The following is a 42317-nucleotide window of genomic DNA, read 5'->3' on the forward strand; positions in this document are numbered from 1 at the left end:
TTTGGGCTTAGCAAAAGAAAGTAACCCGGCCGCGTCAGCGGACGGAAGCTTTAGATTTTGCTTTACGAGTCTGCGGCAGCAAACGCCGCAGCGGGAGACCGCGCAGTCGCGACTCGCGTCGCTCCTACCCTGCGATAGTTTCGAGATTTCGATCAGCGGCAACGGCAGTGCGGGTTCTGCGCGTTCCTATCGCGGCTCACGCCGCTCCTACAGGAGAAGCGACGTACCCATGCCGCTAATCGATACAACGACCGATCAAGGCTTCGCAGCCGCCGCAGCGGCGGTCTTCGCCCGCTGCGCCGCCTTCGCGCGACTCTCGTCGATGAAACGATCGGCACGCTGCTCCAATACCGGCAACGGCACCGAACCCAGGGCGAGAATCGCATCGTGGAAGGCACGGATGTCGAAGTCCTGGCCGAGCGCCTGTTCGGCCTTCGCACGCGCGCGCTCGATGCTCATCTGGCCGAGGTAGTACGACAGCGCCTGGCCCGGCCAACCGATGTAGCGGTCGACCTCGGTCTGGATTTCATGTTCGCTGAGCGCGGTGTTGTCGCGCAGGAAGGCCTGGGCGCGTTCGCGGCTCCAGCCGAGGTGGTGGATGCCGGTGTCGACCACGAGCCGACTCGCGCGCCACATCTGGTAGGTCAGATAGCCGAAGTAGTCGTAGGGCGTGTCGTACAGGCCCATCTCGATGCCGAGCTTCTCCGAGTACAAGGCCCAACCTTCGCCGTAGGCGGAGATGTAGGTGTAGCGGCGGAAGTCCGGCAGGCCTTCGTGCTCGGCGGCGAGCGAGGTCTGCAGGGAATGCCCGGGCGCGGATTCGTGCAGGGTCAGCGCGGCCAGGTTGAACAGCGGCCGCGACGGCAGGTCGTAGGTGTTGAGCAGGTACACGTCGCGCCCGCCGCGGCCGGCGGTGTAGAACGGCGCCAGGTCCGAGGGCACCGGCCGGATCGCGAAGCGCTGGCGGGGCAGCAGGCCGATGTAGTTGCCGATCTGGCCGTCGACGCGCTTGGCCAGCCACGAGGCGCGCATCAGCAATTCGTCGCCGGTCTTCGGGTAGAACTTCGGATCGGTGCGCAAGTAGTGCAAAAATTCCGGGAACGTGCCCTTGAAGTCGGTCTTAGCGATGGTCTGGTCCATCTGCGCGCGGATCTTCGCCACTTCCTCCAGGCCGATCTTGTGGATCTGCGCCGGCGGCAAGTCGAGCGTGGTGTATTCGCGGATCTTGGCCCGGTACAGCGCTTCGCCGTCGGGCATGGCCTCGGCCGCCAGCGTGGTGCGAGCCTGCTTCATGTACTCGTCCTGCATGAAGGCCAGCAGCTTGCGATACGCCGGCAGCACCTGCTCGTCGATCGCCTTGGCGGCCTCGGCGCGCAAGCGGGTCTGTTCGGCCGCCGGCATGTTCGCCGGCATCTGCTTGAATGGGGTGTAGAGCAGGTTGTCGTCGAGCTTGGCGTCGACTACTTCCTTGATCGAGGCGTCGCGCCCGGTCAGGGTCACGCGCGGCACGCTGTAGCCGCGCACCAGACCGGCGCGCATGTTGTCGATCTGTTCGTCGAAATAACGCGGGATGTCGCGCAGCTGGCCGAGGTAACGGCGATAGCCTTCGGCGTCGCGGATCGGACGGCGCGCGGTGAAACCCAGGTTGGTCCAGAACGCGCTGTCGCTGTTGAACGGCATCTCCCAACCGCGCAGGCGCTGGTTGGCGAGCAGGCTCTGGATCTGCTGGCGGAACACCTCGTAGTTGACCGGGTCTTCGCCGCGCAGCTGCGCCTTGTCGATCGCGTCGAGTTCCTTCAGCACCTGCGCCCAATAACGCTCGCGCTCGGCCTGAGTGGCGAGGTCGACCTTGGGCAGACGGCTCGAGGCCTGGCCCTGCACGTCTTCGTCGTCGCCGCCGGCGAACTGCGCCTGCCGCCATTTCCATTCGCGCGTGTACAGCGCCTTGAAACGCACGCCGGCTTCGCTGTCGCGCGCACTCGCCTCATCGGCCGCGGACGCGGACGGCGCCGCGGTGGCGGGCGGTTCGGCGGCGAAAGCCGGTGCCAGGCTCAGGCCGAGCAACAAGGCGGCAGTCAGAGCGGCCAGGGGCGCGCGCGGCGGAGCAGTTCGGATCGAAATCATCGCGGGACTCGTTCGGGATTCGGACGGATGCGGGCCATCATGCGGCAATCCGCGCGAACGCGGATGTGCCTGAAGTGTCTGCCGATGCCGATCCGCGCCATGGCTTCCCCCTCTGAACGGGCCGCCCGGGGGGACCGCCGATACCGGCGCGGCAGGCGGCCCGTGCAGAGGAAGCCCGGTGGTCGCCAGCGGACTCAACGCCGCCGGCGACTCAATCGGCGAACGGCCGGTCGATCGCCAGCGACGGCGGGGTGAACCAGGCCGCGCCGTTCTCGGTCACGTAGAAGTGATCCTCCAACCGCACCCCGAACTGGCCGGGCACCACGATCATCGGCTCGTTCGAGCAGCAGTTGCCGGGCTCCAGCCCGACCCGGTTGCCGCGGACCAGATACGGCGTCTCGTGCACGCTCATGCCGCAGCCGTGCCCGGTGCGGTGCGGCAAGCCGGGCAGACGATAGTCCGGGCCCAGGCCACCGCGTTCGAGCACCGTGCGCGCGGCCTGATCGACCGCTTCGCCGCTGACGCCGGGGCGCACCGCATCGAACGCGGCCCGTTGCGCGGCGAGTTCGAGGTCCCAGATCCGCTTTTGCTCGGCGCCGGCACGGCCGCAGATGTAGGTGCGGGTGATGTCGGACTGATAGCCCTGCACCGCGCAGCCGGTGTCGATCAACACCAGTTCGCCTTCGCGCAGGGTCTGCTCGCCGGGAATGCCGTGCGGGTACGCGGTCGCTTCGCCGAACTGGACGATGCAGAAGGTCGAACCGTTGTCGGCACCGAACGCGCGATGCGCCTCGTCGATGAAACGGCGCAAGGTCGCCGTGCTCACGCCCTCGTCGGCCAGGCCGGCGGCGAGCCGGTGCACCTGCAGGGTCATCGCCGTGGCCTGCTTCATCAACGCCAGTTCGGCCTCGGTCTTGCGTGCCCTGCAACCGTCGACGATGGCGCTCGCATCGACGATGTCGAGCGTCGGCGCCAGCGCGCGCAAGGCGGTGAACACCGCATACGGCGCGCCCGGGTCGAGCGCCAGCCGGGCGGCGCCGCGCGCGCGCATCGTGTCGAGGACGAGTGCGCAGGGGTCTTCGTGTTCTTCCCACAGGCGCAATTGGCCCGGGATCTTGAGCACGTGCGAAAGCGAGCCGGATTCGAAGCCCGGGCAGATCACCGCCGGGTCGCCGTCGAGGGTCAGCAGCATCGCCACCAGGCGCTCGCTGGCGCCCCAGGGCACCCCGGTGAAATAACGCAGCGAGGTGCCGGCGGTGATCAGCAAGGCCTCGCAGCCCTCGCGCCGCATCAGCTCGCGCGCACGCTCGATGCGTTGCGCGTACTCGTGGGCGCCGATCGCCGGTGCGCGCTCACTCCACGGTTGCAGGCCGGCACGCGCCTGCTCGAGGGTCAAACCACCGATCTGATTCAAGGCGCAGCTCCAAGGTCGTCGTAGGTCCAGCGGCCGTCGACCTGACGCGCGATGCCGCCGGGATTGCGGTCGCGCAACTCCAGCGGCAGCAATTCGTCGCGCACGTGGTCGTAGCAATGCAAGGCGGCGAAGCGGCGAATCGCCGCCGGCAACCCGACCGCAGTGAAGCCGGGATGGCCGGTGCTCGGGTAGGGCCCGCCATGGTGCATGGCCGGACTCACTGCGACGCCGGTCGGCATGCGGCTGGCGATCAGGCGGCCGACGCGCGGGCGCAGGCTCGCCGCCAGGCGGGCCTCGTCGGCGGCGTCGGGTTCGCCGGCATAGATGGTGCCGGTCAGATTGCCTTCGAGCCCCTGCGCGATCGCTACCGCCTGTTCGATACCGTCGACGCGCACGACCAGGCTCACCGGCCCGAAGGCCTCGCTCTGCAAGCGCCGGTCGGCGAGGAACGTCGCCGCATCGACGCTGAGCAGCGCCGGTTGCACGCGATACCCCTCGCCTTCTGCGGTGGCGCCGCCGGCGACGAGTTCCGCGCCGGCCTCGCGCCAATCGCTGAGCCCTTGCTGCAGATGATCGAGCACGCCGCGCGAGAACATCACCCCGGACGGGGCCTGCGCGAACGAAGCCGCGGCTGCGGCGACGAAGCCATCGCCGTCGGCGCCGCGCGGCAGCACCACGATGCCGGGATGGGTGCAGAACTGACCGGTGCCCATGGTGCAGGACGCGAAGAACTCCTGCGCCAACGCGTCGCCGCGCTCGCGCAGCGCGCCTTCGAGCAAGAACACCGGATTGACGCTGGACAGTTCCAGATAGGCCGGCACGCCCGCCGCGTCGGCCCGCGCCTTCAGCGCCAGGCCGGCGTTGCGGCTGCCGGTGAAGGCGAGCGCACCGAGCCGCGCATCGCCGGCCAGGGCCAGCCCGTGCGCGGGGTCGAGGTGATACAGCACCTGCAAGGCCGCGGCCGGCAAGCCGGCCTCGACCAGGGCGCGGTGGGCGAGTTCGGCCAGACGCTGGCTGGTCGCCGGGTGCGAGGGATGCACTTTGGCGATGACCGGGTTGCGGGCGGCGATGGCCGAAGCGAAATCGCTGCCGGCCACCGCGTTGAAGGCGAACGGGAAATTGTTCGGCCCGAAGATCAGCACCGGTTTGTGCAGCGGCGCGAGATGACTGCGCAGACCGGCCGCGGTGTCGATGATCGGCTGGGTCCACGAACGCTCGCGCACCGCCCGCGCGGCCTGGCGCAACTGCCCGGTGGTGCGCGGCAATTCGACCTTGGCCAGACGCGGTTCGATCGGCAGCGCCGTTTCCAGATGCGCGAGCGCGACCAGGTCCGGCCCGTCGTGTTCGATGCCGAGCGCATACGCCTCGAGGAAATCGGCGATGCGTTCGGGATCGGCCGCGGCCAGTTCGTCGGCGACGGCGCAGGCCGAGGCCAGCGCGGCCTCGGCGTCGGCCGCGCCGGACACCGGGAACGCCGGTCCGAACGGCGTGCCGCGGGTCGGATCGAAGGCGCGGAAATCGCCGCCGGCATCGCGCGAGGCCTGCCAGCGCCCTTCGATCAGTACCGGTTCGCGCGCGCCCATCTCAGCGGCCCGGATGCGCGGCGATGGCGCGCTCGATCACGGCGAGCGCGGCGTCGCGCTCGGCACCGACCAGGACCATGCGCGGCGCGCGCACGTGCTCACTGCCCAGGCCGACGCGCTCCTGCACCAGCTTGATCAGTTGGACGAACTTCGGCACGGTGTCCAGGCGCAACAGCGGCAGGAACCAGGCGTAGAGATCGGCCGCGGCGCGCGCACCGCCGTCGCGGGCGAGTTCGAACAACTGCACCGATTCTTTCGGATAGGCGTTGACCAGGCCGGCGATCCAGCCGGTCGCGCCCATCGCCACGCCCTCGACCACCGCATCGTCCATGCCGACCAGCAGGTCGAGGCGCTCGCCCAGCAGCGAACGGATCGCGGCAAAGCGGCGCACATCGGTCGAGGATTCCTTGACCGCCTGCAGGTTCGGCAGTTCGGCGGCGAGTTCGGCGATCTGCTCGGGCACGAAATCGGTCTTATAGGCGATCGGATTGTTGTAGAGCATGCACGGCAGCGGGGTCGCTTCGATCACTGCGCGCACATGCGCCTTCATTTCGCGCCAGTCGCTCGAATACACGTACGGCGGCAGCACCATCAGGCCGGCACAGCCGATCGCCGCGGCCTCGCGCGCCAAGCGCACGGCTTCGTCGGTCGACAACGCGGCGATGCCGGGGATCACCGGCGCGCGGCCGTCGAGCGCCTGCACCAGGGTGCGCAGGATCGCCAGCTTGTCCTCGAAGCTCAGCGTCGCCGCTTCGCCGAGCGAACCCAGCGGCACGATGCCGACGCAGCCGGCATCGATCAAGGTGCGCGCGTGTTCGGCGAGGAAGGCGTGATCGATCGCACCGTCGGCGCGGAACGGGGTGGTGATCGCGGGGATGACGCCACGCCAGAACGAAGCATTGCTCATTAGACAGACCCTTTGGATTCGGTAAGGAAAGTACGATCGGAACAAGAACCGGCTGCGGCCAAACTGGCCAGCCGGGTGGGAAAAACCGGCGGCCGCGCGGCATGCGCACGCGTCGCCGGCACCAGCAGACCCAACTCGGTCAGCGCCGTGCCGCAGATGCGGCCCTGGCAACTGCCCATGCCGCAACGCGTGGCCAGCTTGGCCGCGCGCGCGTCGGAATATCCTTGCAACTGCGCCAACGCCACGTCCTCGCAGCGGCATACCAGCGTGGCCGGCTCGGCGAGCTTGCGCACGTCGTCGCGCAGGTCGAAGTAACGCGGCAACAGAGCGGCGAAGGCGCGTGCGTGGCGACGGCGCGGACGCAGCGCACGCGCGGCATCGTCTGCGCCGGCGGCGGCGTGACCGGCCATCGCGCCTTCGACACGCGCGACATCGACGCCGCCGATGCCGCAGGCTTCGCCGGCTGCGTACACGCCGTCGACGCTGGTCATCAGCCGCTCGTCGACGCGCACGCGCGGATGGCGACCGTCGAGTTCGAGCGCGCAGCCCAGCTGCGCGGCGAGTTCGGTGTTCGGCACCAGGCCGTAGCCGACCGCGACCTGGTCGCAGGCGATGCGTTCGACTCCGCGCGCGCTTGCGATCTCGACTTCGCGCACCCGCTCGTCGCCGTGCACGGCGCGTACCCAGCTCGCGCGCCGATAGGCCACACCGGCCAGGCGCGTGCGCAACGCCGCGGCCTGCAGCAACTTGCCCGGCCAGCGCCACAACTGCGAGGCGAACGCCATCAGCGCCGCGTCCGGCGCCTGTTCGCAGATCGCCAGCACCTGCGCGCCGTGTCGGCGCAAGGTCGCGGCCGAGGCCAACAGCAGCGGGCCGCTGCCGGCGAGGAGCACGCGCTTGCCGGCGATCGGCCAGCCTTGTTTGACCAGGGCCTGCAGGGCGCCGGCGCCGGTGACGCCGGGCAAGGTCCAGCCCGGGAACGGCAATAACAGTTCGCGCGCGCCGGTGGCCAGCACCAGGGCGCCGTATTCGATTTCGCGCACCAGGCCGGCTTCTTCGATCAGCACCCGGCCAGGCGCGGTCGCAACGACCTGCGCCTGCGGCAGCCAATGCAGATTGCTGCGCGCGCGCATCTCCGCCACTGCGAGGCGCGCGGCGGCCGGTGCGGATTTGCGCACGTCGTGGCGCCAGACCTGCCCGCCCGGATTCGCCTGCAGATCGACCAGCACGACGTTGACGCCGTGGCTCGCCGCGGCGCGCGCCGCCGCCAGCCCGGCCGGGCCGGCGCCAATCACCAGCACGTCGCAGGGCTCAGTCATCGCGCTGCACCTGCATGCCGTCGCGCGCCACCACTACGCAGGCGCGTTGATGGGCGACGCCGTCGATGCTGACCCGGCATTCGAAACACAGGCCCATGCCGCACAGCGGCGCACGCGTCTCGCCGCTGCGCGAGCGGCGAAAACGCAGACCGAGTTGGGCCACGGCCGCGGCGACATTGGCCCCGACCGGCACTTCGACGGCGATGCCGTCGATCGACAACTGCACGCTCGGACGTTTCATCGCAGCGCACGCTCCTGCAGGACACGCTCCGGCAAGAAAGGCGCAGGATCGATCGCCGGCGCGCGGCCGAGCATCTGGTCGAGCAACAGCTGCGCCGTACCCAGCGCGGTGGTCACACCGAGCCCTTCGTGACCGGCCGCGACCCAGGTGCGCGGCCGGTCGGCGACCGCGCCGATGTAGGGCCGGCCGTCGGGCGTGGTCGGCCGGAAACCGGTCCACACCCGCAGCGCCTGCAACTCGCGCAACATCGGCAGGAACGCGAAAGCGCGGTCGAGCATGCGCCGCAGCATCGGCAGCGACACCGCGCGATCCTCGACACCGAACTCGCGCGAGGAGCCGATCAGGATCTGCCCGGTCGGACGCGGCTGCACGTTGAAGGCGACGCTGCTGTCGGCATCGCCGTGGGCGCTGTCGGCATAGCCGAGTTCGAGCAATTGATGGCGCACCCGCCCGGGGTAGCGCTCGGTGATGACCAGATGCCCTTTGCGTGCGCGCATCGGCAACTGCGGCAACAATTCGGGCACGGCGCAACCGGTCGCGACCAGGACCGGACCGACCAATTCGCTGCCGTCGTCCAGGCGCGCACCGTTGGCGCTCAGCTCGACGGCACGACGCCCCAGGAACCCCGTAGCGCCGGCCTGCAGGGCGCGCTCGAACAGATGCTGGGCGACGCGCGGCGGATATACCACCGCCTCGTCGGCGACCAACATGCCGCCGCACAGCCCCGGGGTGAGGCCGGGTTCGAGTCGGTATAACTCGTCGGCGCCGATTCGCTGCGCGCGAACGCCGGACGCGGCCAGGCGCGCGATCTTCGCGGCGACGCCGTCGAACTCGCGCGCCTCGCGCGCGACCCACAAGGTGCCGCAACGGCTGAATTCGGCTTCGGGCAGATCGGCGAAGCGTTCCCACAGCGCCAGCGAATACCGCGACAAGGCCAACTCGGCCGGGTCGTCGTCCATCGCCACCAGATGCCCCATCGCCGCCGCGGTGGCACCGCCGCCGACCGGGCCGGGCTCGACCACGGCGACCCGCAGCCCTTCCTGCACGGCACGCTCGGCGCAGGCGCTGCCGACGATGCCGGCACCGACCACGATCAGGTCGTAGCTGTTGGAAGGCGCTGCGCTCATGCCGGTCACTTCGCCGCGATGCCCCAGGCGAAGGGGTCGGCTTCGTCGATCAACAACTGCGCGTGTGCGGTGATGTGGGCGCTGCCGGTGATGGTCGGCAGGACGCCGCGCGGGCCCGGGCGATAGCGCCCTTCGAACACGCTGCCGAGCACGCTCTCCTGGCGCCACACCGCATCCGCCGCGAGCTTGCCTTCGGCGGCGAGGCAGGCCAGCTTGGCGCTGGTGCCGGTGCCGCACGGCGAACGGTCGTAGGCCAGCCCCGGGCACAGGACGAAGTTGCGCGCGTCGACACCGGGCGTGGTCGACGGCGTTTCCAGTTCGATGTGGTCGATGGGCGCGCCGTCGGCGCCGGTCACGCCCGCCGCTTCGAGCGCATGCCGGATCGCTTCGGAATAATCGCTGAGCTCGCGCTGGTGCAGCAGCGAGATCACCCGCGCGACGCGGGCGATGAAGAACCAGTTACCGCCCCAGGCGACATCGCCGACTACCTCGCCGTAGCCCGGCACCTGCACGCGTACGCCGGCCAGATGGCGCCAGCTTTCTACGTTGTCGACCGAGACCCGGCCGTCCTCGTGCAACTCCGCACCGACGGTGCCGACCGGCGTCTCGATGCGGTGCCGGCCCGGCTGAATCCGGCCGAGGTGTTGCAGGGTGCGCACCAGGCCGATGGTGCCGTGGCCGCACATGCCCAGGTACCCGACGTTGTTGAAGAAAATCACTCCGGCGGCGGCTTCGGGCTCGCTCGGCGGCAGCAGCAAGGCGCCGACCACCGTGTCGGAACCGCGCGGCTCGCAGGCGATGGCCTGGCGCCAGTGGTCGAATTCGGCACGGAAGCGCTCGCGCTTGTCGGCCAGGCTGCCGGCGCCCAGATCGGGGAAGCCGGCAACCACGACCCGGGTCGGTTCGCCGCCGGTGTGGGAGTCGATGATGTCTAGGCTGTGCATGCCGCCATGCTCGCGTCGGCGGCCTCGCGCGTCTAGGAATCCTTGCCGGCCATGGATGCGGAATTCGGCATAATCGGGCTATCGTTGTGGAACCGCCCGGAGCAGGCCGCCATGTCCCTACAGATTCCCGCCGACCTCATGCAGACCCTGTGCGACGCCCTGCCCGACGTGGTGTTCTTCGCCAAGGACGCGTCCGGCCGCTACAGCCACGCCAACCTGACCCTGGTGCGCCGGCTCGGCCTGAAGCGGCGCGAGGACGTGATCGGCCGCGACGTCACCGAGCTGTTTCCAGCCCGCCTCGGCGGCCGCTATGCGATCCAGGACCGGCGCGTGCTCGATGGCGAGACCATCGAGAACCAGCTCGAAGTGCATTTGTTCCCGAACCGGCAACCGGGCTGGTGCCTGACCGGCAAGCGCCCGTTGCCTTTGGCCGACGGCCGCACAGGCCTGGTCGGCCTGTCGCGCGACCTCGGCGCGCCCGACGGCCATCACCCGACCTACGAACGCCTGCGCCGGGTCACCGAACACATGCAGGCGCATTTCGCCGGCGCGCTGCGCGTGACCGCGCTGGCCGAACTGGCCAAGCTGTCGGTCGCGCAGTTGGAACGCCATTTCCAGCGCGTGTTCCAGCTGACCCCACAACAGGCCCTGACCAAGATCCGCATCGAAGCGGCAATGAGGTTGCTGCAGGAAGAGGCGAGCATCGCCGAGGTCGGCCAGTCCTGCGGCTTCTCCGACCAGAGCGCGTTCGCGCGCCAGTTCAAGGCCACCGTGGGCATGGCGCCGCGCGAGTACCGCGCCTTGCAGCGCAGCGGTCGTTGGAGCGCGGGCGGCGAAGACGCCTGATCGACGCCGCTGGCGTGTTCAGGCTAGCGCGATCGCCTCGATCTCGATGCGCCAGGCTTCGTCGTAGATACCGGTCACCACCACGCTGACCGCGGGATCGGCACGGCCGGCCAACAGGCGGCGGCGAATCTCGCGTTCGCGCTTGCGGTCGCTGGCGCGGGCGAGGAAGACGGTCAGCTTCGCCAGGTGCTGCAGGTCCATGTCGGCCGCGCGCAGCTGCGTCTCGAGGTTGGCCCAAGCGAGAGCGTATTGTCCGGAAAAATCCTGCGGCGCCTCGCCCTGCGCGTCGACCGGGATCTGGCCGCTGACGAACAGCAGCCGGGTCGCGGCAGCGATGGGGTGCGGTTGTGCGGCGCGGATCGATTCGCCGTCGGACGCGGTCGGCGAACCCGGCGCGGTTTCATCGACGACTTTGCCTCCCGGCATCGGCGCTGCGGCAGGCCCCGACAACCAGGTCATCGCGGCGGCACTGGTCAGCAGGAAGCTGCGTCGCTGCACGGTGACGCCTCAGCGTGCCGGCGCGGACGATGCGGTGGCTGCAGCGCCTTGCCGCGGCCAACGGCCGCTGTCTTCGAACGCGCTCGCGACGGTGTCGGCCAGGCGCCGCGCGAGGCGCCCGTCGGGGTCGAGGTCGGGATCGAAGATCGTCAGCTCCATACCGACCGCTTTCGGGCTGGCGAGCAATCGGGCGAGCACGGCGCGCAACTGATCGAAGTCGAGGCCGCCGGGGTTCGGCGAGTCGACCGCCGGCATCACCCGTTCGGCCAGCACATCGGCATCGAGGTGAATCCAGTAACCGTCGGTCGGCATCGCCTCCAGCCGCGCGCGCGCCTCGCGGCCGGCGCGTTCGGCGCCGAGACGGCGGATCGCCTCGGCGTCGATGGCATGAATGCCGGAACGCTCGAAACTCTCGACCTCGTAGTCGATGCGGTCCTGGTCGGCCACCACCCGCCCCAGGTGGACGACGTCGTCGGTACGGAAGTACGGCGAGCGGCCGCGCAGATCGGACAGCGCCGCCGGGCCATGCCCGGTCGCCAGGCCGAGATCGAGACCGGCCGCGGTCAACAAGCCGTGGTAACGGCGGCGGTCGCGGATGAAGGAAAAATCGTCGTGAGCATCGATGAAGGCCAGGCCGTAGCGGCCGCGCTGCTTGAGGGCCAGACCGCTGCCGATCAGCACGCTGCAATCGCCGCCGAGCACCAGCACGAACCGGTCCTGGGCCAGCAGCGGCATCAGGCGGTCGGCCAGGGTCTGACTGTAGTCGCGCAGGGCGGCGCCGTTGCGAAAGCCAATCGCGGGATCGGCAGCGGGCGAATAAGGCGGCGCATCGACGTGGCCGCCATCGTGGGCACGCAGGCGCTGCAACAGCCCGGTCGCGCGCAGGGCCTCGGGCAATTTACGCACGCCCGGCTCGACACCCGGCGCCGGCGGGCGCAAGCCCAGGTTGCTGGGCGCATCGATGACGACGATGGCGGCTGGGTCCGACTTGAAGGCTGCAGGCGTCGCGGCGGGAGGCTGCGCGCAGGCCGGCAGCAGCGAAGACAAGGCCGCGCCGAGCACGGCAGGTCCGATCGCGAGGCGCATGCGAATAACCTCTGAATGTGTTTTTAGAGGTTATGCGCGCCCTATCGAACCTGTCAACACCGTTTTAACGGTTACAGACAGACGGCGTCGCCTGCCCGCCCATTCATGGCCGTGGTCTTAGCTTTCCGATCCGCCGCCCCTGCTCTTGCAGCGCTGCGACCGGGAACGCAGCAAAAAAACCCGGCTTGCGCCGGGTGGAGGTCGGAAACGGAGAGAGCGTTACACGACGATGCCATGCCTCGCTTGACGACCGCCCGCCGGAGCAACGGCGAGCGGCGTATTGCGTGGCCAGGCAGGATCTCAGTAGCGGTCGTTCAAGGCGAAGATCGGCTTGCGGTTCTTCCACTTGCCTTCGGTGAAGTCCGGGAACTCCACGGTCTTGTGCTCGGCGATGGACTGCTCCGACAAGGGGGTGATCGCGCTCCAGGCCACCGCGTCGTAGATGTCGATCGGCATCGGCGCATCGGCCTTGAGCGCCTCGATGAAGGCGTGCACGACGAAGTAGTCCATGCCGCCATGGCCCGCGCCGGCCGCGGTCTCGGCGAACCGCTGCCACAGCGGATGGTCGTACTTCTCCAGCCAGGCCTCGGCCTTGTCCCACTCGTGCGGCGTGGTCTTGCCTTCGATGTGGATCGAATCGTTGATGTCCATCCACAGGCCGTCGGTGCCCTGCACGCGGAAGCCGAGCGAGTACGGACGCGGCAGCGAGGTGTCGTGCTGCAGCAGGATGGTCTCGCCGTTCTCGCAGGCGATCTGGGTAGTGACCAGGTCGCCGAGCTTGAACTTGACCTTGGCGTTCGGATGGTCCGGGCCGGCCTGCTTGACGATGTAGTCGTGCAGGCCGCGCGCCTTGCTCGAGAACGAGCTGAGGTAGGTGAAGCGATTGCCGCGATGGATGTTGGCGACCATCGCGCAGGGGCCGATGCCGTGGCTCGGGTACAGCTCGCCGTCGCGCTGGACCGAATGTTCGGTGCGCCAACGCGCCTCCGACCAGCCCTTGGCACCGAACTCGACGCCGCCGCCGGTGGCGCGCTCGGGGTTGCCGCTGTTGAGTTTCACCGCGCGCAGGTCGTGCTGGTAGCCGCCCTGCAGATGCACGATCTCGCCGAACAGGCCCTGCCGCACCATGTTCAGCACCGCCAGCACGTCGCGGCGATAGCACACGTTCTCCAGCAGCATGTAGGGCGTGCCGGTCTTCTGCTGGGTGCGCAACACCTGCCAATGGTCGTCGAGGGTGATGCCGGCGACCACTTCGCAGGCGACCGCGATGCGCGCCTGCATCGCCGCGATCGCCATCGGCGCATGGAACTCCCAGGGCGTGGCGATGATCACGCCGTCGAGGCCGCCCTTGTCGAGCATCTTGCGGTAGGCGTCGTTGTCGCCGCCTTCGCCGTAGGTCGTCGGCTTGGGCCGGCCGGCCTTCTCGATCATCTTCAGCGCGCGGCCGAGCATGATCGGCTCGACGTCGCACAGCGCGACGACCTCGACGTCGTCGCGACGCACCAGTTCCTTGAGCAGCACCTGGCCGCGCATGCCGGTGCCGATCAGGCCCAGACGCAACTTCGAGCGTTTGCGGGCGAAGGCCGGCGTGAACGCGGTGCTGGCCAATACGGTGCCCGCGGTCGCGGAAGTAGCGAGGAAGTCGCGTCGGTTCATGCAGGTGCCTCGGTGGGTAGGGGGCGGGTGAGGAGTGAGGAGTGAGGAGTGAGGAGCGAGTAATAGCGAGGAGTGAGGAACGAGGACTGAGAAGTGAGAAGTGAGAAGTGAAAGGTGAGGCACTGGGAACGAGTCGAGACCATGCGAACTGCGGCAGCATCCGCCGCTCGCCCTCTTTACTCACTCCTCGCTATTACTCGCTCCTCGCTCCTCGCTCCTCGCCCCTCGCCCCTCGCCCCTACGCGCCCCTCAGCGGGTGATACGCGATGGCTTCGATCTCGATCTTGCAATCGACCATCATTTGCGAGCGCACGCACGAACGCGCCGGCGGCTGCTCGCCGAAGTACTCGCGGTAGACGCGGTTGAAGCTCCAGAAGTCGCGGGTGTCGTCCAGCCAGACGGTGATCTTGACCACGTGGCTCAAGTCGCAGCCGGCCAGGCCAAGCACTTTCTTGACGTTCTCCATGGTCCGGCGCGTCTGCGCCTCGATGCCGCCCTGTTCGATTTCGCCGCGCTCGTTCATGGCGACCTGGCCGGAGATGTAGACGAAGTCGCCGGCGCGCACCGCCGGCGAGAACGGCAGTTGTTGGCCGCCGGCGCCGCTGGGCTCCAGGCCGTAACGGACGATGGAATTGGAATCGCTCATGGATGGACTCTCTGCATAGGGAGGAACGGGAAGAGCGAAGCTACGACGACCGGCGTGCTCCGCCGCGCCACTCGCAGATCGCGGGCAGCATGGCGGCGGCGCTCGGATTCGGATGGCACATTCAAGGCCTTCCCGTTGCCGACGTGAAAGTATCTTACAAACTTTCACGATGCATTTTGCACTGCACCATGGCGGTTTATCAGGGCCTCTGCTACATTTCCATTGCCCATCAAGCCATCTGTGTTTGAAATTTACAGGAATGATCGGATGACCAGGGGAACCGCGCTGTGATCCATTCGCCGCACCCCGCTCCTGGGAGTCCGGCCGTGCGCCGGAGCTACGCGACCGGCACGCGACCGGCACGCAATCGGGCCCGTGCCTGCGCCGTTTCACCGTCGAACTGCGACCGAAATCCTGCGCAACGATCACGCCTTCGCCGCGCGGCCGCCACGACGGGGACACATGGATTCGCACGATCCCGCCTCGCGCAGAGAGTGTGCCGACGCCTCGCTCGGCACACCCAAAACCTCCGCTATCGGCGATATTCCGGTCTACCGTCATCACCCGCTGGTTCCCGATCGCCTCGTTGCGCTCGGTCCGACGCTGCGGGCGCCCCCATTGAAGGAATGATCCGTCCATGAGCCAAAGCCGTTTGACCTTGATCACCGGAGCCGCGGGCGGCATCGGCCGAGGATTGCTCACCCGTTTCGTCGTCGGCGGCGATCGTGTGCTCGCCCACGATCGCGATGCCGATGCGCTGGCCGCGCTGGCCGCGAGTTTCGCGCCCGGGCAGGTGCTGACCGCGGCGTCCGAGTTGTCCGATCTCGACGCCTTGCGCGCCGCACTCGCGCCGGTCACCCAGGCGCACGGCCCGATCGGCGCGGTCATCGCCAACGCCGGCAGCGCCGAAGGACTGAGCCTGGCCGGCACCGCGCCGGGCGCGTGGCAGCGCGACGTCGATGTGAACTTGAACGCCGGCTACTGCACGGTGGAAGCGGCGCTCGACGGGCTCAAACGTACCCGCGGCAACATCGTCTTCATCGGCTCGGTCAACGGCCTCGCCGCACTCGGCCATCCGGCCTACAGCGCGGCCAAGGCCGGCTTGATCAGCTACGCAAAATCGATCGCGATCGAATACGGCCGGCTCGGCCTGCGCGCCAACGTGATCTGCCCGGGCACGGTCAAGACCCAGGCCTGGCAGGCGCGCGCCGACAAGCATCCGCAAGTGTTCGAGGACTTGAAGAAGTGGTATCCGCTCGGCGACTTCGCCACGCCCGAGGACATCGCCGAAGCCGCCTGGTTCCTCGCCTCGCCGCAGGCGCGCATGATCAGCGGCGCGGTGCTGCCGGTCGACGGCGGCCTGATGGCCGGCAACCGGGTGATGGCTTCGGAACTCACCCTGGAGCCGTACTGATGACTGGGGCCGTACCTATGAACGCGGCACTGCGCGAGCTCGGACAGAACCTGTTGCTGCCCGGCGTCAAGGGATTGCCGTTGCAACAGGCCACGCGCCAGGACGCGATCGGCGGGCTCGGCCTGCATGTTCTCGACGGCAGCCTGTCGTATCCGGTCGCGGTGCTGCGCGAGTCCACCCTCGCCCACAACATCGCCTGGATGCGCGATTTCGTCGAACGCGCCGGCGCCCTGCTCGCGCCGCACGGCAAGACCACGATGAGCCCGCAGTTGTTCCAGGCCCAACTCGATGCCGGCGCCTGGGCGATCACCCTGGCGACGGTCCCGCAGTTGCGCATCGCTCATCGGTTCGGCGTGCGCCGGGTGCTGCTGGCCAATCAGCCGGTCGCGATCGCCGACATCGAAAGCCTGGCCGCGCTGCTGCGCGACGACCCCGGTTTCGAGGCCTGGGTCCTGGTCGATTCCTCGGCCGGCGCCCGACGCCTCGCCGAGGTGATGCAGCGGCTCGCACCGCAACGTCGATTGCCGGTATTGGTCGAGCTCGGCGCCGAAGGCGGCCGCACCGGCGTGCGCGGCCTCGACGCCGCGCTGGCGCTCGCGCGCGAAGTCGCCGCGAGCCCCGCGCTGCGCCTGGCCGGCATCGAAGGCTACGAAGGCCTGTGGGTCGGCGCCGATCGCGACAGCGACCTGGCACGCGTGCGCGGCCTGCTCGCCGAGCTGGTCGAGCTGACCCGCCGCTGCGATGGCGAGGGCCTGTTCGACGGCGAGGAGATTTTGATCAGCGCCGGCGGCTCGGCGTATTTCGATTTCGTCGCCGACGCCTTCGCCACGGTCGGCGCGACCACGCGCCCCCTGCGACGCGTGCTGCGCTCGGGGTGTTACCTCACCTCCGACCACGGCTTCTATCACGGCCTGCAACAGGAAATGCGCACCCGCCACGACGCCAGCTTCCGCCACGGCCTGCAACCGGCGCTGGAAGTGTGGGCGGCGGTGCAGTCGCGCCCGGAGCCGGGTCTGGCCCTGCTCACCCTCGGCAAGCGCGATGCGTCCTACGACATCGACCTGCCCAAGCCCCTGTGCTGGCACCGCCCCGGCGAGCCGGCGCCGGCGCCCATGCGCGATGCGCGCATCGCCAAGATGAACGACCAGCATGCCTATCTCGAACTGCCGCACGATCATCCGCTGCAGGTCGGCGATCTCGTCGCCACCGGCATTTCGCACCCTTGCACCACGTTCGACAAATGGCAGGTGCTGCTGACGGTCGACGACGGTTATCGCGTCACCGGCGCCATCAATACTTTCTTCTGAACGCGCCACCGACGCGATCGATACCCCCTAATCGCCGCATGATCGGCGCGATCGACAATCTTCCGAGGAACGACCCCATCGTGTCCGACAACCTCATCCCCAAGATCCGCGGAGCGCTCGACACCTTGCGTCCGGCCGAACGCAAGGTCGCCGAGACCGTGCTGGCCGATCTGGACTTCGCGATCCACGCCAGCATCGGCGCGCTGGCGATACGCGCCAATGTTTCCGAGCCCAGCGTGACCCGCTTCTGCCGCGCGATCGGCTGCGAAGGCCTGCGCCAGTTCAAGGTCCAGCTCGCCCACAGCCTGGCCGTCGGCGTGCCCTACCAGACCGTCACCATCGACAAGGACGACGACGCCGCGACCCTGGTGCACAAGGTCTGCGACAGCATCTCCGCGGCCCTGCACGATGTACGCGAGCGCACCGACCCGGCCGCGCTCGACGCCGCCGCCGGCTTGATCGCCGGCGCTCGCCGCGTGTGCTGCATCGGCGTCGGCTCGGGCTCGGGCGTGGTCGCGCAGGACGCCTTCCTGCGCTTCCTGCGCCTGGACATCGCCGCCACCGCCCACAGCGACGGCCATCTGCAGCGGCTCGCCTCGGGCATGCTCGACGCCAACGACGTGCTGTTCGCGATCTCTCTGTCGGGCCGCAGCCCCGAGGTCAACGACAGCGTGCGCATCGCCAAGCAGCGCGGCGCGCGCATCATCGCCCTGACCCAGGCCGGCGCGCCGCTGGGTTGGGACGCCGACGTGCCGCTGCTGTTGCCGCCGTCGAGCGCGGCGACGCCGTACTCGCCCGGCGTGTCGCGGCTGATGCAGTTGGCCGTGATCGACATGCTGGCGATCGCAGTCGCGCTGCGCCAGGAACCGGGCGTGCTGGAGAAGGCGCGCCGGGCCAAGGCCGAAGTCGAACGCACCCAGGTTCCCGGCCGCTCATGAGCGCGAGATTCGCACCGGCGGCAGCCACCTTCGATCTGGTCATCGCCGACGCCTGGGTGCTCGACGGCAGCGGCGGCCCCGGCTACCGCGCCGATGTCGCCGTCGACGGCGAGCGCATCGCCGCGATCGGCGCGCCCCACAGCCTGCACGGACGCAAACGCGAGGACGCATGCGGGCTCGCACTGGCACCGGGCTTCATCGACGTCCACACCCACGACGACCGCGCGGTGCTCGACGACCCCGGCGTGTTCAACAAGCTCAGCCAGGGCGTGACCACGGTGATCGCCGGCAATTGCGGGATCAGCCTGGCGCCATGGCGCGCCGACCGCGAACCGCCGGCGCCGCTGTCGTTGATCGGAGGCCAGGCCGATTTCCGTTTCGAACGCTTCCGCGACTACCTCGATGCGGTCGATGCGGCGCGCCCGGCGGTCAACGTCGCGGCGATGGTCGGTCATTCGACCCTGCGCATCGCCGAGGTCGCCGACCTCGGCCGCGCCGCCGACGATGCCGAGATCGAACGCATGCGCGCGCGCTTGCGCGAGGCGATGCAGGCCGGCGCGATCGGTTTCTCCAGCGGCCTGTTCTACCAGCCGAGCCGGGCCGCGCCGAACAGCGAAGTGATCGAACTCGTCCGCGAGAGCGGCGCCTACGGCGGCGTCTACGCCTCGCACCTGCGCGACGAATACGACGGTGTGCTCGAAGCGATCGACGAAGCCGTCGACGCCGGCGAAGCCGCGCACACCCCGGTCGTGCTGTCGCATCACAAATGCGCCGGCCCCGCGAACTGGGGCCGCACCGTTGAGACCCTGGCGCGCATCGACGAACGCCGCCGCCGCCATTGGGTCGGCCTCGACGCCTACCCCTACACGGCCGGCTCGACCGTGCTCGATCCGGACTACGTCGACGGGGCGATCCGGATCCTGGTGAGCTGGTCGACGCCGCACCCCGAACAGGCCGGTCGCGACCTGAGCGACATCGCCGCCGATTGGCGGGTCGACCAGAAAGAAGCCGCGCGCCGCCTGCACCCGGCCGGTGCGGTGTATTTCCAGATGCGCGAGGACGACGTCCGCCGCGTGCTCAGCCACGACCGCACCATGATCGGTTCCGACGGCCTGCCGCACGACGCCCACCCGCATCCGCGCCTGTGGGGCGCGTTTCCGCGCGTGCTCGGCCATTACTGCCGCGACCAGGGCTTGTTCCATCTGCCCGAAGCGGTGCGCCGCATGACCTCGCTGTCGGCCGACAGCTTCGGCCTCAAACGGCGCGGACGCATCGCCCCCGGACTCGCCGCCGATTTGGTTCTGTTCGATCCCGACACCATCGCCGACCGCGCCACCTTCGCCGAACCCAAGCAAGCGGCCGCGGGCATCCGCGCGGTCTGGGTCGGCGGCGCCTGCGCCTTGCGCGATGCCCACGCCACCGGCGAACGCCGCGGCCGCGTCCTGCGCCGCGAGGAGGAACGCCATGCTCGATGAATCGCTCCACCGCAACGCCCCCAACACCGGCACCGCGATCGCCCTGATCGGCGTCGACTGGGGCTCCACCCATCTGCGCGTGCACGCCTTCGACGCGCTCGGCGGCATCATCGCCACGCGCCAGAGCGCGCGCGGCATGGCCTCGCTGCATTCGCCCGAGGCCTTCGCCGCCGCGCTCGACGACCTGCTCAGCGTCGACCTCGACGACGGCGACGCGCCGATCTTGCTGGCCGGCATGGTCGGCGCGCGCAACGGTTGGCAGGAAGCGCCGTACGCGCCGTTGCCCGCCCATGCCGATGCGCTCGCCTCGGCGTTGCAGCCGCTGACGTTCAAGCAGCGCCGCGCCGCGATCGTGCCCGGCGTCAGCGGCGCCAGCGATGGCTTCGACGACGTCATGCGCGGCGAAGAGACCCAGGCGCTCGGCGTGCCGCCCGGAACGCGACGCGTAGCCGCACCGGGCACGCACAGCAAATGGCTGACCCTGGACGGCGGCGGCGTGGTCGGGTTTTCGACCTATCCGACCGGCGAGATTTATTCCCTGTTGCTGCATCACAGCCTGCTCGGGCGCGGCCTGCCGGCCGAGGCCTGGTCGGAACGCGGCTTCATCAAGGGCCTGGACACCGCGCGCGAACGTCCCGACTGGTTGCACCAGTTGTTCGGCGTGCGCGCACGCAACGTCCGCGACGCCGCGCCGGTCGAGGAATTGCCGGCGTTCCTGTCCGGCCTGTTGATCGGCTACGAGTGCCTGGCCGCCAACAACGAACCCGGCGACGGCGGCGAAGTCGCGGTGATCGGCGGCGCCAAGCTCGCCGCGACCTACGCCCTGGCGCTGCGCCGCTACGGCATCCCCCACTACATCATCGAAGGCGACACCGCGTTTTGCCGCGGCTTGTGGCGCATCGCAAAGGCAGCCCGATTCGTATGACCCTCGCCACGTCTCTGCCTCTGCCGAGCACGCTGCCGGCCTGGCTCGTCCAGTCGCCGTTCGTCGCGATCCTGCGCGGCATCACCCCCGACGAGGCCCTGCCGGTCGGCGAAGCGCTGTGGGATGCGGGCTGGCGCATCATCGAAGTGCCGCTGAATTCGCCGGATGCGTTCGAGAGCATCGCCCGCCTGCAACGGCGTTTCGGCGATGCGATCCTGCTCGGCGCCGGCACCGTGCGCCGCGCCGACGAAGTCGACACCCTGGTCCGCATCGGCGCGCGCCTGATGGTCTGCCCGCACACCGATCCGGCGCTGATCGGCTACGCCAAGGCCTGCGGCTTGTTCGCCCTGCCGGGCGCGGCGACCCCGAGCGAATGCCTGGCCGCCCTCGACGCCGGCGCCGACGGGCTCAAGCTGTTTCCGGCCGATGCACTCGGCCCGGCGATGCTGAGCGCCCTGCGCGCGGTGCTGCCCGCCGGCACCGCGGTGCTGCCGGTCGGCGGCATCCACACCGACCTGCTCGCGATCTGGCGCAAGGCCGGAGCGATCGGCTTCGGCATCGGCGGCACCTTGTACAAGCCCGGCACGACCGCGCCGCAGGTCGCCTCGACCGCGCAGGCCTTCAACGAAGCGTGGCTGGAATCGGTACCGACACCGCGCGGCTTGCGTTCGTAAGCGATCGCCCGGTCACGCCCCCAAGCATCCGGCCGCTGACGACGGGCTAGAAATGGGCAACCCGGGTTTTCTCGACAGTCCGGCTGCGGCCGACTCGATGGCCCGGGGGCCAACCGCCTTGGCGAACGCCCTGCAGGTTCAGTCGGGCTGCGACCCGCCGGCCGTCGACTCGATCAACGCCGTCACCTCGTCGAGCAATCCCCGCATGGCCGACTTGGCTCGCTCGCCATCGCCCGATGCGATCGCTTCGTATACGCGCGCGTGGTCCTCCACGCTGGCCAGATCGACGCCCTTGGAACGATTGGTGACCCCGATCGAAATCCGCAACGCGGTATCGACCAGGTCGCGCAGGCGCGAATAGAAGCGGTTGCCGCTGGCTTCCAGCACCGCGACATGGAAGGCGATGTCCGATTCGAGCGCATCCCCTTCGCCCAGCTCGGCGGCGCGCATGCGCTCGATCGCGGCCTCGATCCGGGCGATGGCTTCGGCATCGCCGCGTTGCGCCGCCAGCATCGCCGCCATCGGCTCGACCGCAAGCCGCACCTGAGTGAACTCGAGCAACAGGCCGATGGAGAACTTGCGCTCCAGCAACCAGCGCAAGACGTCCGGATCGAGCAGGTTCCAGTTCGTCTCGGGCTCGATGATGGTGCCGCGCTTCGGCCGCGCACTGAGCAAACCCTTGGCCGTGAGCATCTTGACTGCCTCGCGCACGATGCTGCGGCTGGCGCGAAGCTGCACGCACAGTTCGGCCTCGGTCGGGAATGCCTGCTCCGGACCGTAGTGACCGGTCACGATCGCCTCGCCCAGAGATTCGACGATTCGCCTGGTCAGGCTTGCGGAACGAGGCAATCGATTCATACGGTCAGCTCCGGTAATGGCTCTCGCGACAGGGCCTGCGTGCCATCGAAGAGGCGAGGCCCGGCCAACCCGATAAGGCCGCGGCCTGTCATGCCTGCAAACTCGGAGCCTTCCGCCATGCCGGAGCATTATCGCGGAGGCCTGCGGCAATAGCCACGCAAGCCGGCAAGCGGGCATCGCTGCGCGGTATCAAAACAGGGCCGGGCAAGCGCCCCAAGCGCGGCCGATCCGCTGCAATCGGCGCGGCGCCGCAGGAACCGACCGCGGCTCACCACCACGTGGCATAGAGCGCCACGAGTATCGCGACCACCGCCAGGGCCGCGATGTTGAAGCCCGCGCTGGTGCGGAAGCTGACGCCCTCGACCTCGATGCGGTTCACCCCGGCCCGCGACGGGACGAGCAGCGACACCGCCATCGCCAGCAGTCCGGTGACCAGAAACACCAGGCTCATGCGATCCAGGAACGGCAGCGACGGCCATACCATCTTGAACAGATAAGAGAACGCGACCGAGCCCGTCGCCGCGGCGATCGCGCCTGCCTCGTTCGCACGCTTCCAGAACAAGCCCAGCAGGAAGATCACGGTGATGCCCGGCGTGAAGAATCCGGTGAACTCCTGAATGAACTGGAACGCTTGATCCGACTTGCCCAACAAGGGGCGGGCGGTCATCGCCGCGATGACGACCGCCACCGTCGCGACGATTCTTCCGACCCTGACCAGGCGGCGTTGGCGCACGGGGTCATCGTCCGAATCGGAGCCGCGGCGTGCGCCCGCCGCATACTTGTCAAACAGGTCCAGGGTGAAGATGGTCGCTATCGAATTGATCTTGGAAGCCATGCTGGAAATGACGGCGGCGATCAATGCCGAGAACACCAGGCCGAGCACTCCGGGCGGCAGCAGGCGCATCATCGTCGGGTAGGCCTCGTCCGGCTTGGACAGATCCGGGGCCAGCACGACCGCGGCGATGCCCGGCAGCACGATGATGATGGGCATCAACAGCTTCAGGAACGCGGCGAATATCACCCCTTTCTGCGCCTGATCCAGATCGCGCGCGGCCAGCGCGCGTTGAATGATGTACTGATTGAAGCCCCAGTAACTCAAGTTGGCCAGCCACATCCCGCCTATCAGCACCGACAACCCCGGCAGGTCCCGATAGAAGGGATTGTCCGGCTTCAGGATCATGTGGAAATGATCGGGAGCGCGCTCGACCAGCACCCGGAAACCGGCGCCGATGCCGGCCCCGTCGCCGATCTTGTCGAGGGTCAGCCCGGACACCAACAGGCCTCCCAACACCAGCAGCGCCACTTGCACGATGTCGGTCAACGCCACCGCTTTCAAGCCGCCGTACAACTGATACAACAGCGCGAACGCGGCAAGCAGATACAGCGCCGTGCCCTGGTCGATACCGGCGATCTGGTTCACGGCGATCGAGCCGAGCCAGGCGATCGAGGTCAGGTTCACGAACACGTACAACGCGAGCCAGAACACCGTCATGAGGTTGCGGATGCCGGTCCCGTAGCGTTGCTCCAGGAACTGCGGCATCGTGACGATGCGGTTGTGCAGAAAGATCGGCAGTATCCACTTGCCCACGATCAGCAAGGTCGCGGCCGCCATCCATTCGTAGGATGCGATGGCGAGCCCCAGCGCATACCCGGAACCGGACATGCCGATGATTTGCTCGGCGGAGATGTTCGCGGCGATCAGAGAGGTCCCGATCGCCCACCACGGTAGCGATCGCGAGGCGAGAAAGTAGTCGTTGCTGTTTTTCTTGCGTCCGTGTTTCTCCCGCGCGACCCAATGCGCCAGGCCGAAGATCGCGACGGCGTAGACGCCGATGATGACCAGATCGAGCGTCGACAATGTCATGCATCCACCGCGCTTGCGTCTTTGCGGTATGCCGCGACGACCGCCATGAAGGCATCGGCACGGGCGGCGACCTCGGCCGCGGTCATCCCGGGCCGATACAGGCTGTTTCCGAGGCCATAACCATCGACCCCGGCACGAAGCCAATGCGCCGCGTTGTGCTCGTCCACGCCGCCGACGGCGCAGACGCTCACCCCGGCCGGGAGCACGGCTCGCAGCGCGCGCAAATGGGCGGGGCCATAGGTCGAAGCCGGGAACAGTTTGAGCCGGGTCGCTCCCGCAGCGATCGCGTCGAAAGCCTCGCTGGCGGTGCCCACGCCCGGCATCGGCACCATGCCCAGTTCCAGGGCGCGCCGTATGACCGCGGCGTCGGTGTTGGGCGCCACCAGCAGGCGCCCTCCGGTCTCGTGCAACTGCTCGACCTGGCGCAGGTCGAGCACGGTGCCGGCGCCGCACAGGCAATCGCGACCGAAAGCCCGCTGCAGCAGCCCGATGCTGACGAAGGGATCGGGCGAGTTGAGCGGAATCTCGATTCCGCCCACGCCGCGCTCGACGAGCGCCTCGGCGATGCGAAGCACTTCGCCCGGGGTAATTCCGCGCAGGATCGCTATGACGAACGGCGTTGCGTGACTTTGGGACGGCATCTGATCGCTGCTCCAGCCTGCATGGTCGAGCGGGTACTGCGCCTGGGAATACTCATCCCCGGCTCATCCGGCGGCGTCATGGCGCCTCTGTCGCCTGCCGGACGATGGTTTAAAGTACTTATATATGATAAAAGTGCAGCCTGTCCATCGCCATCATTTCGCCGACTGCCTATGAGCCTCATTGCCCGGATAGAAACCTTCCGCGTGCCGCCGCGCTGGCTGTTCGTGCGTGTCGAAACGACCGATGGCGCGGTAGGTTGGGGAGAAGCCAGTCTGGAGGGGCATGTCGAGGCCGTCGATGGCGCTTATGAAGCGCTGCGCGATCGCTTCGTCGGCGCCGACGCGGATCGGATCGAAGACATATGGCAGGTCGCCTATCGCCTGGGTTTCTACCGCGGCGGGCCGGTGCTGATGTCGGCGCTGGCCGGCCTGGATCACGCTCTGTGGGACTTGTTGGCCAGGCGTCTGGGGCTTCCCGTGTGGCAACTGCTGGGAGGCAAGGTGCGCGACCGCATCGCCGTCTATGCCTGGGTCGGCGGCGATCGCCCCGGCGAGGTCGAACAGGCCAGCCGAGTCCGCCAGCAACAGGGCTTCACCGCCGTCAAGATGAATGCCACCGAGGACCTGGACTGGCTGGCCCGTCCGCGCGACCTGGACCCGGTGCTCGAACGCGTTGCGGCGGTGCGGGCGCTCGGGCTGGACGTCGGCCTGGATTTCCACGGCCGCGTGCACAGGCCGATGGTGCGCTCGCTGATCAGCGCATTGGAACCGCTGAGCCCGCTCTTCATCGAAGAACCCGTCCTGTCGGAGCATCCCGAGGCGCTCGCGCAACTGGCGCAGTTCACCAAGTTGCCGATCGCGATAGGCGAGCGGCTGTACAGCCGATGGGACTTCAAGCCGTTCCTGCAGGCGGCGGCGGTCGATATCCTGCAACCGGACTTGAGTCATGCCGGCGGAATTTCCGAATGCCGGCGCATCGCCGCCATGGCCGAAGCCTACGATGTCGCCATCGCACCGCACTGCCCGCTCGGCCCCCTGGCCCTCGCCGCCTGCCTGCAGTTGGCCGCCGCCACGCCCAACTTCGTGATTCAGGAAATGTCGCTGGGCATCCACTACAACAGCGCCGAGTACGACTTGCTGACCTACCTGAGCAATCCGCAGGTGTTCGACATCCGTGCGGGCTATGTCGATGTGCCCTCCGGCCCGGGCCTGGGCATCGAGATCGACGAGGCCAGGGTGCGCGAGGCCGCGCGCATACCGCACACTTGGCGCAACCCGGTCTGGCGCGGCGCCGATGGGAGCATTCGCGAATGGTGAGTTCCGCACGACGTTTCGAAGGCCGCACCGTGCTGATCACCGGCGGCCTCGGGGGCATCGGCCTGGCGTGCGCGAAGCGCTTCGCCGCGGAAGGCGCGAGCCTCGCCCTGATCGACTTTCGCCAGGATCGTCACAGCAAAGCGACCGAGGCCTGCCGCGCCGCCGGAGCGGCGCATGTCGTCGTGCTGTCCTGCGACGTATCCGATGAAGGCCAGGTCGATGCCGCTTGTGGCGCCGTGCGCGAGCGCCTCGGCGGCCACGACATCGTCGTCAACACCGCCGGGCTGATGCTGTTCAAGCCGCTGGAAGACTTCAGCAGCGACGAGTGGCGGCGACTGCTCGGCGTCAACCTGCTCGGGCCGGTGCATTTCACCCGCGAATGGCTGCGTCATGCCGCGCCCGGCGGCGCGATGGTCAATATCGCCAGCGTGCACGCCTCGATGACGACACCGATGGTGGCGCCGTATGCCGCGGCCAAGGCCGCCCTGCTGTCGCTGACCCGCAGCGCCGCGATCGAGGGCGCCGCGAAGGGCCTGCGCGCGAACGCGGTGGTGCCCGGCGCGATCGACACCCCGATGTTATGGTCCAACCCGAATCTGCAATCGGGCGCCGAAGTCATCTCCGCCGAAGACATCGGCACGCCGGACGACGTCGCCGGGGCGGTCCTGTTTTTGGCCTGCGACGAAGCGCGGTTCGTGACCGGCGCGAGCCTGGAAGTCAGCGGCGGGCGTCTGGCGAGACTGTAACGCGACGCGCTCCCTTCATCGCCGATACGAGCGCTATTTCGCGCACTCCAGCGCAGTGCCCCTATCTTGCCGGCAAAGCGCTCAGCGCTTGATGCGGCCGATGTTCGCGCGCGAATCCACGACGATACCGAGCATCGCCTCGCGCGCCGCGACCGGCCGTTGCAGCCGGATCGCCTCGAGCACGGCGAAATGCCGCGGCAGCGAGTACTTGAAGTCGACCACCTTGCTCGCCGACAGGGAAAAGTAGGTCGCCAACGCGGTCTCGACGACCGAGAACAGCGACACCATCAACTCGTTGTTGGTCGCTTCCAGCACGCTTTGATGGAACTCGAGATCGGCCTGGGTCCAGGCTTTCAGATCCTGCGCCGCATCCATGGCGCCGTACGCACTCTTGATTCGCGCCAGTTGCTTCCGGTCGCGCCGCTTCGCCGCGGCGGCAGCGGCGGCCGGCTCGATGATCTCGCGCATCTCCGACAGCTTCTCGACGAAGTCGTCGGTAGGCATCGTCTCGCATCGCCACGCCAGCACATCGGCATCGAGTTGGTTCCAATACTGCTTTTCGCGCACGCGGGTGCCGGTCTTCTGCCGCGTCTCGATCAGGCCTTTCGAGGTAAGCACCTTCAAGGACTCGCGCAACGCGGTCCGACTGATGGCCATGCGCTCTGCAAGGGTTTCCTCGCGCGGCAGCAGTTCGCCCGGTTTCAGCGTGCCGCCGACGATCTGCCTGCCCAATTCCTGGACCACCTGGCTGTGCAAGTTGCGAATGGAAACAGGCTTCAACGGAGAGCATCCCTTGCATTCGGTCGCGCAACAGCGGCGTCGCGCGTATGAGTTTCTATTGTTACATCTAACACACTAGTCGACGACGCAACGCAGCGCATCCGTCGGGCACCGCCCCATGGCGTCGAACACCTGAAACGCTCGGCATCATGCGAACGAGCGCGCGTTTTCGGCGACCGACGCATCGCGTCTGCACTCGCCGCAGCGCCGACGACTCTCGCTCGAACAGTACTTCGTGCCGTCCCTTGAACGCACGACATGGATGTTGCCGCGCAACATCGAATCGTTCCAGTGCTGCCGTAATGCGCCACGACACTCACTCAGTGACAGACGGATCGAAGGATCGATAAGCGGTACTTGACTCAAAAAAGAATAAGTACTTATATATGATAAATAGAACTAGATCCGATCAGCAGTCAGCAAGGGGGAGGGCGTAATGAAGTTGCAGCAGCAAGCGAACAAGCGGCGCGTGCAGATCGAGCGGTCCCGGCTCGCGTGGAGCCTCATGGCCGTGATGGCCTGCGCCGGTACCGCGCAGGCCCAATCGATCACCGGCGGCCTGTACGGATACGCGCCGACGCAGGGCCAGGTGAGCGTGTTGGTCGAAAACCCGGAAACGGGCTTCCGCAGAGAACTCAAAGTCGATGCGAACGGCCGCTACACCGCCTCCGGCCTCAACCCCGGCGGCTACACGGTAAAAATCAGCCGCGATGGGCAGTTGCTTTCCGAGAACCGGATCAGCGTGCGGCCGAACAGCGACACCGCCGTCGCCGCGGCGAGTGCGCAGAACGCGGCCACCGAGCTCGATACCGTCGTCGTGACCGGTACCTCGATGGCGACCGAAGTCACGCCGATCGACGTGTCGACCCCGGAACTTACCAATCATTACAGCCGCGAACTGATCAACGGCCTACCCCTGCCTCCGTCGGCGACTCCCGAACGCATCGCGCTGTTGCGCTCGAACGCACGCCACGACTCCAACACCACCGGTCTGGTGCAGCTCGGCGGCGCCTCGCCGGCCGAGAATCGTTATTACTTGAACGAGTTCGATACGACCAACGACCGAACCTCGCTCGGCTCCAACCGCCTGCCGCGGGAAGCCATCCAGGACACCGAAGTGCTAGCGGGCAGCTTCGGCGCCTCATGGACCAACGCCACCGGCGGCATCATGGCGCAGACGGTGCGCCAGGGCAGCAACAGCTTTCGCGCGGGCTATTCGCTGTACCTGACGCCGCCGACGTCGCGCCTGCTGAACCCGCGCGAGAAGGACATCTACGGCGGCGACGACTCCTACTACAAGTACGTGTCCAACAATCACCGCGATTCGAGCGCGACGCAGTATGCCTGGGGCTCGGGCGCGCTGATCAAGGACAAGTTGTTCGCGTTCGTCCTGTTGGGCAAGACCTCGCCCTGGAAGAGCTACCGCTACACCATCAACCGCGCAACGACCACGACCAGCAGCAACAAGAACGCGCTGGTGAACCTGACCTGGAACATCAACGACGATCAGACCTTCAACCTGATCGGTTCGCGCGACTGGAACGAGTCGGATACGGACACGTACTTGCTGAAAGGCAACTACACGACCGAGCGGGGCGCGTTTTCGCAGACCTCGCATTCCCCGGCCCGCCAGCGGATGCTGATCGGCAACTACCACTGGAACATCACCGACGACCTGCAACTGCGGCTGATGGGCGGCTACCTGGGCCAGATCAACGATCGCGCCCACGGCTCCGAGGACATTCCCTATGTCGACGAGTACAACAGCGCCACCCAGAAGACGGTCAACATCGGCGTGAACGAGCGCACCGTCAATTTCCGTCCCGACGACTATTGGCGCCGCGGCTACAAAGGCGATCTGACCTGGAACCTCCAGGACCACAAGATCGTGTTCGGCCTGGAGCATTACGTGCACTACCTCGGCCAGGACTGGCATACGCCGTTCGCCGGCTGGTACACCTATTACGACCGGCCGAACACCGTGCAGTTGCAGAACGGCGAGCGGGTCAACGGCAAGTACGTGCAGCATTTCCTCAATCGCGAGTTCGGCCGGATGTTCTCGGTCAACCAGGCGGCCTATATCGAGGACTACTGGCAGCTGAGCGATCGCGTCATGGTCTACGCAGGCCTGCGCTACGACAAGTACGTCAACAAGGATGCCCTGGAACGGCGCTTGTTCTCGTTCCCGATGTACTCGCCGCGACTGGGCCTGTCCTGGGACGTCAACAGCGACTCCAGCCTCAAGGTCGGCGCGAACCTGGGCAGGTACTCGCTGTCGATGCCGTCCAACTTCAGCTTCGGCGTGGCGCAGGCGCGTTCGACCACCACCAAGTGGTACCGCTACACCGGCATCGACCCGGTCACCAAGGCGCCGACCGGCCTCACCCAGATAGGCCCGGCCTATGTTCCTCCCGGGCGCGACGGCAATCCGCCGCAGACGCACGAGGTGTCCGCGACCAACCTGAAGGCGCCTTACAAGGACGAGTTCCAGGCCTACGTGCAGAAGGAACTGCCGGGCAACTGGATCGGGCAAGTCGATTTCGGCTACTCGACGCTGAAGCGCGTCATCAATCAGACCTGTTACAACCAGGGCATCGTCGACTGGGCGAATGCGCACGGCTATCCGGACTACGAAGCGGACGATATCGCCTGTTTCGAGGTGAATCCTGGCGAAGACGTCACCGTGCTGCGCGATTTTGCCGGCAACGGCAAACTGCAATCGCTGCGGGTGCCCGCCTCGGCCTTCGGCCTGCCGAAGCCCAAGAACAAATACATCCACCTGACCTTCGACCTCAATCACCATCGCAGCGACGACGAACCCTATTACCTCGGCCTGAGCTACACCTGGTCGCGTTCGTTCGGCAACGACAACGGGTTTCTCGACCTGGAAGGCCATAACGCGGGCTACATCGGGCAAACCGGCCGCTACGACTTCCCCGAGATCACCCTCGGCGCCAACGGCAACCTGATCAACGATGTGCGCCACAAGCTCACAGCGTCCGGCGTCTACTACTTCAAGAACGGCCTGCGCGTGGGCGGCATCCTCAACGTGCAATCCGGGCAACCGGTCACCTGCTTCGGCCTGAAGCCCGATGTCGACAGCCTGTCGTACAACTGGGGCAGTTGGGGACATTACTGCGACACGAAGACCGACCCGGTCGGCGTCACCCCGGCGGGCACCATGGGACGGCTGCCCTGGTTCTGGCAGTTGGATTTGAATGTCGGCTACGACCTGAGCGTCGGCGAACACCACAAGCTCAGCCTCGACCTCGGCATACAAAACCTCACCAACCGCCGCGGCATTACCGACCGCTACAACACCTTCAGCGCCGACATCAACGCCGACAACACGGTCGTACCCGATATCAATTTCCTGATTCCGAGCCAATACCAGGCGCCGCGGACGACCTCGCTGGTGCTGCGTTACGAGTTCAAGTAGCACCCGGCCCGGCGCAGCTTGCACCCATCCCATTCTTCGAACACCGAATCATGAGGACACCCGCATGGCTAACTTTTCCGTGTACACCGCATCGGCCCTGGCCGGTCTGTTGCTTGCCGCGGCGCCCCCGCCGGCAGCGGCGACCACTCCGGCCGGCACCTGGGTGTTGGCGAATCCCTCCCCGCAAGTGAAGGATTACTTCCTGCGTATCGACGTGGATCCGGGCGAGCAATACCCCGAGCACACCGACTCCGCCTCGAACGTCTACTTCGCGCAGTACATCAAGTTCAACAACGCGAACGGCGGCTACTGGGGCATGCAGCGCGCGAGCGGAGAAAAGCGCGCGCTGGTATCGATCTGGAACGGCACCGGCGCGATGGGCGATCGCCTTCCGCCGGTGGATTGTTACGAGTTCGGCGCGTGCTCCAGCATCAAGGGGCAATACACCTGGAAAGTCGGGCACCAGTACAGGATGCGGGCAGAGGCCAGTCCGCGTTACGGCGGCGACTGGTGGCAGATGACGCTGTACGACCTGACGCTCGGCACCGCCGAGGTGCTGGGGCAGATCAGCGTGCCCTCCAACTGGGGTGGCTTGCACAAGGAAAATGGAATGTTCCTTGAGTATTTCTATGCCGACCCTTACCAGTGTTATTCGCTCCGACACGCCCGGGCCACCATTGCGCCGGTACGCGGCAACTGGGGCCAGGACACGGCCCTGGCCAGTTTCAACGGCACCGCCTACGGCAGCCCGCACCCTTGCGACTCGTCGTGGCTGCTGCCGGGCATGACGCATGCCGGCTACGGCTCGATCTCGTGGGCGGAAAGCGACGGCACCGTCAATGCGGTAGGCAATCAGTACCGCGGGCTGTACGAGTGGGGCCAGTACAACAAGCAGGCCACCGCCGGCATGTACTTCGCGGCCGACCTCTCCGTCGACTACCCCTACCTGTACCGCGCGAAACACAACGGCGCCTACGGCCCGTTCCCGCCGCAAGGGCAGTCGAATGCGGATTGGCAGTCGATCGGCCGGGGCTATCCCGTCATCAACGATCTCTACCATCGAAACCAACCGCTGAGGAGCTGGGCCGAACGCAACGAAGCCTACGTCGCGGTCGGCGACTATTTCTACTACGACAACCCCAATACCGGCGATCTCGAATATTTCACCCTGGTCAAGAAAGGGGCGCAGTACTTCCCTGTCGACAAGACCAGCAACGAGTTCTGGACCTACAAGGGCCGCCACTACCGCAAGACCGAAACCGTTCCCGAGATGGCCATTCACCAATGGGGCGAGAACAACCGTTACGGCCGCGTGGGGTCGGTGTTCAAGTCGGGCGACAAGTATTTCCGGCTGAAGACCAGCAGCCAGTACTGGTACTTCCCGACCACGGCCACCGACAACAACCAGTGGCAGTTCATCGGTTATCACCCGTGACAGCGGCTGCCTAGTCAATAATCCCGGCCTGCCCGTTGCAACAAACGGGCGGGCCAGCGCGGCCTTGCCGATAGGCTTCGATTGCCCCCCAACCACACCGGCACGCAGATCATTCCGCAGAGCGAGCCCGAAGGAGGCGCTCAATGCGCAAGAGTCGATTCACCCAGGCGCAGATCGTGGAGATTCTCAAGGAGACCGACAGCGGCATCGCGATCAAGGACCTGGCCCGCAAGCACGGAGTCAGCGTGCCGACGTACTACTACTGGAGATCGAGGTACGGCGGCATGGACGTCGCCGAAACGGCCAGGGTTCGCGAACTGCAGGCCGAGAACAACGAGCTCAAGCGCCTGTATGCCGAGCAGGCGCTGGAGATTCATGCACTGAAGGAGGTCATCGCAAAACTGCCGGCTCATGCCGTGCACCCGTAAGGCAACATCCATCGCATCGCTCATCCTTCGCCGATAACGCGGGTCGCTTCCTGCCCGCGCGGCGGCCGACCTACGGAACCCGATCATGATCCAACGCGCACGTCGTCACCGCATCGCCGCCGCCCTGCTCGGCCTGGGACTCGCCTTCGCTTCGCTGGGAAGTTTCGCCGCGCCGCGTTTCGCCATCGAAGGCGACCGTTTCCTGCTCGACGGCAAGCCGCACATGATCCGTTCCGGCGAAATGCATTACCCGCGCATTCCGCGCGAGTTCTGGCGCGAGCGCCTGCGCCAGGCGCGTGCGATGGGCCTCAACACGGTCACCACCTACGTGTTCTGGAACCTGCACGAACCCGAGCCGGGTCGGTTCGATTTCAGCGGCAATCTCGACGTCGCCGCGTTCGTCCGCACCGCGAAAGAGGAAGGCCTGGACGTGATCGTGCGCCCCGGCCCCTACATCTGCACCGAACTGGAATTCGGCGGCTTTCCCGCCTGGCTGCTGCGCACCCCCGGCCTGCGCGTGCGCAGCATGGACCCGCGCTTTCTCACCGCGGTCGAACGCTACCTGCGCCGCACCCATGAAGAACTCGGACCTCTGTTGAGCACGCGCGGCGGGCCGATCCTGATGATGCAGGTCGAGAACGAGTATGGCTCCTACGGCCGCGACCGCGATTACATGGAAACGATCAAGCGGCAGATGATCGGCGCCGGTTTCGACCTGCCCTTGTTCACCTCCGACGGCGCCGGCCCGCATTATTTCGAGGGCGGGCCGCTGCCGGGCGTCACCGCGGTGATCAACTTCGACGGCGATGTCGCCGACGCCAAGGCCTCGTTCGAGCACCTCAAGGCCTTCCGCCCGCAGGGGCCGCGCATGGTCGGCGAATACTGGGCCGGCTGGTTCGACCATTGGGGCGAGCAGCACCACACCACGCCGCCCGAGCGTGCGGCGAGCACGGTCGATTGGTTCCTCGGCCAGGGCATCTCGTTCAACCTGTACATGTTCCATGGCGGCACCAGCTTCGGCTGGATGGCGGGCGCGAACTACAGCCGCGACATGCCGTATCAACCCGACACCACCAGCTACGACTACGACGCGCCGGTCGACGAAGCCGGCCGCATCACGCCGAAATACCGCGCCTTGCGCGAGGTCATCGGGCGTCATCTCGAAGCCGGCGAAAGTCTGCCGCCGATTCCCGAGTCTGCCACGCCGACCATCGCGATCGCGCCGTTCGTGCTGCGCGAATCGGTAAGCGTGCTCGACGCGCTGCCGGTGCTGAGCCGGCCGGTGCGTGCGCAACTGCCGCGGACCATGGAAGCGCTCGACCAGAACTACGGCTTCGTGCTCTATCGCAACACCGTGCCGCAGGGCGCCAGCGGCAAGCTGGTCGTCGACGAAGTGCGCGACTACGCGGTCGCGCTGGCCGACGGCAAGCCGGTGGGCACCCTGGACCGGCGCTTCGGCGAACGCGAGCTGGCGACCGACCTGAAGCCGGGGGAGCGGCTCGACTTGCTCGTCGAGAACATGGGCCGGATCAACTTCGGAACACACCTGGATGAAGAGCGCAAGGGCATCACCCGCTCGGTGACGGTTGGCAAGCAGGAACTGTTCGACTGGACCATGCACCCGCTGCCGCTGAGCGACCTGAGCGGCCTGCGTTATTCAAGCAAGACCGCACCGACCGGCCCGGCGTTCTGGCGCGGCAGCTTCGAACTCGACCGTGTTGGCAGCACCTTCCTCGACACCCGCGGTTGGGGCAAGGGCCATGTCTGGATCAACGGCCGTCACCTCGGCCGCTACTGGAAGATCGGCCCGCAGCAGACCCTGTTCGTGCCCGCTCCCTGGTTGCGCAAAGGCCGCAACGAAGTGGTCGTGCTCGACGTCGAAGGCGGCGGCGCGCGCAGCCTGCAGGGCCTGACCGACCCGGTCTACGAGACCGCGCCGGATGCCTTGAAACCGCGCACGAAGTAAGCGCCCGACGCGCAGCGCCGGCAGGCGAATCCTCCGCGACGACGATCGCGGGATTCGCCGTCCCGGCGCCGCGGCGAAGCCGCCGTTCCTAGCCTCATCGCCGGCCGAACACGCCGGCACGGCTGCGACGGCCGCCACGCTCCTCGCTAACGGAAACACCGACCGCCACCTCGGGTCGGCTGCCGGCGCAAGGCGATGGAGCTGCACGAACGCCGTTCATCCGGACGGCGAACCCACCACGGAGACCATCATGAAGATAGTGCGATCGATCCAACGCTGGGGCAGCCTGCTGCTGTTGTCGTTCCTCTCGCTAGGCGCTGCGGCCGGCGATACGCCGGGCACCTACACCAACTACGCCTTCGACCCCGCCATCGCCGGGCTCGACTCGGTGGATTTCGGCATCACCGTCGAAACCGATCCCGGCTATCGCGCCAACGTCTATTGGAGCAATCAATTCGCTTTCGTTGGAACGCCCTCCGGCGGCTACACCGGCATGCAGAGCAACGGCGGCAAGTCGCGCATGTTCCTGTTCTCGGTATGGGACGCGACCGAGGCCAAGGCCGGCAGCGCGGGCAGCTATTGTCTGAACTTCGACGGCGAAGGCGTCGGCAAGAGCTGTCGCATGGCCCATGAGTGGACAGCCGGCCATACCTACCGTTTCCGCGTCGCCCACGAAGGCAACCGCTGGTTCGGCGTGACCGTGACCGACCTGACCGGCGGCGGCTCGTTCAAGCTCGGCAGCATCCGCAGCGCGTCCACGCAGCTCTCTCCGAAGGGCATGGTCAACTGGACCGAATACTTCGAATGGAGTTCGCCTAAGTCGAACTGCTACAACCAACCGTACTCGGACGCGGAGTTCCTGCTCCCCATCGGCAATGGCGGCACCACGGTCGCCAGCGTTTCGAGCACCAAGATCAGCGCGCCCTGCGCAAGCCGCGTCGACAAGACCGCGGTCGGAAGCGTCCAGGTCAACGCCATCGGCAACTCGCTGCGCGGCACGGTGGTCAGCGGCAACAACCTGTGCATCGACGCCAAGGGCGGCGCGACGACGAGCAACGTGCCCGCACTGGGTTACGGCTGCCATACCGGCGAAAACCAGGCCTGGGTGCACGGCGTCGACCGCAGTCTGCGCCTGCAGGCCGATCTTTGCCTGGATGTCGAACAGCACCGCACCACCCCCGGCTCGCCGGTCATCGTCTACGCCTGCAACGGCGGCCGCAACCAGTTGTGGAACCAGGTCGGCAACCAACTGCGCAGCGATTTGTCGGGGTTGTGCCTGACCTCGTCGACCGCCGGCGCGCAACTGACCATCCAGACCTGCGGCACGCAGTCCACCCAGAACTGGACGGTGCGCAGGCCCGCACCCTGAAGTCCCCACGCGAAGAAGCGTGCGCTGCCTCGCGATGTCGCCGGCCATCCCGGCGACATCGCTCAGGCGGCACTTCCGGGCAGCGTCGTCCGCCGGCGGTCAAACCCGCTTGTCGTAGATCAGCCGGCTCGAACGTTGCAAGCCGGCATGCAAGGTGGGCGTGTGCTTGGCACCGGCGTAGAAATCCAGATCCACGGACATAGGCAGGAGTTCGGCCAGCTGTGCGTTCCAGCGTTTGGACCGGGAATTGAACGTCGCGAAGCCACCGCTAAAGTCCGCTCCAGGGGCGGCTTCGAGATCCAACTCGACGACCACGTCGATATCGCTGTCGGGTCGATGTTCGCCCCGAACGCGGCTGCCGAAGACGTGGACTCTTTCGATGATGGGTTCGCTTCGGGCCCATTCGATCAGGCGCTCTTCGATAGCGGATAGATCCATGGTTTTTATTCGTTCAACGGGTCATAGGACAAGCTAAGCACGGAGTCTAGTACCCGCTTCGCGATTTCCGACTCATCCGCGACCAAGCCAGTGCAATTGGAAGAACGAGTTGCCTGGGCCTTTCAAGCCTGAACCTCCGTTTCCGCCAAATCCAACAGTGCCAGCGCCATCGCCGCGATCTCTTCGCGCATGGTCAGCCGTTCGAGCCAGCGCGGCGGGATCGCGTCGATGCCGTAGAACGCGCCGGCGAGTTGGCCGCAGATCGCCGCGGTGGTGTCGGCGTCGTCGCCCAGGTTGGCCGCGCGCAGCACCGCGGTTTCGTAGTCGTCGCTGTGCAGGAAACACCACAGCGCGGCCTCCAGCGATTCGACGCTGTAGCCGGAGCCGACGATCGCGTCCTCGCGCTTGCCGGCGTATTCGCGGGCGTGGATGGCCGCCACCTTGGGGCTCGCCGGCGGCGGCATCGCCGGGGTCAGCACCGCTTCCTTGCCGGCGCCCATCAGCGCGGCGCGCAACTGCATCGCGAACAAACGCGAGCAGTCCAGGGCCTCGGCGGCGCCATGGGTGGTGCGGGTGGATTCGGCCGCATAGTGCTGGGCCGCCTCGGCATGCCGGCGCCACAGCATCGGCACCGGCGCCAGCCGCATCAGTGCGCCGTTGCCGGCCGCGCGCGGGCCGGTGTCGCCGGCGAAGGGATCGCCGCTGCCGAGATAGCGGGTCAGCGCCGCACTCACGGTCGTGCCGATGTCGAAGCACTCGCCGTTGCTGCTCATGTAGCCGACTTCGCGCCAGTTGCAGTAGCGGTTCATCTGGTCGCGCGCGTCGAAACCGCGTCGGTAGATCAGGCTCGCGGCCAGGCACAGGGCCATCGAAGTGTCGTCGGTCCACTGCCCCGCGCGCAGGTCGAACGGCCCGCCGCCGACCATGTCGGTCAGCGGCGCGAAGCTGCCGCGCGCGCTGAACTCGACGGTGGTGCCGACCGCATCGCCGCAGGCCAGGCCCAGCAGACAGCCCAGGTAGCGTTCGCGCAGACCGAGCGTCGGCACCGTCGTGCTCATGCGGCCTCCGGATCGATGTCTTCGTAGTTGGCCGGCTCGAAACGCGGCGTGCAGATCGCCAGGAACAGCAGATCGCCATCGCCGAGGTTGGCGATGCGTTGCGCCACGCCCGGCGGAATCACCACGACGTCGCCGGGGCCGACGATGCTCGGCGGCAAGTCGCCGACCTCGACCCGGCCGCGGCCTTCGAGCACGACGTAGCGCTCGCTGGTGCCGCGCAGGCGGTGCAGGCGGGTGGTAACGCCGGGCTCGACGCGGGCGCGCGCGATCGAAGCCTGCGGGTCGTCGCTGGAATTCCACCACTCGATGATGTGGCAGCGTTCTTCGAAGTAGTACTCGGCGGTGTCGGCGTTGGAAACGATGCGGGCCTGGGTCATTGCGCGGGCTTCGGCGGCGTGATGCCGCCAGCTTAGCCTGCGCCGGCGCCGGGCTTAAACGCCGACGCCGTGCGGCTCGACCACGCCGGTGGCGATGCCGGCCACGACCAGGCCGATCAATACGATCGAGAAGACGATGCGGCGCGTCAGGGCGTTGACGGTGCGCTTGCTGGTGCCTTTGTCGACCAGCATGTAGTACAGGCCGGCGCCGAGGTTGTAGAGGATCACCGCGAGAAAGGCGGCGACGAACAGGATCTTCATGATTCGGCCTTGCCCGCGAGCGGGCGGGTGCTGTTTCGGTGAGAGTCCGCTTGAGCGGCCGGCTCAGCGGTAGAGGTCGCGCGGCGAGCGCGCAACCAGCGCCAGCGAACGACGATGGCCAGGGTCATGACCAGCAGGAACAGGCCGTAGGCGACCGAACTGGCCAGCACCTGTTTCCAGATGGCGCCGGCGTTGGGGTCGGCGTTGTGCATGCTCCAGTGCATGCCCCAGCCGGCCAGCACGGTCGCGAGGATCAGGCTGGCGCTGTCGAAGACGGTGCGGGCGCCGCCGCGCGGCTGGCGCGGATAGGCCCAGAACAGCCAGGCCAGGATCGAAAACCACGGCACGAACAGGATCAGGGCCAGGTTGAGTTCGACTTGCGGATTCATGGCAGGGGGACTTCCGGAGGGGGCTCTTGCTACGGGAACCATTCTGCCCGGACCGGATCAGAAGACGTAGAATCAGATTTCGGATAAAAAACCATGTCAGTTGCGTCCCGGCTGAAACCGTCGCATGGCTCCAGACGGGACGAGGGGGCAGCTTGCGGAAGTGTTGCGGTGCGCATGGGTTTGACGGGACTCAGCGGTACCAAGGGTCCCTTGATGTTGTGGATTGGCCGGCGATGGCCCTCATCCGGCCCTCGGCCACCTTCTCCCGCGAAGCGGGAGAAGGGATAAAGCGCGCCCTCCCGCGGAGCGGGAGAAGGGAAAGGCATGCCCTCCCCGCAAAGCGGGAAAGGGAAACAGCAGCTTCGACCAGCCTCCACTTTCTTCGGACCCCACATGAAGCGTTATCAGGCCCTCGCCGACGACATCGCCCGTTCGATCCGCCAGGGGCTGCTGTCGCCCGGGCAGCGGCTGCCGTCGGTGCGCCAGGCCAGCGCGGCGCGGCAGCTCAGTCCGTCCACCGTGTTCCAGGCCTATTACCTGCTGGAGGCGCAGGGGCTGGTGCAGTCGCGGGCGCGCTCGGGCTATTACGTCAGCGAGCAGGCCCGAACGCTGCCACCGGAACCCGATGCGGCCTCGCAGCCGGACGGCGAGTCGCGGCCCGTCGACGTCAGCGAGTTGGTGTTCGAAGTGCTGGAGTCGGCGATGGCCCACGACATCGTGCCGCTGGGCTCGGCCTTCATGAGCCCGGCGCTGTTCCCGCTCGCCAGGCTGGGGCGGGCGATGGCGCACGAGGCCGTGCACCTGGACCCGCGCAGCACGGTCGACGACCTGACCCCGGGCAACGCCGAACTGCGCCGCCATATCGCCTTGCGCTATCGCATCGGCGGGGTCGAGCTCGGTGCCAACGATCTGGTCGTGTGCAACGGCGCGATCGAGGCCTTGAACCTGTGCATCGCCGCGGTGACCCGGCCCGGCGATGCGGTGCTGGTCGAGTCGCCGTGCTTCTACGCCGCCCTGCAGGTGCTCGAACGCCACGGCCTGCATGCGATCGAAGTGCCGACCCATCCGCGCGACGGAATCGAGCTCGGCGCGCTGGCCACCGCGATCGCACGCCACGCGCCGAAGGCCTGCTGGCTGATGACGAATTTCCAGAACCCGCTCGGCAGCACGATGCCGGACGAGAAGAAACGCGAACTGGTCGAACTGCTGGCGCGCCACGAACTGCCCTTGATCGAGGACGACGTCTACGGCGAGCTGCACTTCGGCACGCACCGGCCGGCGCCGGCCAAGGCCTACGACCGGCGCGGACTGGTGCTGCATTGCTCGTCGTTCTCGAAAACGCTGGCGCCGGGTTACCGCATCGGTTGGGCCGCGGCCGGCCGTTACACGCAGCAGGTGGCGCGGCTCAAGCTCACCAACACCCTGGCGACCTGCGTGCCGGCGCAGTTGGCGATCGCGCGCTATCTGCAGCGCGGCAGCTACGAGCGCCACCTGCGGCGGCTGCGCACGACCCTCGCCGCGCAGCAGAGCGCCTACCTGGCCGCGGTCGCCGAGCATTTCCCGCCGGGCACGCGCGTGACCCGTCCCGACGGCGGCTATTTCCTCTGGATCGAACTGCCCGAGGACCGCGATGCCTTACGCGTGCATCGCGAGGCGGCGCGCCGCGGCATCAGCATCGCGCCGGGGCCGATCTTCTCGGCGCATCGCGGCCACGCCCACTGCCTGCGGCTCAACTACGGCCATCCGCTCGATGCCCGCGTCGCGGCAGCGTTACGAGTCTTGGGCCAGCTTTCGTCGGCGCGATCGGCGCCAGCCTGAGGCGTTGCGCTTCGTCGGCATCGGCCAGCATCTCGGCCTGGCGCTTGCGGCTGAGCCCGCCGAGCGCCTTGCGGTACGACCAATCGACCAGTTCGCGCAAGTAGTCGTCGGGCAGACGGCGCACGTCGACGATAGTGACCCAGTGATAACGGCCCATGAAACGCGCCGGCTTGGCGCCGGGCATGTCGGTCAGTTCGACGAAGCGGTCCGGCGTGACCTTGAGGCTGAAACGCCAGCGCTCGGGCTCGCTGGTCTTGAAGTAGGCGAAGAACTTCTTGCCCACGCTGTAGACCAGGATGTTCGACGGCGCCGGATGCAAGACCTCGTCCGCGCCCGGGTAGGCACGGCACCACTGCTTGAGTCGCTCGGTATCCATCGCGTCGGCTTCGCTGCGGTCGGGCCGTGCATCCTCGCACAGCCGCGCCGCAGCGTTCGCAGCCGCCGGTTCAAAGATGGCTGGTCACCGCCGGCACTTCGAACCAGTTATTGTGGCGGCCGTCGAAATAGGTCACCGGCACCTCGGCGAGCTCGGCGTGTTCGATGTTGTCGATGCAGGCCAGGTTGACCGAGTAATAGTCGCCGCCGATCTCCTCGACGTAGCCCTTGCCGAACACGTGCACGCCGCAGTGCTTGCAGAATTGATGATGGGCGACGAAACCGCCGAACTGATAATTGTTGAGGGCGTCCTCGCCCGACAGCAGGCGGAACGCGCTCGGCCGGATCACCGCGCCCCACTTGCGCAACTTGGCGCAGATCGAACAATTGCAGCGTCCGCTGCCTTCGGCCAGGTCGACCTCGGCTTCGCAGCGCACGGCGCCGCAGTGGCAGCTCAACTGATAGGTCTGGACGGTCATAAGGGCATTCCTGGTCGAAGGGCGGGCGTACCGCGGGACAGGCTTAGGATACGACTAATAGCGGACAGGATATGTCCTAAATAGTCGCTAGACTGGGCCCATGCTCAAGACCTCTACCCGATTGCTGCGCCTGCTGTCGTTGTTGCAACAGCGGCGCCACTGGACCGGCGCGGAACTGTGCGAACGCCTGGAAGTGGAGGCGCGCACGGTCCGCCGCGACGTCGAACGCCTGCGCGAGTTGGGCTACCCCATCCAGGCCTCGGTCGGGGTCGGGGGCGGCTACCAATTGTCCGCCGGCACCTCGCTGCCGCCGCTGTTGCTCGACGACGACGAGGCGGTCGCCGTCGCCGTGGCCCTACGCAGCGCCACCGGCAGCGTGTCGCGGATGGAGGACACCGCACTCGGCCTGCTCAGCAAACTCGACCAGCTGATGCCGGCGCGCCTGCGGCGCCGGGTCAGCGCGCTGTATTCGGTGACCGTGTCGCTCAGCCACAACAACGCCACGCCCGACGTCGATACCCTGACCCACCTGGCCACCGCCTGCCGCGATCATCTGGTGCTCAAGCTCGGCTATCGCGACCGCACCGGCAAGCCGAGCACCCGCAACGTCGAGCCGCTGCGCATGGCGCATACCGGCCAGCGTTGGTACCTGGTCGCCTGGGATCGCCAGCGCGAGGACTGGCGCACCTTCCGCATCGACCGCATCGCCCAGGTGCAGACGCCGGGGCCGAGCTTCGTGCCGCGCACCCTGCCCGAGGACGTCGCCACCTATGTCGAGCGCTCCATCCGGCAACCCTCGCAGTCGCATCGCCTGCGCGCGCGCCTGCAAGGCTCGGCCGAAGCGCTCGCTACCCGCATCCCGAGCTGGTGCGGGGTGCTCGAGGCCGTCGACGACCATTACTGCCTGCTGCACGTCGGCGCCGACTCGGTCGACCAGGCGGTCGCACTGCTGGCCATGACCGGCGTGGAGTTCGAGATTCTCGATGCGCCGGAATGGCTGCCGCAGTTGCGCGAAGTCGTCGCCCGCCTGCAGCGGGCGATGCAATGAAGCCGTGGCGCCGAGGCTGAGCGCCCGGCATCCACGCTGAGGCAATGGCGGGTCGAACGGCGGCGGCATGAGCGAGACAAGGCGATGCCCGCCGTATCGGCGGGGAC

General features: G+C 67.5%; 40 protein-coding genes. 17 read left to right on the forward strand and 23 right to left on the reverse strand.

Annotated features, from left to right (window positions below; genetic code table 11):
• Positions 1-255: 255 nt before the first annotated feature.
• The 8 genes from EX88_RS0110365 to EX88_RS0110400 all read right to left on the reverse strand — a co-directional run bounded on the left by EX88_RS0110365 (position 256) and on the right by EX88_RS0110400 (position 9659).
• The gene (locus EX88_RS0110365) at positions 256-2124 is read right to left on the reverse strand and encodes a DUF885 domain-containing protein (RefSeq protein WP_051884909.1); all 1869 of its coding nucleotides are present in this window, start codon (positions 2122-2124) and stop codon (positions 256-258) included.
• Between the two features lie 211 nt (positions 2125-2335).
• Positions 2336-3538, reverse strand: coding sequence for a M24 family metallopeptidase (locus EX88_RS0110370; RefSeq protein WP_031371922.1), 1203 nt, complete (start codon positions 3536-3538; stop codon positions 2336-2338).
• On the reverse strand, positions 3535-5121 hold the full coding sequence (locus tag EX88_RS0110375; RefSeq protein WP_031371923.1) for an aldehyde dehydrogenase (NADP(+)): 1587 nt from the start codon (positions 5119-5121) through the stop codon (positions 3535-3537). The genes EX88_RS0110370 and EX88_RS0110375 overlap by 4 nt, the downstream gene beginning before the upstream one ends.
• 1 nt (position 5122) lies before the next feature.
• Positions 5123-6028, reverse strand: a complete 906-nt coding sequence (locus EX88_RS0110380; RefSeq protein WP_031371924.1) for a dihydrodipicolinate synthase family protein — start codon at positions 6026-6028, stop codon at positions 5123-5125.
• A complete protein-coding gene (locus EX88_RS0110385; protein WP_031371925.1) occupies positions 6028-7347 on the reverse strand; it encodes an NAD(P)/FAD-dependent oxidoreductase in 1320 nt (439 codons plus the stop codon). Before EX88_RS0110385 ends, EX88_RS0110380 begins: the two co-directional genes overlap by 1 nt.
• Positions 7340-7588, reverse strand: coding sequence for a 2Fe-2S iron-sulfur cluster-binding protein (locus tag EX88_RS0110390; protein WP_031371926.1), 249 nt, complete (start codon positions 7586-7588; stop codon positions 7340-7342). The genes EX88_RS0110385 and EX88_RS0110390 overlap by 8 nt, the downstream gene beginning before the upstream one ends.
• Entirely contained in the window at positions 7585-8715 is a 1131-nt protein-coding gene (locus tag EX88_RS0110395) for an NAD(P)/FAD-dependent oxidoreductase (protein WP_031371927.1), read from the reverse strand. Before EX88_RS0110395 ends, EX88_RS0110390 begins: the two co-directional genes overlap by 4 nt.
• Before the next feature lie 5 nt (positions 8716-8720).
• The gene (locus EX88_RS0110400; protein WP_031371928.1) at positions 8721-9659 is read right to left on the reverse strand and encodes a 4-hydroxyproline epimerase; all 939 of its coding nucleotides are present in this window, start codon (positions 9657-9659) and stop codon (positions 8721-8723) included.
• Between the two features lie 111 nt (positions 9660-9770).
• Between EX88_RS0110400 and EX88_RS0110405 the strand changes: the two genes are divergently transcribed.
• Positions 9771-10505: an AraC family transcriptional regulator gene (locus EX88_RS0110405; protein ID WP_031371929.1), complete on the forward strand. Its 735-nt coding sequence runs from the start codon at positions 9771-9773 to the stop codon at positions 10503-10505.
• Positions 10506-10523: 18 nt separating this feature from the next.
• Here EX88_RS0110405 and EX88_RS24490 read toward each other — a convergent pair whose 3' ends face one another.
• From EX88_RS24490 to EX88_RS0110425, 4 genes are all read right to left on the reverse strand, one after another.
• Positions 10524-11003 carry a RidA family protein gene (locus tag EX88_RS24490; protein ID WP_051884912.1) on the reverse strand — a complete coding sequence of 160 codons (480 nt, stop codon included), beginning with the start codon at positions 11001-11003 and terminating at the stop codon, positions 10524-10526.
• Between the two features lie 9 nt (positions 11004-11012).
• Entirely contained in the window at positions 11013-12089 is a 1077-nt protein-coding gene (locus EX88_RS0110415; protein WP_051884914.1) for an arginase family protein, read from the reverse strand.
• A 300-nt stretch (positions 12090-12389) separates the two neighbouring features.
• Positions 12390-13745: a Gfo/Idh/MocA family protein gene (locus tag EX88_RS0110420; protein ID WP_031371932.1), complete on the reverse strand. Its 1356-nt coding sequence runs from the start codon at positions 13743-13745 to the stop codon at positions 12390-12392.
• A 238-nt stretch (positions 13746-13983) separates the two neighbouring features.
• Positions 13984-14391, reverse strand: a complete 408-nt coding sequence (locus EX88_RS0110425) for a RidA family protein (protein WP_031371933.1) — start codon at positions 14389-14391, stop codon at positions 13984-13986.
• Positions 14392-14853: 462 nt separating this feature from the next.
• Here EX88_RS0110425 and EX88_RS26515 point away from each other — a divergent pair, with 462 nt between their 5' ends.
• The 7 genes from EX88_RS26515 to EX88_RS0110460 all read left to right on the forward strand — a co-directional run bounded on the left by EX88_RS26515 (position 14854) and on the right by EX88_RS0110460 (position 21124).
• Positions 14854-15021 (forward strand): hypothetical protein, encoded by a 168-nt coding sequence (locus tag EX88_RS26515; protein WP_161786109.1) that lies wholly within the window; start codon positions 14854-14856, stop codon positions 15019-15021.
• 7 nt (positions 15022-15028) lie between these two features.
• Positions 15029-15805 carry an SDR family oxidoreductase gene (locus tag EX88_RS0110435; RefSeq protein ID WP_031371935.1) on the forward strand — a complete coding sequence of 259 codons (777 nt, stop codon included), beginning with the start codon at positions 15029-15031 and terminating at the stop codon, positions 15803-15805.
• Positions 15806-15822: 17 nt separating this feature from the next.
• A complete protein-coding gene (locus EX88_RS0110440) occupies positions 15823-17112 on the forward strand; it encodes an amino acid deaminase (protein ID WP_081930859.1) in 1290 nt (429 codons plus the stop codon).
• Positions 17113-17192: 80 nt separating this feature from the next.
• Positions 17193-18050, forward strand: coding sequence for a MurR/RpiR family transcriptional regulator (locus EX88_RS0110445; RefSeq protein WP_200875822.1), 858 nt, complete (start codon positions 17193-17195; stop codon positions 18048-18050).
• A complete protein-coding gene (locus tag EX88_RS0110450) occupies positions 18047-19525 on the forward strand; it encodes an N-acyl-D-amino-acid deacylase family protein (RefSeq protein WP_031371938.1) in 1479 nt (492 codons plus the stop codon). Before EX88_RS0110445 ends, EX88_RS0110450 begins: the two co-directional genes overlap by 4 nt.
• Positions 19515-20450 (forward strand): 2-dehydro-3-deoxygalactonokinase, encoded by a 936-nt coding sequence (locus EX88_RS0110455; RefSeq protein ID WP_051884916.1) that lies wholly within the window; start codon positions 19515-19517, stop codon positions 20448-20450. The genes EX88_RS0110450 and EX88_RS0110455 overlap by 11 nt, the downstream gene beginning before the upstream one ends.
• Positions 20447-21124, forward strand: coding sequence for a 2-dehydro-3-deoxy-6-phosphogalactonate aldolase (locus EX88_RS0110460; protein ID WP_036148546.1), 678 nt, complete (start codon positions 20447-20449; stop codon positions 21122-21124). The genes EX88_RS0110455 and EX88_RS0110460 overlap by 4 nt, the downstream gene beginning before the upstream one ends.
• 138 nt (positions 21125-21262) lie before the next feature.
• Here EX88_RS0110460 and EX88_RS0110465 read toward each other — a convergent pair whose 3' ends face one another.
• From EX88_RS0110465 to EX88_RS0110475, 3 genes are all read right to left on the reverse strand, one after another.
• Positions 21263-21982 carry a FadR/GntR family transcriptional regulator gene (locus tag EX88_RS0110465; RefSeq protein ID WP_031371941.1) on the reverse strand — a complete coding sequence of 240 codons (720 nt, stop codon included), beginning with the start codon at positions 21980-21982 and terminating at the stop codon, positions 21263-21265.
• A gap of 268 nt (positions 21983-22250) precedes the next feature.
• A complete protein-coding gene (locus tag EX88_RS0110470) occupies positions 22251-23846 on the reverse strand; it encodes a sodium:solute symporter family transporter (protein WP_031371942.1) in 1596 nt (531 codons plus the stop codon).
• Positions 23843-24487, reverse strand: coding sequence for a 2-dehydro-3-deoxy-6-phosphogalactonate aldolase (locus EX88_RS0110475; RefSeq protein WP_031371943.1), 645 nt, complete (start codon positions 24485-24487; stop codon positions 23843-23845). Before EX88_RS0110475 ends, EX88_RS0110470 begins: the two co-directional genes overlap by 4 nt.
• 171 nt (positions 24488-24658) lie before the next feature.
• On the opposite strand from EX88_RS0110475, the gene dgoD reads away from it, so the two are divergent.
• Positions 24659-25804, forward strand: coding sequence for a galactonate dehydratase (gene dgoD / locus EX88_RS0110480; protein WP_031371944.1), 1146 nt, complete (start codon positions 24659-24661; stop codon positions 25802-25804).
• Positions 25798-26550, forward strand: a complete 753-nt coding sequence (locus EX88_RS0110485; RefSeq protein WP_031371945.1) for an SDR family NAD(P)-dependent oxidoreductase — start codon at positions 25798-25800, stop codon at positions 26548-26550. Before dgoD ends, EX88_RS0110485 begins: the two co-directional genes overlap by 7 nt.
• An 81-nt stretch (positions 26551-26631) precedes the next feature.
• On the opposite strand, the gene EX88_RS0110490 is transcribed toward EX88_RS0110485, so the two are convergent.
• Positions 26632-27330 (reverse strand): FadR/GntR family transcriptional regulator, encoded by a 699-nt coding sequence (locus tag EX88_RS0110490; RefSeq protein ID WP_031371946.1) that lies wholly within the window; start codon positions 27328-27330, stop codon positions 26632-26634.
• A 436-nt stretch (positions 27331-27766) separates the two neighbouring features.
• Between EX88_RS0110490 and EX88_RS0110495 the strand changes: the two genes are divergently transcribed.
• The 5 genes from EX88_RS0110495 (at position 27767) to EX88_RS0110515 (ending at position 35967) form a co-directional block, all read left to right on the forward strand.
• Complete coding sequence (locus EX88_RS0110495; protein ID WP_051884917.1) at positions 27767-30769, forward strand: TonB-dependent receptor; 3003 nt, start codon at positions 27767-27769, stop codon at positions 30767-30769.
• A gap of 64 nt (positions 30770-30833) precedes the next feature.
• Positions 30834-32204 (forward strand): hypothetical protein, encoded by a 1371-nt coding sequence (locus EX88_RS0110500; RefSeq protein ID WP_031371948.1) that lies wholly within the window; start codon positions 30834-30836, stop codon positions 32202-32204.
• A gap of 143 nt (positions 32205-32347) precedes the next feature.
• Complete coding sequence (locus EX88_RS0110505; protein ID WP_031371949.1) at positions 32348-32632, forward strand: transposase; 285 nt, start codon at positions 32348-32350, stop codon at positions 32630-32632.
• 85 nt (positions 32633-32717) lie between these two features.
• The gene (locus EX88_RS0110510) at positions 32718-34598 is read left to right on the forward strand and encodes a glycoside hydrolase family 35 protein (protein ID WP_036148548.1); all 1881 of its coding nucleotides are present in this window, start codon (positions 32718-32720) and stop codon (positions 34596-34598) included.
• Positions 34599-34848: 250 nt separating this feature from the next.
• The gene (locus EX88_RS0110515) at positions 34849-35967 is read left to right on the forward strand and encodes an RICIN domain-containing protein (protein WP_051884919.1); all 1119 of its coding nucleotides are present in this window, start codon (positions 34849-34851) and stop codon (positions 35965-35967) included.
• Between the two features lie 99 nt (positions 35968-36066).
• Here the strand turns inward: EX88_RS0110515 and EX88_RS0110520 are convergent, their stop codons facing one another.
• The 5 genes from EX88_RS0110520 to EX88_RS0110540 form a co-directional block, all read right to left on the reverse strand.
• Positions 36067-36405 carry a nucleotidyltransferase family protein gene (locus tag EX88_RS0110520; RefSeq protein ID WP_031371952.1) on the reverse strand — a complete coding sequence of 113 codons (339 nt, stop codon included), beginning with the start codon at positions 36403-36405 and terminating at the stop codon, positions 36067-36069.
• A gap of 122 nt (positions 36406-36527) precedes the next feature.
• On the reverse strand, positions 36528-37463 hold the full coding sequence (locus tag EX88_RS0110525; RefSeq protein ID WP_031371953.1) for an ADP-ribosylglycohydrolase family protein: 936 nt from the start codon (positions 37461-37463) through the stop codon (positions 36528-36530).
• Positions 37460-37840 (reverse strand): cupin domain-containing protein, encoded by a 381-nt coding sequence (locus EX88_RS0110530; protein ID WP_031371954.1) that lies wholly within the window; start codon positions 37838-37840, stop codon positions 37460-37462. Before EX88_RS0110530 ends, EX88_RS0110525 begins: the two co-directional genes overlap by 4 nt.
• A gap of 54 nt (positions 37841-37894) precedes the next feature.
• Positions 37895-38101 carry a twin transmembrane helix small protein gene (locus EX88_RS0110535; RefSeq protein ID WP_031371955.1) on the reverse strand — a complete coding sequence of 69 codons (207 nt, stop codon included), beginning with the start codon at positions 38099-38101 and terminating at the stop codon, positions 37895-37897.
• Positions 38098-38490 (reverse strand): hypothetical protein, encoded by a 393-nt coding sequence (locus EX88_RS0110540; protein ID WP_200875823.1) that lies wholly within the window; start codon positions 38488-38490, stop codon positions 38098-38100. Before EX88_RS0110540 ends, EX88_RS0110535 begins: the two co-directional genes overlap by 4 nt.
• 393 nt (positions 38491-38883) lie before the next feature.
• Between EX88_RS0110540 and EX88_RS0110545 the strand changes: the two genes are divergently transcribed.
• Positions 38884-40308: a PLP-dependent aminotransferase family protein gene (locus EX88_RS0110545; protein WP_031371957.1), complete on the forward strand. Its 1425-nt coding sequence runs from the start codon at positions 38884-38886 to the stop codon at positions 40306-40308.
• On the opposite strand, the gene EX88_RS0110550 is transcribed toward EX88_RS0110545, so the two are convergent.
• Both EX88_RS0110550 and EX88_RS0110555 read right to left on the reverse strand, forming a co-directional pair.
• Positions 40220-40684 carry an MmcQ/YjbR family DNA-binding protein gene (locus tag EX88_RS0110550; RefSeq protein ID WP_081930861.1) on the reverse strand — a complete coding sequence of 155 codons (465 nt, stop codon included), beginning with the start codon at positions 40682-40684 and terminating at the stop codon, positions 40220-40222. The two genes, EX88_RS0110545 and EX88_RS0110550, sit on opposite strands and share 89 nt — an antisense overlap.
• Before the next feature lie 70 nt (positions 40685-40754).
• A complete protein-coding gene (locus EX88_RS0110555) occupies positions 40755-41162 on the reverse strand; it encodes a GFA family protein (protein ID WP_031371959.1) in 408 nt (135 codons plus the stop codon).
• 100 nt (positions 41163-41262) lie between these two features.
• Between EX88_RS0110555 and EX88_RS0110560 the strand changes: the two genes are divergently transcribed.
• The gene (locus tag EX88_RS0110560; protein WP_031371960.1) at positions 41263-42210 is read left to right on the forward strand and encodes a helix-turn-helix transcriptional regulator; all 948 of its coding nucleotides are present in this window, start codon (positions 41263-41265) and stop codon (positions 42208-42210) included.
• Positions 42211-42317 lie beyond the last annotated feature (107 nt).

Origin of the sequence: Lysobacter antibioticus, assembly GCF_000731095.1 — a bacterium.
GTDB lineage: Bacteria > Pseudomonadota > Gammaproteobacteria > Xanthomonadales > Xanthomonadaceae > Lysobacter > Lysobacter antibioticus_B.

Bases quoted from the DNA above. Each gene is read 5' to 3' on its own strand.
- EX88_RS0110365 (WP_051884909.1), bottom strand. From the start codon at position 2,124: ATGATTTCGATCCGAACTGCTCCGCCGCGCGCGCCCCTGGCCGCTCTG.
- EX88_RS0110375 (WP_031371923.1), bottom strand. From the start codon at position 5,121: ATGGGCGCGCGCGAACCGGTACTGATCGAAGGGCGCTGGCAGGCCTCG.
- EX88_RS0110380 (WP_031371924.1), bottom strand. From the start codon at position 6,028: ATGAGCAATGCTTCGTTCTGGCGTGGCGTCATCCCCGCGATCACCACC.
- EX88_RS0110385 (WP_031371925.1), bottom strand. From the start codon at position 7,347: ATGACTGAGCCCTGCGACGTGCTGGTGATTGGCGCCGGCCCGGCCGGG.
- EX88_RS0110390 (WP_031371926.1), bottom strand. From the start codon at position 7,588: ATGAAACGTCCGAGCGTGCAGTTGTCGATCGACGGCATCGCCGTCGAA.
- EX88_RS0110395 (WP_031371927.1), bottom strand. From the start codon at position 8,715: ATGAGCGCAGCGCCTTCCAACAGCTACGACCTGATCGTGGTCGGTGCC.
- EX88_RS0110400 (WP_031371928.1), bottom strand. From the start codon at position 9,659: ATGCACAGCCTAGACATCATCGACTCCCACACCGGCGGCGAACCGACC.
- EX88_RS0110405 (WP_031371929.1), top strand. From the start codon at position 9,771: ATGTCCCTACAGATTCCCGCCGACCTCATGCAGACCCTGTGCGACGCC.
- EX88_RS0110415 (WP_051884914.1), bottom strand. From the start codon at position 12,089: ATGCGCCTCGCGATCGGACCTGCCGTGCTCGGCGCGGCCTTGTCTTCG.
- EX88_RS0110420 (WP_031371932.1), bottom strand. From the start codon at position 13,745: ATGAACCGACGCGACTTCCTCGCTACTTCCGCGACCGCGGGCACCGTA.
- EX88_RS0110425 (WP_031371933.1), bottom strand. From the start codon at position 14,391: ATGAGCGATTCCAATTCCATCGTCCGTTACGGCCTGGAGCCCAGCGGC.
- EX88_RS26515 (WP_161786109.1), top strand. From the start codon at position 14,854: ATGGATTCGCACGATCCCGCCTCGCGCAGAGAGTGTGCCGACGCCTCG.
- EX88_RS0110435 (WP_031371935.1), top strand. From the start codon at position 15,029: ATGAGCCAAAGCCGTTTGACCTTGATCACCGGAGCCGCGGGCGGCATC.
- EX88_RS0110440 (WP_081930859.1), top strand. From the start codon at position 15,823: ATGAACGCGGCACTGCGCGAGCTCGGACAGAACCTGTTGCTGCCCGGC.
- EX88_RS0110450 (WP_031371938.1), top strand. From the start codon at position 18,047: ATGAGCGCGAGATTCGCACCGGCGGCAGCCACCTTCGATCTGGTCATC.
- EX88_RS0110455 (WP_051884916.1), top strand. From the start codon at position 19,515: ATGCTCGATGAATCGCTCCACCGCAACGCCCCCAACACCGGCACCGCG.
- EX88_RS0110460 (WP_036148546.1), top strand. From the start codon at position 20,447: ATGACCCTCGCCACGTCTCTGCCTCTGCCGAGCACGCTGCCGGCCTGG.
- EX88_RS0110465 (WP_031371941.1), bottom strand. From the start codon at position 21,982: ATGAATCGATTGCCTCGTTCCGCAAGCCTGACCAGGCGAATCGTCGAA.
- EX88_RS0110470 (WP_031371942.1), bottom strand. From the start codon at position 23,846: ATGACATTGTCGACGCTCGATCTGGTCATCATCGGCGTCTACGCCGTC.
- EX88_RS0110475 (WP_031371943.1), bottom strand. From the start codon at position 24,487: ATGCCGTCCCAAAGTCACGCAACGCCGTTCGTCATAGCGATCCTGCGC.
- dgoD (WP_031371944.1), top strand. From the start codon at position 24,659: ATGAGCCTCATTGCCCGGATAGAAACCTTCCGCGTGCCGCCGCGCTGG.
- EX88_RS0110485 (WP_031371945.1), top strand. From the start codon at position 25,798: ATGGTGAGTTCCGCACGACGTTTCGAAGGCCGCACCGTGCTGATCACC.
- EX88_RS0110495 (WP_051884917.1), top strand. From the start codon at position 27,767: ATGAAGTTGCAGCAGCAAGCGAACAAGCGGCGCGTGCAGATCGAGCGG.
- EX88_RS0110500 (WP_031371948.1), top strand. From the start codon at position 30,834: ATGGCTAACTTTTCCGTGTACACCGCATCGGCCCTGGCCGGTCTGTTG.
- EX88_RS0110505 (WP_031371949.1), top strand. From the start codon at position 32,348: ATGCGCAAGAGTCGATTCACCCAGGCGCAGATCGTGGAGATTCTCAAG.
- EX88_RS0110510 (WP_036148548.1), top strand. From the start codon at position 32,718: ATGATCCAACGCGCACGTCGTCACCGCATCGCCGCCGCCCTGCTCGGC.
- EX88_RS0110515 (WP_051884919.1), top strand. From the start codon at position 34,849: ATGAAGATAGTGCGATCGATCCAACGCTGGGGCAGCCTGCTGCTGTTG.
- EX88_RS0110520 (WP_031371952.1), bottom strand. From the start codon at position 36,405: ATGGATCTATCCGCTATCGAAGAGCGCCTGATCGAATGGGCCCGAAGC.
- EX88_RS0110525 (WP_031371953.1), bottom strand. From the start codon at position 37,463: ATGAGCACGACGGTGCCGACGCTCGGTCTGCGCGAACGCTACCTGGGC.
- EX88_RS0110530 (WP_031371954.1), bottom strand. From the start codon at position 37,840: ATGACCCAGGCCCGCATCGTTTCCAACGCCGACACCGCCGAGTACTAC.
- EX88_RS0110535 (WP_031371955.1), bottom strand. From the start codon at position 38,101: ATGAAGATCCTGTTCGTCGCCGCCTTTCTCGCGGTGATCCTCTACAAC.
- EX88_RS0110540 (WP_200875823.1), bottom strand. From the start codon at position 38,490: ATGAATCCGCAAGTCGAACTCAACCTGGCCCTGATCCTGTTCGTGCCG.
- EX88_RS0110545 (WP_031371957.1), top strand. From the start codon at position 38,884: ATGAAGCGTTATCAGGCCCTCGCCGACGACATCGCCCGTTCGATCCGC.
- EX88_RS0110550 (WP_081930861.1), bottom strand. From the start codon at position 40,684: ATGGATACCGAGCGACTCAAGCAGTGGTGCCGTGCCTACCCGGGCGCG.
- EX88_RS0110555 (WP_031371959.1), bottom strand. From the start codon at position 41,162: ATGACCGTCCAGACCTATCAGTTGAGCTGCCACTGCGGCGCCGTGCGC.
- EX88_RS0110560 (WP_031371960.1), top strand. From the start codon at position 41,263: ATGCTCAAGACCTCTACCCGATTGCTGCGCCTGCTGTCGTTGTTGCAA.